The sequence below is a fragment of the Komagataeibacter ossonobensis genome, from assembly GCF_057359305.1.
The window spans coordinates 227,579-285,249 of record NZ_JBXAYQ010000001.1; the positions used below are offsets into that span (position 1 = coordinate 227,579).

Annotated in this window: 47 protein-coding genes and 1 tRNA gene (2 of these 48 running past the window's edge); 34 read left to right on the forward strand and 14 right to left on the reverse strand. The window is 62.7% G+C overall.

The genetic code is table 11. The annotated features are described in order from the left end of the window. On the forward strand, position 1 holds a 1-nt sliver of the coding sequence (locus tag AC1RQ9_RS01045; protein WP_485985247.1) for an ATP phosphoribosyltransferase regulatory subunit. It extends 1,151 nt beyond the left edge of the window; just 1 of its 1,152 coding nucleotides falls inside the window; its start codon lies beyond the left edge, outside the window; its stop codon straddles the left edge of the window (only 1 of its three bases is visible, at position 1). Between the two features lie 84 nt (positions 2 to 85). Then, positions 86 to 1,375 carry an adenylosuccinate synthase gene (locus AC1RQ9_RS01050; protein ID WP_485985248.1) on the forward strand — a complete coding sequence of 430 codons (1,290 nt, stop codon included), beginning with the start codon at positions 86 to 88 and terminating at the stop codon, positions 1,373 to 1,375. A 172-nt stretch (positions 1,376 to 1,547) separates the two neighbouring features. Here the strand turns inward: AC1RQ9_RS01050 and rpoH are convergent, their stop codons facing one another. Next, positions 1,548 to 2,450: an RNA polymerase sigma factor RpoH gene (gene rpoH, locus AC1RQ9_RS01055; protein WP_193733588.1), complete on the reverse strand. Its 903-nt coding sequence runs from the start codon at positions 2,448 to 2,450 to the stop codon at positions 1,548 to 1,550. A gap of 243 nt (positions 2,451 to 2,693) precedes the next feature. Further along, the gene (locus AC1RQ9_RS01060) at positions 2,694 to 3,665 is read right to left on the reverse strand and encodes an RluA family pseudouridine synthase (RefSeq protein ID WP_485985249.1); all 972 of its coding nucleotides are present in this window, start codon (positions 3,663 to 3,665) and stop codon (positions 2,694 to 2,696) included. A gap of 48 nt (positions 3,666 to 3,713) precedes the next feature. Here AC1RQ9_RS01060 and AC1RQ9_RS01065 point away from each other — a divergent pair, with 48 nt between their 5' ends. From AC1RQ9_RS01065 to AC1RQ9_RS01140, 16 genes are all read left to right on the forward strand, one after another. Then, on the forward strand, positions 3,714 to 4,067 hold the full coding sequence (locus tag AC1RQ9_RS01065) for a hypothetical protein (protein ID WP_485985250.1): 354 nt from the start codon (positions 3,714 to 3,716) through the stop codon (positions 4,065 to 4,067). 68 nt (positions 4,068 to 4,135) lie between these two features. Beyond that, a tRNA-Glu gene (locus AC1RQ9_RS01070) sits at positions 4,136 to 4,211 on the forward strand. 1,042 nt (positions 4,212 to 5,253) lie between these two features. Then, complete coding sequence (locus AC1RQ9_RS01075; RefSeq protein ID WP_193733591.1) at positions 5,254 to 6,333, forward strand: glycosyl hydrolase family 8; 1,080 nt, start codon at positions 5,254 to 5,256, stop codon at positions 6,331 to 6,333. After that, positions 6,330 to 7,367 (forward strand): endoglucanase, encoded by a 1,038-nt coding sequence (locus tag AC1RQ9_RS01080; protein ID WP_485985251.1) that lies wholly within the window; start codon positions 6,330 to 6,332, stop codon positions 7,365 to 7,367. Before AC1RQ9_RS01075 ends, AC1RQ9_RS01080 begins: the two co-directional genes overlap by 4 nt. Before the next feature lie 188 nt (positions 7,368 to 7,555). After that, on the forward strand, positions 7,556 to 9,793 hold the full coding sequence (gene bcsA, locus AC1RQ9_RS01085) for a UDP-forming cellulose synthase catalytic subunit (protein WP_485985252.1): 2,238 nt from the start codon (positions 7,556 to 7,558) through the stop codon (positions 9,791 to 9,793). After that, complete coding sequence (locus tag AC1RQ9_RS01090; RefSeq protein WP_485985253.1) at positions 9,780 to 12,212, forward strand: cellulose biosynthesis cyclic di-GMP-binding regulatory protein BcsB; 2,433 nt, start codon at positions 9,780 to 9,782, stop codon at positions 12,210 to 12,212. Before bcsA ends, AC1RQ9_RS01090 begins: the two co-directional genes overlap by 14 nt. A gap of 2 nt (positions 12,213 to 12,214) precedes the next feature. Continuing rightward, positions 12,215 to 16,204: a cellulose synthase subunit BcsC-related outer membrane protein gene (locus AC1RQ9_RS01095; RefSeq protein WP_485985254.1), complete on the forward strand. Its 3,990-nt coding sequence runs from the start codon at positions 12,215 to 12,217 to the stop codon at positions 16,202 to 16,204. Next, a complete protein-coding gene (gene bcsD / locus AC1RQ9_RS01100; RefSeq protein ID WP_485985255.1) occupies positions 16,204 to 16,674 on the forward strand; it encodes a cellulose biosynthesis protein BcsD in 471 nt (156 codons plus the stop codon). Before AC1RQ9_RS01095 ends, bcsD begins: the two co-directional genes overlap by 1 nt. A 222-nt stretch (positions 16,675 to 16,896) precedes the next feature. Further along, a complete protein-coding gene (locus AC1RQ9_RS01105) occupies positions 16,897 to 19,101 on the forward strand; it encodes a beta-glucosidase (protein WP_485985256.1) in 2,205 nt (734 codons plus the stop codon). Further along, positions 19,098 to 19,787, forward strand: coding sequence for a hypothetical protein (locus AC1RQ9_RS01110; RefSeq protein ID WP_485985257.1), 690 nt, complete (start codon positions 19,098 to 19,100; stop codon positions 19,785 to 19,787). Before AC1RQ9_RS01105 ends, AC1RQ9_RS01110 begins: the two co-directional genes overlap by 4 nt. 76 nt (positions 19,788 to 19,863) lie before the next feature. Beyond that, positions 19,864 to 20,322 (forward strand): cupin domain-containing protein, encoded by a 459-nt coding sequence (locus AC1RQ9_RS01115; RefSeq protein ID WP_485985258.1) that lies wholly within the window; start codon positions 19,864 to 19,866, stop codon positions 20,320 to 20,322. Next, a complete protein-coding gene (locus AC1RQ9_RS01120; protein ID WP_485985259.1) occupies positions 20,319 to 20,948 on the forward strand; it encodes an NUDIX hydrolase in 630 nt (209 codons plus the stop codon). The genes AC1RQ9_RS01115 and AC1RQ9_RS01120 overlap by 4 nt, the downstream gene beginning before the upstream one ends. Before the next feature lie 277 nt (positions 20,949 to 21,225). After that, positions 21,226 to 23,112, forward strand: coding sequence for a molecular chaperone HtpG (gene htpG / locus AC1RQ9_RS01125; RefSeq protein WP_193733598.1), 1,887 nt, complete (start codon positions 21,226 to 21,228; stop codon positions 23,110 to 23,112). A 528-nt stretch (positions 23,113 to 23,640) separates the two neighbouring features. After that, positions 23,641 to 24,732, forward strand: coding sequence for an S-methyl-5-thioribose-1-phosphate isomerase (gene mtnA / locus AC1RQ9_RS01130; RefSeq protein WP_193733599.1), 1,092 nt, complete (start codon positions 23,641 to 23,643; stop codon positions 24,730 to 24,732). Positions 24,733 to 24,867: 135 nt separating this feature from the next. Continuing rightward, positions 24,868 to 26,664 carry an aspartate--tRNA ligase gene (gene aspS, locus AC1RQ9_RS01135; protein ID WP_485985260.1) on the forward strand — a complete coding sequence of 599 codons (1,797 nt, stop codon included), beginning with the start codon at positions 24,868 to 24,870 and terminating at the stop codon, positions 26,662 to 26,664. Between the two features lie 5 nt (positions 26,665 to 26,669). Further along, on the forward strand, positions 26,670 to 27,578 hold the full coding sequence (locus tag AC1RQ9_RS01140) for an EipB family protein (RefSeq protein WP_227672754.1): 909 nt from the start codon (positions 26,670 to 26,672) through the stop codon (positions 27,576 to 27,578). On the opposite strand, the gene AC1RQ9_RS01145 is transcribed toward AC1RQ9_RS01140, so the two are convergent. Next, entirely contained in the window at positions 27,553 to 28,338 is a 786-nt protein-coding gene (locus AC1RQ9_RS01145; protein ID WP_485985261.1) for an exodeoxyribonuclease III, read from the reverse strand. The two genes, AC1RQ9_RS01140 and AC1RQ9_RS01145, sit on opposite strands and share 26 nt — an antisense overlap. Continuing rightward, complete coding sequence (locus AC1RQ9_RS01150; protein WP_485985262.1) at positions 28,335 to 28,700, reverse strand: HesB/IscA family protein; 366 nt, start codon at positions 28,698 to 28,700, stop codon at positions 28,335 to 28,337. Before AC1RQ9_RS01150 ends, AC1RQ9_RS01145 begins: the two co-directional genes overlap by 4 nt. A gap of 127 nt (positions 28,701 to 28,827) precedes the next feature. Between AC1RQ9_RS01150 and AC1RQ9_RS01155 the strand changes: the two genes are divergently transcribed. The 8 genes from AC1RQ9_RS01155 to serS all read left to right on the forward strand — a co-directional run bounded on the left by AC1RQ9_RS01155 (position 28,828) and on the right by serS (position 37,154). Then, positions 28,828 to 30,006, forward strand: coding sequence for a deoxyguanosinetriphosphate triphosphohydrolase (locus AC1RQ9_RS01155; RefSeq protein WP_485985263.1), 1,179 nt, complete (start codon positions 28,828 to 28,830; stop codon positions 30,004 to 30,006). Between the two features lie 108 nt (positions 30,007 to 30,114). Beyond that, positions 30,115 to 31,920, forward strand: a complete 1,806-nt coding sequence (argS, locus tag AC1RQ9_RS01160) for an arginine--tRNA ligase (protein ID WP_485985264.1) — start codon at positions 30,115 to 30,117, stop codon at positions 31,918 to 31,920. Next, positions 31,917 to 32,882, forward strand: coding sequence for an SPOR domain-containing protein (locus AC1RQ9_RS01165; RefSeq protein WP_485985265.1), 966 nt, complete (start codon positions 31,917 to 31,919; stop codon positions 32,880 to 32,882). The genes argS and AC1RQ9_RS01165 overlap by 4 nt, the downstream gene beginning before the upstream one ends. A 39-nt stretch (positions 32,883 to 32,921) precedes the next feature. Continuing rightward, positions 32,922 to 33,764 (forward strand): segregation/condensation protein A, encoded by an 843-nt coding sequence (locus AC1RQ9_RS01170; RefSeq protein WP_193733609.1) that lies wholly within the window; start codon positions 32,922 to 32,924, stop codon positions 33,762 to 33,764. Further along, positions 33,764 to 34,426, forward strand: a complete 663-nt coding sequence (gene scpB, locus AC1RQ9_RS01175; RefSeq protein ID WP_485985266.1) for an SMC-Scp complex subunit ScpB — start codon at positions 33,764 to 33,766, stop codon at positions 34,424 to 34,426. Before AC1RQ9_RS01170 ends, scpB begins: the two co-directional genes overlap by 1 nt. Positions 34,427 to 34,493: 67 nt before the next feature. Continuing rightward, a complete protein-coding gene (tatB, locus tag AC1RQ9_RS01180) occupies positions 34,494 to 35,066 on the forward strand; it encodes a Sec-independent protein translocase protein TatB (protein ID WP_193733611.1) in 573 nt (190 codons plus the stop codon). A 7-nt stretch (positions 35,067 to 35,073) separates the two neighbouring features. After that, a complete protein-coding gene (tatC, locus tag AC1RQ9_RS01185; protein WP_193733612.1) occupies positions 35,074 to 35,883 on the forward strand; it encodes a twin-arginine translocase subunit TatC in 810 nt (269 codons plus the stop codon). Continuing rightward, complete coding sequence (gene serS / locus AC1RQ9_RS01190) at positions 35,883 to 37,154, forward strand: serine--tRNA ligase (protein ID WP_485985267.1); 1,272 nt, start codon at positions 35,883 to 35,885, stop codon at positions 37,152 to 37,154. The genes tatC and serS overlap by 1 nt, the downstream gene beginning before the upstream one ends. Positions 37,155 to 37,267: 113 nt before the next feature. On the opposite strand, the gene AC1RQ9_RS01195 is transcribed toward serS, so the two are convergent. Then, positions 37,268 to 39,715: a helicase-related protein gene (locus AC1RQ9_RS01195; RefSeq protein WP_485985268.1), complete on the reverse strand. Its 2,448-nt coding sequence runs from the start codon at positions 39,713 to 39,715 to the stop codon at positions 37,268 to 37,270. A 298-nt stretch (positions 39,716 to 40,013) separates the two neighbouring features. Between AC1RQ9_RS01195 and AC1RQ9_RS01200 the strand changes: the two genes are divergently transcribed. Beyond that, on the forward strand, positions 40,014 to 40,892 hold the full coding sequence (locus AC1RQ9_RS01200) for a ferredoxin--NADP reductase (protein WP_193733615.1): 879 nt from the start codon (positions 40,014 to 40,016) through the stop codon (positions 40,890 to 40,892). Between the two features lie 138 nt (positions 40,893 to 41,030). Beyond that, positions 41,031 to 42,431 carry a glutathione-disulfide reductase gene (gene gorA / locus AC1RQ9_RS01205; RefSeq protein ID WP_485985269.1) on the forward strand — a complete coding sequence of 467 codons (1,401 nt, stop codon included), beginning with the start codon at positions 41,031 to 41,033 and terminating at the stop codon, positions 42,429 to 42,431. Between the two features lie 183 nt (positions 42,432 to 42,614). Here gorA and AC1RQ9_RS01210 read toward each other — a convergent pair whose 3' ends face one another. Next, the gene (locus AC1RQ9_RS01210; protein ID WP_010507003.1) at positions 42,615 to 42,959 is read right to left on the reverse strand and encodes a hypothetical protein; all 345 of its coding nucleotides are present in this window, start codon (positions 42,957 to 42,959) and stop codon (positions 42,615 to 42,617) included. Between the two features lie 307 nt (positions 42,960 to 43,266). Here AC1RQ9_RS01210 and AC1RQ9_RS01215 point away from each other — a divergent pair, with 307 nt between their 5' ends. From AC1RQ9_RS01215 to gltX, 4 genes are all read left to right on the forward strand, one after another. Next, the gene (locus tag AC1RQ9_RS01215) at positions 43,267 to 44,670 is read left to right on the forward strand and encodes a class II 3-deoxy-7-phosphoheptulonate synthase (protein WP_485985270.1); all 1,404 of its coding nucleotides are present in this window, start codon (positions 43,267 to 43,269) and stop codon (positions 44,668 to 44,670) included. A gap of 31 nt (positions 44,671 to 44,701) precedes the next feature. Then, positions 44,702 to 45,862, forward strand: a complete 1,161-nt coding sequence (locus AC1RQ9_RS01220; RefSeq protein WP_193733618.1) for a beta/alpha barrel domain-containing protein — start codon at positions 44,702 to 44,704, stop codon at positions 45,860 to 45,862. Between the two features lie 48 nt (positions 45,863 to 45,910). Further along, positions 45,911 to 46,279, forward strand: coding sequence for a hypothetical protein (locus AC1RQ9_RS01225; protein WP_010506998.1), 369 nt, complete (start codon positions 45,911 to 45,913; stop codon positions 46,277 to 46,279). A gap of 217 nt (positions 46,280 to 46,496) precedes the next feature. Beyond that, entirely contained in the window at positions 46,497 to 47,834 is a 1,338-nt protein-coding gene (gene gltX, locus AC1RQ9_RS01230) for a glutamate--tRNA ligase (RefSeq protein WP_485985271.1), read from the forward strand. A gap of 137 nt (positions 47,835 to 47,971) precedes the next feature. Here the strand turns inward: gltX and AC1RQ9_RS01235 are convergent, their stop codons facing one another. The 4 genes from AC1RQ9_RS01235 to rpsD all read right to left on the reverse strand — a co-directional run bounded on the left by AC1RQ9_RS01235 (position 47,972) and on the right by rpsD (position 52,494). Beyond that, a complete protein-coding gene (locus tag AC1RQ9_RS01235) occupies positions 47,972 to 48,748 on the reverse strand; it encodes an RNA methyltransferase (RefSeq protein ID WP_485985272.1) in 777 nt (258 codons plus the stop codon). Then, on the reverse strand, positions 48,745 to 50,109 hold the full coding sequence (gene cysS, locus AC1RQ9_RS01240) for a cysteine--tRNA ligase (protein WP_485985273.1): 1,365 nt from the start codon (positions 50,107 to 50,109) through the stop codon (positions 48,745 to 48,747). The genes AC1RQ9_RS01235 and cysS overlap by 4 nt, the downstream gene beginning before the upstream one ends. A gap of 86 nt (positions 50,110 to 50,195) precedes the next feature. Further along, on the reverse strand, positions 50,196 to 51,758 hold the full coding sequence (locus tag AC1RQ9_RS01245; protein ID WP_193733622.1) for a peptide chain release factor 3: 1,563 nt from the start codon (positions 51,756 to 51,758) through the stop codon (positions 50,196 to 50,198). A 118-nt stretch (positions 51,759 to 51,876) separates the two neighbouring features. Further along, positions 51,877 to 52,494, reverse strand: a complete 618-nt coding sequence (gene rpsD / locus AC1RQ9_RS01250) for a 30S ribosomal protein S4 (protein WP_010506989.1) — start codon at positions 52,492 to 52,494, stop codon at positions 51,877 to 51,879. A 315-nt stretch (positions 52,495 to 52,809) separates the two neighbouring features. Here rpsD and AC1RQ9_RS01255 point away from each other — a divergent pair, with 315 nt between their 5' ends. Then, positions 52,810 to 53,358 (forward strand): HdeD family acid-resistance protein, encoded by a 549-nt coding sequence (locus AC1RQ9_RS01255; RefSeq protein ID WP_485985274.1) that lies wholly within the window; start codon positions 52,810 to 52,812, stop codon positions 53,356 to 53,358. On the opposite strand, the gene AC1RQ9_RS01260 is transcribed toward AC1RQ9_RS01255, so the two are convergent. Continuing rightward, the gene (locus AC1RQ9_RS01260) at positions 53,337 to 54,110 is read right to left on the reverse strand and encodes an NADPH-dependent F420 reductase (RefSeq protein ID WP_485985275.1); all 774 of its coding nucleotides are present in this window, start codon (positions 54,108 to 54,110) and stop codon (positions 53,337 to 53,339) included. The two genes, AC1RQ9_RS01255 and AC1RQ9_RS01260, sit on opposite strands and share 22 nt — an antisense overlap. Before the next feature lie 123 nt (positions 54,111 to 54,233). Between AC1RQ9_RS01260 and AC1RQ9_RS01265 the strand changes: the two genes are divergently transcribed. Beyond that, positions 54,234 to 54,581 carry a hypothetical protein gene (locus tag AC1RQ9_RS01265; RefSeq protein WP_485985276.1) on the forward strand — a complete coding sequence of 116 codons (348 nt, stop codon included), beginning with the start codon at positions 54,234 to 54,236 and terminating at the stop codon, positions 54,579 to 54,581. Positions 54,582 to 54,594: 13 nt separating this feature from the next. Here AC1RQ9_RS01265 and AC1RQ9_RS01270 read toward each other — a convergent pair whose 3' ends face one another. The 3 genes from AC1RQ9_RS01270 to alaS all read right to left on the reverse strand — a co-directional run. After that, complete coding sequence (locus AC1RQ9_RS01270; protein WP_485985409.1) at positions 54,595 to 55,458, reverse strand: endonuclease/exonuclease/phosphatase family protein; 864 nt, start codon at positions 55,456 to 55,458, stop codon at positions 54,595 to 54,597. A 52-nt stretch (positions 55,459 to 55,510) separates the two neighbouring features. Further along, on the reverse strand, positions 55,511 to 56,203 hold the full coding sequence (locus AC1RQ9_RS01275) for a carbonic anhydrase (protein WP_193733626.1): 693 nt from the start codon (positions 56,201 to 56,203) through the stop codon (positions 55,511 to 55,513). Between the two features lie 295 nt (positions 56,204 to 56,498). Further along, positions 56,499 to 57,671: the 3' portion of an alanine--tRNA ligase gene (gene alaS / locus AC1RQ9_RS01280; RefSeq protein ID WP_485985277.1), read on the reverse strand. It continues 1,470 nt past the right edge of the window; 1,173 of the gene's 2,643 nt are visible here — the last part of the coding sequence; its start codon lies off the right edge, out of view; its stop codon occupies positions 56,499 to 56,501.

Genomic DNA, 57,671 nt, shown 5'->3' on the forward strand with positions numbered 1-57,671 from the left:
AATTTCTTTTATCTGTTTAATATAACAAGGTTTTTTCCGGCTGGTCGCCTTTGTCCCGGTCGGGCCGTATAGCAAGGAGCATGAAATGTCCAACGTCACCGTGATCGGCACCCAGTGGGGTGACGAGGGCAAGGGAAAGATCGTGGACTGGCTGGCCAGCCGGGCCGATGTGGTCGTGCGTTTCCAGGGTGGCCACAATGCGGGCCATACGCTGGTTGTAGGCGAGCAGACCTACAAGCTGTCCCTGCTGCCATCGGGGCTGGTGCGGGGCAAGATGGGCGTGATCGGCAATGGCGTGGTGGTTGACCCCGAAGCGCTGCTGAAGGAAATCGACCGTGTGACGGCGCAGGGCCTGAAGGTCACGCCCGAGACGCTGAAGATTGCTGAAAACGCGCCCCTGATCCTGCCCGTGCATGGCGCGCTGGACCGCGCGCGTGAAGCCGCGCGTGGTGAGCGCAAGATCGGCACCACGGGCCGTGGTATCGGCCCCGCCTATGAAGACAAGGTGGCCCGTCGCGCCATCCGTCTGTGCGATCTGGCCGAGCCGGAAACGCTGGACTGGAAGCTGGACGAACTGCTGCTGCACCACAATACCCTGCTCAAGGGCCTTGGGGCCGATACGTTTACCAAGCAGGAACTGCTGGACTTCCTGAACGGTGTTGCGCCCCGCGTTCTGCCGTTCATGGCCCCGGTGTGGGACCTGCTGGATGACAGTCGCCGCAGTGGTGCGCGCATCCTGTTTGAAGGCGCGCAGGCAGTCATGCTGGATGTGGACCACGGCACCTATCCGTTCGTGACCAGTTCCAACACCGTTGCCGCCAATGCGGGCACGGGCGCAGGTGTGGGGCCCACCAGCATCGGTTTCGTCCTGGGCATTGCCAAGGCCTACACCACGCGTGTGGGTGAGGGGCCGTTCCCCAGCGAACTGCATGACCAGATGGGTCGTACGCTGGGTGAACGCGGGCATGAATTCGGCACCGTGACCGGCCGCCCCCGCCGCTGTGGCTGGTTTGATGCCGTGCTGGTGCGTCGTGCGGTGCGTGTGGGTGGTGTGAACGGTCTGGCGCTGACCAAGCTGGATGTGCTGGATGGCCTGGACGAAATCAGCATCTGCGTTGGTTACGAACTGGATGGCAAGAAGATCACCAGCTTCCCCTCGGCCCCCGGTGCGCAGCAGCGTATCCGCCCGGTGTTCGAGACGATGGAAGGCTGGAAGGACAGCACCAAGGGCGCGCGGTCCTGGGCTGAACTGCCCGCGCAGGCCATCAAGTATGTCCGCCGGATCGAGGAACTGGTTGAAGCGCCGGTTACCCTGCTGTCTACCAGCCCTGAACGTGACGACACCATCCTGATGCGGGATCCGTTCGAGAACTGATTGTCAGTCATAAAAGTTTTTGGATGCCGCCTTTTTTCAAAAAGGCGGCGCTCTTTGAAGCTTTTTGAAAAAAGCTTCACCAAAAACTTCTTTAATTATGACGAGTACAGACAAAAAGCCCCGCAGCGCCAGAAGCATGCGGGGCTTTTTTTATCCAGAAAGCTGTCGGTGGTCAGGCCTCGGCCTGTGTCTCATGTTTTGCGCGACGGGATGCAACTTCCGCCTTCATCGCGGTCTGCACCTTTTCAAAGGCACGGACCTCGATCTGGCGCACGCGCTCGCGTGAGATGTTGTAGACATGGGACAGTTCTTCCAGTGTCGCCGGTTCGTCCTTGAGCCGCCGTTCGGTCAGGATATGACGTTCACGGTCGTTCAGTGACTTCATGGCGTTGGCCAGAAGCGCCTGCCTGCCGGAATATTCCTCGCTCTGGGCAAGGGTTTCTTCCTGGTTGTCGTTGTCATCAACCAGCCAGTCCTGCCATTCCCCTTCACCATCCATGCGCAGCGGCGCATTCAGGCTGTGGTCGGGGGCGGCAAGCCTGCGGTTCATGTTCACCACGTCCTGTTCGGGCACGCCGAGGGACTGGGCGATCTTGTTGACCTGTTCAGGCTGCAGGTCACCATCATCAATCGCCTGCATCTGCCCCTTGAGGCGACGCAGATTGAAGAAGAGTTTTTTCTGTGCGGCGGTTGTGCCGATCTTAACCAGTGACCAGCTATGCAGGATGTATTCCTGTATCGCAGCACGGATCCACCACATGGCGTATGTCGCCAGGCGGAAGCCACGGTCGGGGTCGAAGCGGCGGACCGCCTGCATCATCCCGATATTGCCTTCGCTGATCAGTTCGCCCACCGGCAGGCCATAGCCGCGATAGCCCATGGCGATCTTGGCGACGAGACGCAGGTGGGAGGTGACAAGCTTGTGCGCGGCTTCGGTGTCGCCCCTGTCTTTCCAGCGGCGCGACAGACGAAGCTCCTCCTCGGGGGAGAGCATGGGAAATTTACGGATGTCCCGAAGGTATTTGGACAGGTTGTTTTCGGGACCGGAAATAAGGGCAGAAGCAGAAGAGGCCATTGTAACGGACTCCTGTTCCAGAGGGACGGGACAGCTTTAATCCGGTCTAACGTAACCGTGACCGGAAGGGTTGCATTCGTCTCTCTGATAGACGCACGACTGGACATCTCACGTCCCTGTATATGACCCCCGTCATGGGCAGTTTTATACAGGACGTCCAGTTAGCCTGGGGGCGTCGGCCCCGGCGAACAATCACCGAACATAGGCATCTGGCCCTGCCATGTCAACGAATATGCCCGCAGATCAGGCAATACCGGACAGCAGGAGGCGGAAGTCTTCCGGTGGCGCGGTCTCGAACAGCATCTGCTCACCCGTGCGGGGATGGACGAATCCCAGCCTGCGGGCATGCAGTGCCTGACGGGAAAAATCCAGCGCCGCCTCCTTTGCCACGGGCGGCAGGCCACGGGCGGCAGCCGGGATCCGGCGCAGATAGACCGGGTCGCCCACCAGCGCGTGCCCGGCATGGGCGAAATGTACCCGGATCTGGTGGGTGCGCCCGGTCGCAAGCCTGCATTCCACATGGGCCAGGCCGCCATGGAACGTGTCCAGCACCCGGTAATGGGTCAGCGCCACCTTGCCGCCGCCGTTTGCAATGACCGCCATGCGCTTGCGATCACGCCGGTCGCGCCCGATCGCGCCGTCGAATGATCCGTTGGCGGGGGAGGGAATGCCCCAGCAGATGGCCTGGTACGCCCGGTCGATCCTGCGTTCGGCAAAGGCGAGGGAAAGCGCCTGGTGCGCCATTTCGGTCTTGGCCGCGACCATGATGCCCGATGTGTCCTTGTCCAGGCGGTGGACAATGCCCGGCCGCCTTTCGCCGCCGATTCCGGTCAGCCCTTCGCCGCAATGGGCCAGCAGGGCGTTGACCAGGGTGCCGTCCTCGTTGCCCGGTGCGGGGTGGACAACCATGCCCGCGGGCTTGTCCAGCACGATCAGGTCGCGGTCCTCGTATAATATGTCCAGCGCGATATCCTGCCCCTGTGGCGTGGTGGGGATTGCGGGGGGGATGTGAATTTCATAACACATGCCTGCCCGCACGGGTTCCGCCGGATCACGCAGCGGGGCGCCATTGCGCAACAGGTGTCCGCTTTCCATAAGCGACTTGACGCGTGAGCGCGAAAGGCTTTCGACCGCATTGGCCATGAAGCGGTCCGTGCGCTGGCCTGCGTCATCGGCGGTGGCGATGACAGGGGCAGGGGGGGCAGTGTCATTCATGGCATGTGTCTATCGGAAAAAACGGTATTCGGGAACGGAAAGCACATAATGGAAAAACAGGGATCGCGCGCGCTGCTTGCGGCGGTGATCGGCATGGGAATCCTTCTGTTCATCGGTTCGCTGGCGCTGGTTGGCGTGCTGGTGCACCGCATGATGCACCCGGTGGCTACTGCGGCGACCGCGGTGGCCGGGGCGGTGACAGCCCCGCCGGTTATCGCGGGCGCGGACGTGTCGGGGGATCTGGTGATGGATGAAGCGCCGGGCACGCATGTACAGGCTGTGACGGCCCGGCCGGATGGACTGCTGGCGGTGGTGCTGGCCGGTGGGGGGCCGGATCGTGTGGTGGTGTGGGATCCGTCCGGTCGGCGTATTGTGGCCCGGCTGGTCCTTGGGCGGCCCTGATGGGACGGGGCCGCAATTCTTTCCTTGCATCCCCACGGGTGATCGCATAGAACGCGGCACCGGCCTTTGTCCCGTTCGTCTAGAGGCCTAGGACACCGCCCTCTCACGGCGGCAACACGGGTTCGAATCCCGTACGGGACGCCAGATATCCTGCCACAGTTTCCTGTGGTTGCTGGCCAGATATCATCATTTCCCTGAATTACGGTCATGTCACGGGTCATCAGTGCTGTTGCGTGGGCTGCACGAATTCCGGGCCATGCCTGATATGATGACAATCATCAATTAATGACCGGCATGAAGTGTCCGATCCGTGGCTGGCGCAGCCTGCGCGTGATGACTCTTCATGCAATGACGACCGCTTGCATCAATGGCATTCGTCACTGATCCGGATATGTAGGCGCCTGTCATCCGACGGCACGCAACTGGACGGTCATCATGCACGGCGACCTGGATTTTCCGGTCGGGCGGATGCATCTGTCGATCATGAAATGATACTGGATCTGTACGTGTGTGCCGGGCATGAAGGGCGGTAATCCCGTGCCCGCCGGAACGGCTCGGGGGTTTCCTGCCGTTCGTGCATATACATAAAGACGATGGACTTTATCCATCCCCCATGGTCGCCGAAGAAAAAAACCGTCGCGAGGCGGCTTCTTCATATAGTGCGTAATATTTTTAAATAGTTATTTTCACTGAAGAGCGATCAATCTATGGCATGGCAATGTTTTTCATATTAATATATAATAAAGGCATCTTATATCGATTCCTATACGATTTGCATGAAAAGCATTGATTCAGGTCAAGTCGTCCTGAAATTTAAAAATATTTTCCATCTTTTAATTTCCGGAAGGATGGCAGCATATTGGCACTGGTCATTTTCCATATTTCTCTTTTGATTTTTGCAGGAATAATCAACGGGATTTTGGGGGTGCTTGCGGACCTGACGTGATAAAAATGCAACTTCCCCCCCCTTCCAGTCCGTAAGGACGCTGGTGGCTGTTTCGCCACCGGGAGGTAAGACGGTATGCTCCCTTTCCGTAACAAAGTCTGTCGCGTGATGGCGGTGTCCGGCTTGCAGGATGGGGGAGTTTGCGACTAAGGCGTCATTGGGTGTGGCCGGGTATGGGATTGAGTACCAGTTCCCGCCTGTGGCTGCATCGGTTCGGATTTCTGAAGTGTATGGTGATCAATGCTGTTGGATTTTATGAAGCTGCAGAAACATGTATCCGGGATGGGGCGTCGGTCCTTTCTGTCCGTCATGGCGGCAGCAGGCAGCATTCCGCTTGTTTCTACGGCTGAAGCGGGGGATGGCACGCAGGTGAGCCAGCAGTGGGCCATTTTCCGCAGCAAGTATTTCCACCCTGATGGCCGTATCATTGACACGGGCAACAGTGGCGAATCCCACAGTGAAGGGCAGGGCTACGGCATGCTTTTCGCCGCCACTGCCGGTGACCAGACGGCGTTCGAGGCGATGTGGGTATGGGCGCGCACCAATCTCCAGCACAAGACCGATGCCCTGTTTTCCTGGCGTTACCTGGAGGGACATAACCCTCCGGTCGCGGACAAGAACAACGCCACCGATGGCGATCTGCTGATCGCGCTTGGCCTGGCGCGGGCCGGCAAGCTTTGGAAACGGGCTGACTATATTCAGGATGCTATGGCCATCTATGCCGATGTGCTGAAGCTCATGACCATGAAGGTCGGTCCTTATGAGGTGCTGTTGCCCGGGGCGACCGGATTCGTCACCAAGGAAACGGTTACCCTCAACCTGTCCTATTACGTCATGCCTTCGCTCATGCAGGCGTTTGAGCTGTCGGCCGATGCCCGGTGGCAGACCGTAATGGAAAACGGGCTGCGCATTATTGCACAGGGCCGATTCGGTGAATGGAAGCTTCCGCCGGACTGGCTGTCGATCAATCGGCAGACCGGCGCTTTTTCAATTGCGAAGGGCTGGCCGCCACGTTTCTCCTATGATGCGATTCGTGTGCCGCTCTACCTGTACTGGGCGCATATGTTGTCGCCGGACCTGCTGGCGGATTTTACCCGTTTCTGGAACCATTTTGGCGCATCGGCGCTGCCGGGTTGGGTGGACCTGACAAATGGTTCACGATCGCCCTATAATGCGCCCCCTGGCTATCTGGCCGTTGCGTCGTGTTCGGGTCTGGCATCGGCAGGGGGGCTGCCCACGCTGGATCACGCGCCGGATTATTATTCCGCAGCACTTACATTGCTGGTTTATATCGCCCGTGCCGAGGGAGGTGGGATGTGAGTTCAGCCGATAATGAAGCAGCAGGAGCGCAGGCCCCTCGCCCGAATGTGGACATGGACAATCCACAGGATGTGGCCCGTATGCTTACGGCTGGCTACGGTCTGAGCGGGAAGGGGTTTCACTACCATTCCTTCCGCTCGGTCGTGCGGGATATGCCCGCCATGGAAGGCCCGGAAGAGCCTGTCCATGAAGATGCGCACGATACGCATGCCTACGCTGAAGATCATTATGCCGAACCGGAACAGTATGTCCCTGCCGCTGAGCCGGAACCTGTGGCGCCGCCAGTCGTAGCGTCTCCCCCGCCCGCGCCGCCTCCGCCGCCAGTGGCGCCGGAAGTCGTGCACGCACCCCAACCGCTCGTGGCCGAGACGGTTGCGCCATCACCCGCGCCCGCACCGCCCCCGCCGCCCGTCGTGCCGGAAGTCGTGCACACGCCTCAGCCTTCCGTGGCTGAAACTGTTGCACCTCCTCCATCGCCGGAAACCGTGGTGCGTCCCGCGCCGCAGCCGAAACCCGTTGCTCCGACAGCGGATGTGGTGCAGTCGGGTGGGCAGGAACGACGTGGCCTGCCGCCGTTTACCGAAGCGCCTGCCACCCCCGTGTCGCCACGTCCGGCAACGGCGCGGTCTGCGCCCTTCACGGTTGAAGCGCCTGAACCGGTGGTCGCCGCGACAGATGAGTGGGCCCCGGTACCCAAGGCGCAGCAGCGTCGTGGACAACGCCCGACAGGGCCTGGATTCTTCTTCGCCAAGGCAGGTGACCGGACCCAGATGGCCCGGTTGTTCCAATCCCCCCCGGTGCCGACATCACCGCCTGTTCCCAAACCTGTTTCCAAGGTGACCACGATGACCAAACTAGACAAGAATACATGGAGCAAGAGCGCGGGACGGCCGTCGGCCCCGACGGACAACTCCCCGACCCTGACGGAAGTTTTCATGACGCTTGGCGGCCGGGCCACGGATCGTCTGATCCCCAAGCCCAGTTTGCGTGAAGCCCTACTGCGTAAGCGCGAAGAAGAAAACGGGGAATCCTGAACCCGGTCTGGCGGGCTGGACATTGTGGCAGGCCAGCCCGCGACGGGTAAAAGGAAGGGAATGACCCCACGTATGACCCGCAGGCCACGCGGGCCGAAAGGCGACATGACGGACCAGATGCGTCTGACGGTTTTCTTTTGAACGTAACTATCTGTTTTATCAGTATTTATTAATCGGACGAGTTATTGATGTCAGAGGTTCAGTCGTCAGCGCCTGCGGAAAGTTGGTTCGGCCGATTTTCCAACAAGATACTGTCACTGCGCGGTGCCAGCTACATAGTTGGGGCTGTAGGGCTTTTTGCCCTGCTGGCCGCCACTATAGTCACGCTGTCGATATATGAACAGTTGATTGTGGCATTAATATGTGTCGCGGTATTTTTCATTGTCGGCCGGCGTAAAAGCCGTCGCACGCAGGTCTTTCTCGAAGTGCTTTCAGCACTGGTATCATTGCGATACCTGACATGGCGTCTGACTGAAACGCTGGACTTTGACACGTGGATCCAGGGCCTGCTGGGTGTCACGCTGCTGCTGGCGGAACTGTACGCGCTGTACATGCTGTTCCTCAGCTATTTCCAGACTATTTCCCCCCTGCATCGTGCGCCGCTTCCCCTTTCGCCCAATCCGGATGACTGGCCGACGGTCGATATCTTTGTCCCGACATATGACGAGAGCCTGAGCATCGTGCGCCTGACGGTGCTGGCAGCGCTTGGCATTGACTGGCCACCCGAGAAGGTGAACGTCTATATCCTGGATGATGGCAAACGTGAGGAATTCGGCCGTTTTGCCGAGGAATGTGGCGCCCGTTACATCACCCGTCCAGATAATACGCATTACAAGGCCGGTAACCTAAACCACGCTATTAAGCGTACGACAGGCGATTTCATCCTCATCCTTGACTGTGACCATATCCCGACGCGTGCATTCCTGCAGATCGCGATGGGCTGGATGGTTGAGGATCCGAAGATCGCCCTGATGCAGACCCCGCATCACTTCTATTCTCCTGATCCGTTCCAGCGTAACCTGGCCGTGGGGTATCGCACCCCGCCGGAAGGTAACCTGTTCTATGGTGTCATTCAGGACGGTAACGACTTCTGGGATGCGACCTTCTTCTGCGGTTCGTGCGCCATCCTGCGCCGCAAGGCGATTGAGGAAATTGGCGGCTTCGCAACGGAAACCGTGACGGAAGATGCCCATACCGCGCTGCGCATGCAGCGCAAGGGATGGTCAACCGCCTACCTGCGCATTCCCCTGGCCAGTGGCCTCGCGACTGAACGCCTTGTCACACATATCGGTCAGCGTATGCGCTGGGCCCGTGGCATGATCCAGATCTTCCGTGTTGATAACCCGATGCTGGGGCCGGGACTGAAGCTGGGGCAGCGGTTGTGCTACCTGTCGGCCATGACGTCGTTCTTCTTCGCCATTCCCCGCGTCATCTTCCTTGCGTCCCCACTGGCCTTCCTGTTCTTCAGCCAGAACATCATCGCCGCGTCGCCACTGGCGGTGCTGGCCTACGCCATTCCGCATATGTTCCATTCCATTGCGACGGCGGCGAAGGTCAACAAGGGCTGGCGTTATTCGTTCTGGAGTGAAGTGTACGAAACCGTCATGGCGCTGTTCCTGGTGCGTGTGACGATCGTGACGATGATATTCCCCTCCAAGGGCAAGTTCAACGTGACGGAAAAAGGCGGTGTTCTGGAAAACGAGACATTCGATCTTGACGCCACCTATCCGAACATCATCTTCGCCGTCATCATGGCCATTGGCCTGTTGCGCGGGATATATGCACTGATTTTCCAGCATCTGGACATCATTGCGGAACGTGCTTACGCGCTGAACTGCATCTGGTCGGTGATCAGCCTGATCATCCTGCTGGCTGCCATCGCCGTGGGGCGTGAAACCAAGCAGATCCGACACAGCCACCGTATCGAAGCCCATATTCCCGTTACGGTTTATGATTACGAAGGCAATTCAAGCCACGGCATTACCGAGGACGTGTCCATGGGTGGTGTGGCGATCCATATGCCCTGGCGCGATGTGACGCCGGATCAGCCCGTACAGGTTGTGGTGCATGCGATACTGGAGGGCGAGGAAGTCAATCTGCCGGCCACCATGATCCGCAGCACCAATGGCAAGGCCGTGTTTACATGGTCGATCAATAACATTCAGGTTGAGGCAGCTGTGGTCCGGTTCGTGTTCGGACGTGCTGATGCCTGGCTGCAGTGGAATAATTATGAGGATGACCGGCCGTTACGAAGCCTGTGGAGTCTGATCCTCAGCATCAAGGCACTGTTCCGCAAGAAGGGTCAGATGATTACCCATAGTCGTCCCAAGAAAAAACCAATTGCACTGCCGGTTGAGCGTCGGGAGCCAACAACCAGTCAGGGTGGTCAGAAACAGGAAGGAAAGATCAGTCGTGCGGCCTCGTGATATGAAAATGGTGTCCCTGATCGCGCTGCTGGTCTTTGCAACGGGAGCACAGGCTGCCCCGATTGCATCCAAAGCGCCAGCCCCCCAGCCGGCGGGCAATGATCTGCCTCCGTTGCCTGCCGCCGCGCCTGCAGCGCAGCCCCAGACGCAGGCGGGAAATAATGCCGCCCCTGGCGCTGCTGCTGCCACCGCTCCGGCAGCGGACGCGGCCAGCAACGCGGATGCGATACTGGACAACGCCGAAAATGCGGCCGGTGCCGGTTCCGATGTCGCGACCGTTCACACCTATTCCCTGAAGGAACTGGGTGCGGCAAGTGCATTGACCATGCGGGGTGCGGCACCGCTGCAGGGCCTGCAGTTCGGTATCCCGGCGGACCAGTTGGTCACGTCGGCCCGTCTGGTGGTGTCGGGTGCGATGTCGCCCAACCTGCAGCCTGACAATAGTGCAGTCACGATCACACTGAATGAACAGTATATCGGTACGCTGCGTCCCGATCCGTCGCACCCCGCGTTTGGTCCGCTGTCATTTGACGTCAATCCCATCTTTTTTGTTAGCGGCAACCGCCTGAATTTCAGCTTTGCCTCTGGATCGAAGGGATGCGCGGACCCGGCCAACGGGCTGCAGTGGGCCAGCGTGTCCGAACATTCGCAACTGCAGATCACAACCATTCCGCTTCCCCCCCGGCGCCAGTTGGCCCGACTGCCCCAGCCTTTCTTTGACAAGACTGTAAGGCAGAAAGTGGTCATTCCGTTCGTTCTTGCACAGACATTTGATCCCGAGGTGCTCAAGGCCTCCGGCATCATTGCGTCATGGTTCGGGCAGCAGACCGACTATCGCGGGGTCAATTTCCCCGTCTTCTCCACCATTCCCCAGACAGGCAACGCCATCGTGGTCGGTGTGGCGGATGAACTGCCTTCCGCACTGGGGCGGCCTGCGGTCAGCGGGCCGACCCTGATGGAAGTCGCCAATCCGTCCGATCCAAATGGCACGCTGCTGCTGGTGACGGGGCGTGACCGCGATGAAGTCATTACGGCCAGCAAGGGGATCGGTTTCGGTTCCAGCGCCCTGCCGGTCGCCAGCCGCATGGACGTGGCGCCGATCGATGTGGCGCCCCGTGTCGCGAATGATGCGCCATCCTTCATTCCCACCACCCGTCCGGTCAGGCTGGGTGAACTGGTGCCTGTCAGCGCATTGCAGGGGGAGGGCTATACGCCAGGCGTCCTGTCGGTTCCCTTCCGCGTGTCTCCCGATCTGTATACGTGGCGTGACCGGCCGTACAAGCTGAATGTGCGTTTCCGTGCGCCGGATGGCCCGATCCTCGATGTCGCACGTTCCCATCTGGATGTCGGTATCAACAACACCTACCTGCAGTCCTATTCACTGCGGGAGCAGAGTTCCGCTGTCGATCAGCTTCTGCGCCGTGTTGGTGTTGGCACCCAGAACGCGGGCGTGGAACAGCATACGCTGACCATTCCGCCGTGGATGGTGTTTGGTCAGGATCAGCTTCAGTTCTACTTTGACGCAGCGCCGCTGACGCAACCTGGCTGTCGCCCCGGGCCAAGCTTGATCCACATGTCGGTTGACCCGGATTCAACCATCGACCTGTCCAACGCCTACCATATCACGCGCATGCCCAACCTGGCCTACATGGCCAGCGCGGGGTATCCGTTCACCACCTATGCCGATCTGTCGCGTTCGGCCGTGGTGCTGCCGGATCATCCCAATGGCACGGTGGTCAGCGCCTATCTCGACCTTATGGGTTTCATGGGGGCGACGACCTGGTATCCCGTATCGGGTGTCGATATCGTTTCGGCCGATCATGTAAGCGACGTGGCGGACCGGAACCTGATCGTCCTGTCCACCCTGTCGAACAGTGGGGAAGTCTCCTCGCTGCTGTCCAACTCAGCTTACCAGATTTCGGACGGGCGACTGCACATGGGGCTGCGTTCCACCCTCAGCGGGGTGTGGAACATCTTCCAGGATCCGATGTCGGTCATCAGCAGCACGCATCCGACCGAGGTCGAAACGGCCCTGACCGGTGGCGTCGGCGCAATGGTGGAAGCGGAATCCCCGCTGGCGTCCGGACGCACGGTGCTGGCCCTGCTGTCGGGTGACGGGCAGGGGCTGGATAACCTGGTCCAGATCCTGGGTCAGCGTAAGAATCAGGCAAAAGTGCAAGGTGACCTTGTGCTGGCGCATGGCGACGAACTGACATCCTACCGCAGTTCACCGCTTTATACGGTTGGCACGTTGCCGATGTGGCTCATGCCTGACTGGTATATGCACAATCATCCGATCCGCGTGGTTGTGGTCGGCCTGTTCGGCTGTCTGCTGGTGGTTGCTGTCCTGGTGCGTGCACTGTTCCGCCACGCGATGTACCGTCGCCGGCAGCTGCAGGAAGAAAGGCAGAAATCGTGATCATGAGTAGACGATACGTCTTTTCACTTTCTGCCGGCCTGCTTGCCAGCAGTTGCATGGGGGTGATGGTGGCTGTGCCGGTAGCCCGTGCACAGCAGGCATCAACGGCCATGACGGGGGCGCAGGCCTCTGGCGGGACGGCCGCGCCGCGGCAGATCCTGCTGCAGCAGGCACGCTTCTGGTTGCAGCAGCAGCAGTATGACAATGCCCGGCAGGCATTGCAGAACGCGCAGCGGATCGCCCCCGACTCGCCCGATGTGCTGGAGGTTCAGGGTGAATACCAGACGGCCATTGGTAACCGTGAAGCCGCAGCCGATACCCTGCGTCACCTGCAGCAGGTCGCGCCAAACAGCGCGGCGTCGAACAGCCTGACTGATCTGCTGCATGAGCGGTCAATCTCGACGTCTGACCTGTCGCAGGTACGTTCCCTTGCCGCTTCAGGCCATAACGCGCAGGCCGTGGCCGGGTACCAGAAGCTGTTCAATGGTGGAAAGCCACCCCATTCGCTGGCGGTGGAATATTACCAGACAATGGCTGGCGTGCCCGCTGACTGGGATCAGGCACGGGCGGGACTGGCCAGCGTTGTGGCGGCCAACCCGCAGGATTATCGCGCCCAGCTCGCCTTCGCGCAGGCACTGACCTATAATACCCCGACCCGTATGGAAGGTCTGGCGCGACTGAAGGACCTGCAGGGTTTCCGGTCCCAGGCCCCGGTTGAAGCCGCGGCGGCAACCCAGTCCTATCGACAGACACTGAGCTGGCTGCCGGTCACGGCTGAGACGCAACCGCTCATGCAGCAGTGGCTGGCGGCGCATCCCGATGACACGGCGCTGAAAGAACACATGCTTCACCCCCCTGGTGGTCCGCCGGACAAGGCGGGCCTTGCACGCCAGGCAGGTTACCAGCAGCTGAATGCCGGTCGTCTTTCCGCAGCCGAGCAGTCTTTCCAGTCCGCACTGCAGATCAATTCGCATGATGCGGATTCGCTGGGCGGCATGGGCCTGGTCAGCATGCGTCAGGGCGATGCGGCCGAAGCGCGTCGCTATTTCCAGGAAGCGATGGCCGCCGATCCCAAGACGGCTGACCGCTGGCGTCCCGCGCTGGCCGGTATGGAAGTCAGCGGCGACTATGCCGCCGTGCGCCAGATGATTGCGGCGCATCAGTATACCGAAGCCAAGCAGCGCCTGACGTCACTGGCACGTCAGCCGGGGCAGTTTACTGGCGCTACGCTGATGCTGGCGGACCTGCAGCGCACGACCGGGCAGATCGATGCGTCCGAACAGTCATATCGTTCCGTTCTGGCCCGTGACCCCAACAGCCAGCTGGCCCTGATGGGGCTGGCGCGCGTGGACATGGCGCAGGGCAATACGGCGGAAGCCCGCCAGCTGCTGTCACGCGTCGGACCGCAATATGCCGAGCAGGTGGGTGAGATCGAGGTGACGGGCCTGATGGCCGCCGCCTCACACACATCGGACTCGGCACGCAAGGTGTCTATCCTGCGTGAAGCCATGACGCAGGCGCCACGCGATCCGTGGGTGCGCATCAACCTTGCCAATGCCCTGCAGCAGCAGGGTGACGTGGCGGAAGCCGGCCGTGTCATGCAGCCGATCCTGGCCAATCCGGTTACGGCGCAGGATCGTCAGGCAGGCATCCTGTATACTTATGGTGCCGGCAACGATGCGGCGACCCGTCGCCTGCTGTCCGGCCTGTCGCCAGAGGACTATTCCCCGGCCATCCGTTCCATCGCCACTGAAATGGAGATCAAGGAAGACCTGGCCAGCCGCCTGTCGATGGTGGCCAACCCGGTGCCCCTGATCCGCGAAGCCCTGTCCCCGCCTGACCCGACGGGTGCGCGAGGCGTGGCCGTGGCCGACCTGTTCCGTCAGCGTGGTGACATGCTCCATGCCCGCATGGCGCTGCGTATCGCCTCGACACGCACGATCGACCTGTCGCCGGACCAGCGTCTGGCCTATGCCACCGAATATATGAAGATCAGCAACCCGGTTGCCGCCGCCCGCCTGCTTGCGCCCCTGGGCGATGGCAGCGGGAGCGGCACGGGCAATGCCCTGCCGCCAGAACAGCAGCAGACCCTGCAGCAGTTGCGCATGGGTATTTCCGTGGCCCAGTCCGACCTGCTGAACCAGCGTGGCGATCAGGCACAGGCATATGATCAGCTGGCCCCCGCGCTGCGGGCGGATCCGGAGGCGACTTCGCCCAAACTGGCGCTGGCGCGTCTGTATAATGGTGAAGGCAAGGCAGGCAAGGCGCTGGAAATCGACCTTGCGGTGCTGCGCCACAATCCACAGGATCTTGATGCCCGGCAGGCTGCGGTGCAGGCTGCGGTCAATAGCGGCCGCAAGAGCCTGGCGACCCGCCTGGCGATGGATGGCGTGCAGGAAAGCCCGATGGATGCCCGTGCGTGGCTGAGCATGGCCGTGGCCGATCAGGCGGACGGGCATGGCCATAGGACCATTGCGGACCTGCGCCGGGCCTACGACCTGCGCCTGCAGCAGGTTGAAGGGTCCCGCATGGCGGCGGGTACCGGTGCTGCTGGTGCCGAACAGGATGCGCTTGCGCCGCCTTCCAGCAATCCCTTCCGCCACCATGGCTATGGTCGGCAGACGGAACTGGGCGCGCCGGTCACCGGTGGGTCCTACAGCATGGAAGCGACCTCGCCCGAGGCATCGGACCAGATGCTGTCCTCCATTTCCGGGCAGATCAACACGCTGCGTGAAAACCTTGCCCCGTCCATTGACGGTGGCCTCGGGTTCCGGTCGCGTTCGGGCGAACATGGTCTGGGCCGCCTGACGGAAGCCAATATCCCCATCGTCGGTCGTCTGCCGCTGCAGGCGGGTGAGTCCAGCCTGACCTTCTCGATCACGCCAACCATGATCTGGTCGGGTGATCTTGATAGTGGTTCGGTCTATGACGTGCCCCGGTTTGGCACCGACATGGCGACACAGGGGTGGAACCAGTACGTCAATTACATGAACCGCAACAATCAGGGTTCCACCAGCCGTTACAAGTCCCAGCTTGTGAAGGGTGGAGAAGGCGAAGCCGGTTTCGCGCCTGATGTCCAGTTCGGCAACAGCTGGGTGCGGGCCGACGTTGGTGCGTCACCGATCGGCTTCCCCATCACCAATGTGCTGGGCGGGGTCGAGTTCTCGCCACGTGTCGGGCCGGTGACATTCCGCGTCAGCGCCGAACGCCGTTCGATCACCAACAGCGTCCTGTCCTATGGCGGCATGCGTGATCCGAACTACTATTCCGCCATCGGGCGCTATGCCCGCAGCCTGTACGGCAAGGAACTGGCCTCGCAGTGGAGCCAGGAATGGGGTGGCGTCGTTACCAACCATTTCCATGGTCAGGTCGAGGCAACGCTGGGCAATACCATCGTGTATGGTGGCGGTGGCTATGCGATCCAGACCGGCAAGAACGTACGGCGCAACAGCGAGCGTGAAGCCGGCATCGGCGTCAATACGCTGGTGTGGCATAACGCCAACATGCTGGTGCGGATCGGTGTCAGCCTGACCTACTTCGGTTATGGGAACAACCAGGATTTCTATACCTACGGGCAGGGCGGCTACTTCTCGCCACAGTCCTATTACGCGGCCACCGTTCCGATCCGTTATGCCGGTCAGCACAAGCGGCTTGACTGGGACGTGAATGCCTCCGTGGGCTATCAGGTCTTCCACGAACATTCGTCGCCGTTCTTCCCCACATCTCCGCTGCTTCAGTCGGGTGCGCAGTATGTGGCTAATAATTACGTGACGAATGCGACAAGCTCTGATTATCTCTCACAGGAAACGGTAAATAGCGCCTATTATCCCGGGGACAGTGTTGCTAGTCTCACGGGTGGCTTTAATGCTAGGGTAGGGTATCGATTTACCCACAATCTTCGTCTTGATCTGTCGGGGCGCTGGCAGAAGGCCGGTAACTGGACTGAAAGCGGCGCCATGATTTCCGCACACTATCTTATTATGGACCAGTAATGACAACTTTCAACGCAAAACCGGACTTCTCGCTTTTTCTGCAGGCCCTGTCATGGGAAATTGACGATCAGGCCGGGATCGAGGTCAGGAATGACCTGTTGCGGGAGGTCGGCCGCGGAATGGCTGGTCGCCTGCAGCCGCCCCTGTGCAACACCATCCACCAGTTGCAGATTGAACTGAATGCCCTGCTGGGCATGATCAACTGGGGCTATGTGAAGCTGGAACTGCTGGCGGAAGAGCAGGCCATGCGCATCGTGCATGAAGACCTGCCGCAGGTCGGCAGCGCGGGTGAGCCGTCGGGCACATGGCTGGCCCCGGTGCTGGAAGGTCTGTATGGCCGCTGGATTACGTCGCAGCCCGGTGCGTTCGGTGATTATGTTGTCAGCCGTGACATTGATGCGGAAGACCTGAACTCCGTCCCGACCCAGACCGTCATCCTGTATATGCGCACCCGCAGCAACAGCAACTGACCTGAACTGCCCGGCCGTTTTTGCCGATAACCCCGCCCGCAGGCATGTACATGACCTGCTGGTGGGGTTTTTTTACACCTGTTGCCCTGATTTCCAGCCCCACATTGCGCCAGATCATGCGGATTGGGGATAGAGTGTTTCAGTAATATTGTCGTAGCAGGCAGATGGGACCATCTGGCCCGCGTCTCTGCTACCCCGAATTATCAAGGAGGAGCCTGCCGCATGAAACTGTCCCGCAAGATATTCCTGCTGTCTGCCGTGGCGTGTGGCATGATGGTGGCGCATGGTGCCGCGCATGCCCACGCCGCGAAGGGTCCGACCGATCCGGCGGATGAAAGGGCGCGGCAGGTGCTCGCGCATATGAGCGTGCAAGACAAGATGTCCCTGCTGTTCAGTGTGGATGGTGGCGGGTTCAATGGCAGTGTTGCCCCTCCGGGTGGGCTTGGCTCGGCGGCCTATCTGCGCGCGCCCGCGGGGTCGGGCCTGCCTGACCTGCAGATTTCCGATGCGGGGCTTGGTATCCGTAACCCCGCGCATATCCGTAAGGATGGTGTGGCGGTTTCCCTGCCATCGGGCCTGTCCACCGCCAGTTCGTGGGATATGGGCATGGCGCGCGAAGCCGGGGCGATGATTGGTCGCGAAGCATGGCAAAGTGGCTTCAACGTCCTGCTGGGCGGTGGGGCAGACCTGACCCGTGATCCGCGCGGTGGCCGCAATTTCGAATATGCGGGCGAGGATCCGCTACAGACCGGTCTCATGGTCGGCAGCACCATTGCGGGCGTGCAGTCACAGCATGTGATCTCCACCCTCAAGCATTACGCGATGAATGACCTTGAGACATCGCGCATGACCATGAGTGCCGATATCGACCCCGTTGCCATGCGCGAAAGCGACCTGCTGGGGTTCGAGATCGCGATGGAAACCGGCCATCCCGGTTCTGTCATGTGTTCGTATAACCGCGTCAATGACCTGTATGCGTGCGAAAACCCGTACCTGTTGACCAAGACGCTGAAGCAGGACTGGCATTATCCCGGCTTCGTCATGTCCGACTGGGGTGCGACCCATTCTTCGGCCCGTTCGGCGCTGGCGGGACTGGATCAGGAATCCGCTGGTGATCATACGGATGCACGTCCCTATTTCCAGACGCTGCTGGCGGCGGATGTGAAAGCGGGCCGGGTGCCGCAGTCCCGTATTGACGACATGGCGCAGCGTATTGTCCGCTCCCTGTTCGCACAGGGGCTGGTTGATCATCCGCCCGTGCGTGCGCCGCTGGATGTGGTGACCGATACCCTTGTCGCCCAGCGTGACGAGGAAGAAGGCGCGGTCCTGCTGCGTAACGAGGGCAATGTCCTGCCGCTTGCCCCCACGGCCCGCATTGCGGTCATTGGTGGCCATGCGGATGTGGGTGTGATTTCGGGTGGTGGTTCCAGCCAGGTCGATCCCATCGGGGGCGAGGTGGTCAAGGGACCGGGCAAGAAGGACTGGCCGGGTGATCCGGTGTATTTCCCGTCTTCCCCGCTCAGGGCCATGCGGGCCGAGGCCCCGGCCGCCCATATCACCTATGATCCGGGCACGAATATCGCGGCTGCCGTCCGTGCCGCCCGCGCGGCCGACGTGGCCGTCGTGTATGCAACGCAGTTCACCTTTGAGGGGATGGACGCGCCGAACATGCACCTTGACGCCAATGCGGATGCCCTGATCGCTGCCGTCGCCGCCGCCAACCCGCGCACTGTCGTGGTCATGGAAACCGGCGACCCGGTGCTGATGCCATGGAACAGCAGTGTTGCGGGCGTGCTGGAGGCATGGTTCCCCGGTTCCGCCGGTGGCACCGCCATCGCCCGGCTGCTGTTTGGCAAGGTCGCGCCATCCGGCCATCTGACCATGACCTTCCCGCAGGCTGAATCCCAGCTGGCCCATCCCGACATTGCGGGGGTGAACGCAAACAATGTGTTTGAGATGCAGTTCCATACCGATCAGGAACTGGTTTACGACGAAGGCAGCGATGTCGGTTACCGCTGGTTCGACCGCAATCACCTCAAGCCGCTCTATCCGTTCGGCCATGGCCTGACCTACACCACCTTCGCGACTGATGGGCTGGCAGCAGGCTATCACCACAAGCAGCTGATGGTGACGTTCAACGTGCGCAATACCGGCACGCGTCCCGGCGTGGACGTGCCGCAGGTCTATGTCGGCCTGCCCGACGGGGGCGCGCGCAGGCTGGCGGGCTGGCAGCGCGTGAAGCTGGCGCCGGGCGAAAGCCGCCAGGTCTCGGTGCAGGTCGATCCGCGCCTGCTTGCCCATTTTGATGGCAAGCATGACCGGTGGGACATACCTTCGGGCCGGTTCCGGGTCTGGCTGGGTCATTCGGCCGTGGATGACAGCCAGCAGGTGAGCGTGCATCTGTCTGGCCGCACGCTGGCGCCGTGAGGCGACGCACCATTGGCAGGGGCCGGTTTCTGGCGGCGGTAATCGTGGGGGCAGGCCTGTTCAATGCCAGTTCCGCCCGGGCGGATGGCCTGTCCTGGCCCGATACTCCGTCCGGGCGCGCGCATCTGCTGACAGTCGTGCAGGCACTGGAAAAGATGCTGCGGACCCATGCCAGCGCCACGGTGGCGCTGGAGGGCTGGTGCGCCAGCCACCATATGGCCGACCGGCCCGTGGTGGTGGCGCAGAAGGCGGCCCTGCCGCAGCCTGACCCGGTGCCCGCGCAGGTGCGGGCCGATCTGGGCATAAATGCCACGCAAACCGTGCGGCACCGGCGCGTCCGGCTGACCTGTGGCACGCATGTGCTTTCGGTTGCGGATAACTGGTATGTGCCTGATCTGCTGACGCCGGAAATGAACGCCACGCTGGAGCATACGGACACAGCCTTTGGCCATGTCGTGGCGCCGCTGCATTTCACCCGTGAGCGGCTGCAGCTTGCCCCGTTATGGACGCCGTGGCCCGGCCCATTGTCCGGAACGGCCAGCGGGCGGGTCGTGGCGCCGTCCAGCATCATGCAACAGCGCGCGGTGCTGCGCGACGGGCAGGGGCGCCCCTTCAGCGAGGTGATGGAAACCTACACGGACCAGACCCTCGATTTCACGCCGTCACCGGATAGCGGGCAGCGGTAGGGCATTCTGTCATTTGCGGTCTGGTGGCAGGGGCGCTACGCCGGGGCATGAAATCATGACCGGAGCCAGAACCACCATGACAGATCTGCGTAACCCCGGCACGCCTGCCGCAACCGTGCGGCAACTGCTGGGCCTGCAACCCCACCCCGAAGGCGGCAGCTACCGCGAAATCTGGCGTGACATGCCCGCTGATGGTCCGCGTGGCGCGGTCTCGACCATCACGTTTCTGCTGGCGGCAGGGGAACGTTCGCACTGGCACCGGGTTGATGCAGCGGAAATCTGGTGCTGGCAGGGCGGTAGTCCGCTGCTGCTTGAAATCGCGGCGGGGCAGGGCGCGCCTGTCGAGCGGATCGTGCTGGGGCCGCTGCCCACGCAGGGGCAGGTGCTGCAGGCGGTGGTGCCACCAGGCGCATGGCAGGCGGCGGTCAGTCAGGGGGCGTGGAGCCTCATGGGCTGTCAGGTCGCGCCCGCTTTTGTCTTCAGCCAGTTTGAACTGGCGCCGCCCGGCTGGTCACCTGAAGGAGAAAATGCATGACAACCCCGCAATGGCTGGTCTGGGCCCGTGACCTGCAGGCGCTGGCGCAAAGTGGCCTGACCTATGCCGAAAGCCCGTTCGATCGTGAACGTTATGAAAGCATACGGCAGATCGCGGCCGACATGATGGCGGCAGGCAGCAACGCCGACATGGAACGCGTGCTGGACCTGTTCAGCCAGCAGGACGGTTATGCCACGCCAAAAATCGTGGTGCGGGCCGCCGTGTTTGATGATCGCCAGCGTATCCTGCTGGTGCGCGAGGTGCTGGACCATGACCGCTGGACCCTGCCTGGCGGCTGGGCGGATGTGAACCTCAGCCCGGTGGAAAACACGGTCAAGGAAGTGCGCGAGGAAAGCGGATATGATGTCCGTGTGACCAGGCTTGCCGCCGTATGGGATCGTGACCGGCAGGGCCATCCGGCTGCACCGTTTTCATGCCACACGCTGTATTTCATATGCGCACTGACTGGCGGACAGGCGCAGACCAGTGTCGAAACATCTGAAATCGGCTGGTTCGGCCCCGATGAAATCCCCACGGACCTGTCCATGGGCCGGGTTCTGCCCCATCAGATCGCGCGCATGTTCGATCATGTCCGCGATCCGTCCCTGCCGACGGATTTTGATTGAAAGAATGACCCGGAGCTAAGCAATGAGAAAAGTTTTCGGGTGCCGCCTTTTTTCAAAATGGCGGCGTGCCCTGAAGCTTTTCGGGAAAAGCTTCACCAAAAACTTTCTCTGATTGCCCGATGTTTCCCGGGCCGGTTTTCCAGATGGCCTTTTACAGGCGGGATGCCGGAACGGTCTCGAAGTACTCCTGCATGCAGGCCATTGAAAACGCCACGAAGATTTCCATATTCATTACAAATTGAAACCTGACCATATTTTCATGAACAAAGGACCGGCAATGACGGAAAACACAACGACAACCCCGCCCGAAGCCACGGGCGAACAGCATGAATTCAGCGCCGAGGTCGGCCGCCTGCTCGACCTTGTGGTGCATGCGCTTTATTCCGAACGCGAGATTTTCCTGCGTGAACTGGTGGCCAACGCGGCGGACGCGACCGACAAGCGCCGTTTCGAGGCGCTGACCGATGGTGCGCGCGCCCTGCCTGATGATGCAAAGATCCGCATCAATCCTGACAAGGACGCCCGCCTGCTGACCATAAGCGATGATGGCGCGGGCATGAGCAAGGAAGATCTTGCCCGCAACCTTGGCACCATCGCGCGTTCGGGCACCCGTGCCTTTGGCGAGGAACTGGCCAACGCCAAACCCGAGGACAAGCCGAGCCTGATCGGGCAGTTCGGCGTGGGCTTCTACGCCGCTTTCATGGTGGCGGACCGGGTGGATGTGATCTCGCGCCGCGCGGGCAGTGACGAGGCCTGGTGCTGGTCCTCCACTGGCAAGGGCAATTACACGATCAGCCCGGCGACCCGTGACAGGGCGGGCACCGACATCATCATGCATATCAAGGAAGATGCGAACGACTTCCTTGATTCGTGGCAGCTTGAAACCATCGTGCGCAAATGGGCCGACCATATTTCGTGGCCCATCACCATCGTCAAGGATGATGGCGAGGAAACGTCGGCCAACAAGGGCACGGCGCTGTGGCGCAAGCCACGTGGCGAGATTGATGAAGAACAGCTGAACGAATTCTATCGCCACGTCAGCCACAACTTCGACACCCCATGGGCCACGCTGCACTGGCATGCCGAAGGGATGCTGGAATTCTCGGCGCTGCTGTTCATTCCCGGCAGCAAGCCGTTCGAATTCGCCGAACCGGTGCGTGAAAGCCAGATCCGCCTGCATGTCCGCCGCATGTTCATTACCGATGATGCAGGGCTGCTGCCGCCGTGGCTGCGCTTTGTCACCGGCGTGGTGGATACCGAGGACCTGCCGCTGAACGTATCGCGTGAAATGCTGCAGGCGACCCCGGTGCTGGCGCGCATCCGCAAGGCCGTGACCAATCGCGTGATCTCCGAACTCAAGACCCGCAGCAAGGACGAGGCGGATTTCGAGAAGTTCTGGGACAATTTCGGCCCGACCTTCAAGGAAGGGATCTGGGACGATGCCGAACACCGCACGGAACTGGCCACCATCGCGCGCTTCCGTTCCAGCACGCAGGACGGCTGGACCACGCTGGACGCCTACCTTGAGCGCAAGAAGCCCGAGCAGGAAGCCATCTACTACCTGACCGGCGACCGCACGGAAATGCTGCCGTCCTCGCCACAGCTTGAAGGCTTCCGCGCCCGTGGCATCGAGGTGCTGCTGCTGTCGGACCCGGTGGACTCCTTCTGGCCCGAACGTCTGGGGGTGTATAAAGACACGCCGCTGCGTAATATCAGCCAGTTCCACACCGATCTGGAAAAGTTTGGCGCGCCGGAGGAAACGCAGGCTGAAAAGGACGCGCTGGAAGTCGTCATCCCCGCGCTGAAGGAAGCCCTGGGTGATGCGGTATCGGATGTGAAGGGCACCAATCGTCTGGTCAACAGCGCCGTGGTGCTGGCGGCCCCCGAGTCCGGCCCGGACCTGCAGATGATCCGGCTGATGAAGCGTAGCGGCCAGCAGGTGCCCGACACCGCGCCCGTGCTGCAGGTCAATCCGGCGCATCCGCTGATTGCGGACCTTGCGACCCGGGTGAAGAACGGTGATCCGGTGCAGGACATTGCCCTGACGCTTATGGACATGGCCCGTATCCAGGATGGCGAAAGCCCGAAGGACCCGACCGGCTTTGCCCAGCGCCTGACCACGATCCTGACCCGCCTGCCGCTGTCGGACGGACCGCAGGGCTGAATATTCCAGCTTTAACGATCTGATCGGCACGATCCCGCCATGCATCGCGCATGGCGGGATTTTTTGTTCTTGCAGGCCGTCAGCCATAAGGAAGCTTCTGGTGAAGCATTTTTCAAAAAGTTTCGAAAAACGCTGTCTTTGTGAAAAAAGGGGGCATCCGGAAATTTTTATGGTTTTTCATCAATAATCTGTTTTCAGACAGCTTTTTATGGCGCTTGGCCTGCCAGCCGCGTCCGGGGTCATTCTTTCGTGCATTCCCATGGCGTGATGATCCCTGTCCCCCTTTCCTTTGCGGGGCATCAGGGCCACATGCACGATCGGACATGCGTTGCGGTGTGGAATACCATGCGGACTGCCTGTATGATGGTTGCCATGCGGGGACAGGGCCATGTTGCCACGTGGTACAAAAGGCCCATATTGCCGGTTCATGAAGTATTCGGGGCCGAAGGGGCTTGAATGCCGGTGGGCCGGATGCTTCCCTACGCGCCCTTTTGTGTGTTCTGGTTTTTGGATGGCGGCACGTATTATATGAAGATTGATAACGTCTCTTATCGCAGCGTATGGGTGGACACGGATGATGGCTGGTCGGTCCATATCTTTGACCAGACCCGCCTGCCGTGGTCGCTTGATATCCTGCGCCTGACCGAACGTGATCAGGTGGCGCATGCCATCCGCACCATGCAGGTGCGTGGCGCGCCGCTGATCGGGGCTGTCGCGGCTTACGGACTGGCCCTGGCCCTGCGCCGTGACAGCAGCGATGAAGCCATGGAACGTGACGCGGCATTGCTTGCGGCCACGCGGCCTACGGCGGTCAATCTTGGCTGGGCGATCCGGCGCATGCTGACCCGACTGCGCACCACGGCCGTCGCGGACCGTGTGGCGGCGGCGTATGACGAAGCCGGGCGCATCTGTGATGAAGACGTGATCCAGAACGAGGCCATCGGCCGACAGGGCCTTGAACTGATCGAGGACATTGCCGCCCGTCGCCCCGGCCCCGTCAACATCATGACCCACTGCAACGCGGGCTGGATCGCGACAGTGGACTGGGGCACCGCACTTGCCCCGATCTACATGGCGCATGACCGGGGCATTGACGTGCATGTTTGGGTGGATGAAACCCGCCCGCGCAACCAGGGCGCATCGCTGACCGCATGGGAACTGGGCCGCCACGGGGTGAAGCATACGGTCATTGCCGATAATGCCGGGGGGCACCTGATGCAGCATGGGCAGGTGGACATGGTGATCGTGGGTACCGACCGCGTAACCCGCACGGGGGATGTAGCCAACAAGATCGGCACCTACCTCAAGGCGCTGGCGGCGCATGACAATGGCGTGCCCTTCTGGGTGGCGCTGCCGTCCACAACCATCGACTGGACCATCAACGATGGCGTGAAGGAAATCCCCATCGAGGAACGTGACGGGCGCGAAGTCACCCATATACAGGGCCGCGATGCCACCGGCCACGTGACCAGCGTGCAGCTGGTGCCCGATGGTAGTGCTGCCGCCAATCCGGCGTTTGACGTGACACCCGCGCGCCTTGTGACCGGGCTGATTACCGAACGCGGCCGCTGCCCCGCCACGGCGGACGGGCTGTGCGACCTGTTCCCCGAATACGTGTAAGGTGCGGCCCCGCAGGCCGGGGCTGCCACCTATAACCTTGACAGGCGTGGGCGGGATTGGCTTTGTCGCGCCTGCAACCGGGTGTGGCCCCTTCGGGGCGCATCCCCCAAAATCTGGTAGAATCAGGACAAGATCATGCATCCCTATCGTACCCATAGCTGTGCAGCCCTGCGGGCTGCAGACGCCGGGCAGACGGCCCGCCTTTCCGGATGGGTACACTCCAAGCGCGATCATGGCGGCCTGCTGTTCATTGACCTGCGCGACCATTTCGGCATGACGCAGATCGTGATCCCCGCGGGTTCCCCCGTTCTGGAAACGGCGGAACGCGTGCGCGTGGAAAGCGTGCTGACGGTCACGGGCGAAGTCGTGCTGCGTGATGGCGCGACCAAGAACCCGAACCTGCCGACCGGTGAAATCGAACTGCGCGCGCGTGAGATCGATGTCCAGTCCAGCGCCGACGTGCTGCCGCTGCAGGTGGCGGGCAGTGAGCATTACCCCGAGGACCTGCGCCTGACCTACCGCTACATCGACCTGCGGCGTGAGAAGGTGCATCGCAACATCATGCTGCGCGCGCAGGTGATCGTCAGCCTGCGCAGGCGGATGACGGACCTCGGCTTCGTGGAATTCCAGACCCCGATCCTGACCGCGTCCTCGCCCGAAGGGGCGCGCGACTTCCTGGTGCCCGCGCGCATGCATCCGGGCAAGTTCTATGCCCTGCCGCAGGCCCCGCAGCAGTTCAAGCAGCTTGCCATGGTGGCGGGCTTCGACCGCTATTTCCAGATCGCACCATGCTTCCGTGACGAAGCCGCCCGTGCCGACCGTTCGCCGGGTGAGTTCTACCAGCTTGATTTCGAAATGGCGTTCGCGACACAGGAAGACGTGTTCGCAACCCTTGAGCCGGTGATGGAAGGCGTGTTCCGCGAATTCGGCGGTGGCCGGATTGTCAGCGAAGGCCCGTTCGAGCGCATTCCCTACGCCACGGCCATGGAAGTCTATGGCAGTGACAAGCCCGACCTGCGTAACCCGCTGAAGCTGTCGGATGTGACCGAAGCCTTCGCCGGTTCCGGCTTCGGCCTGTTTGCGCGTATTGCCGCTGACGGTGGCCAGATCCGCGCCATTCCCGCCCCCGGTGCGGGTGACCGTCCGCGCGCGTTTTTTGACAAGCTGAACAACTGGGCACGCGAATCCGGCGCAGGCGGCCTTGGCTACATCATCTTCGCCGAAGAAGGTGGCAAGGGCCCGATCGCCAAGAACCTTGAGGCCGACCGCATCGAGGCCATCCGCGCCAGGACCGGCCTGAAGGCAGGGGATGCCGTGTTCTTCGTCGCGGGCAAGGGCGATGAGATGGTCAAGTTCTCCGGTGCCGTGCGCACGCGGGTTGCGACCGAACTGGACCTGATCGAACAGAACGCCTTCCGTTTCTGCTGGATCACGGATTTCCCGATGTACGAGCGTAATGAGGAAACGGGTGAGATTGATTTCTCCCACAACCCGTTCTCCATGCCGCAGGGTGGCATGGACGCGCTGCAGAATCAGGACCCGCTGACCATCAAGGCGTTCCAGTACGATATCGTGTGCAACGGCATTGAACTGTCCTCGGGCGCGATCCGTAACCACCAGCCCGACGTGATGATCCGTGCGTTCGAGATCGCGGGTTATCCCGCCACCGAGGTCGAGGCCCGCTTTGGCGGCATGCTCAACGCCTTCCGTTATGGCGCGCCGCCACATGGCGGTTCAGCCCCCGGTGTGGACCGTATCGTGATGCTGCTGGCTGACGAGCCGAACATCCGTGAAGTCATCCTGTTCCCGCTGAACCAGCAGGGTGAGGACCTGATGATGGGCGCCCCCGCCCCGGTCGAGCCGCAGCGGCTGAAGGAACTGTCCCTTGCCCTTGACCTGCCGAAGCCCAAACCCGGTCAGGGCAAGAACTGAGTGGCATGATGCCGGCCGATGCACTTGCCTTCCTGATGCCCCGTGCCGTGCAGTACGGGGTGCCGGTGGGGCGGTGCGTGATGGTGGGCATGACGCTGGCGGCCCTGTGGCGCGCCACGCCGGTGCAGGCGGCGCCGGTCATGGCCGCCCACCGCGCGGTCTATGACCTGACGCTGGTGGCGGTCAGTGGTGGTGATGTCGTCACGGCGGAGGGCAGGCTGACCTTCGTCCTGTCCGATATGTGTTCGGCATGGTCCACGCAGCAGCAGTTGCACCTGCGTACCGTGGACCGTGACGGGGCGGAAACGCTCAGCGATTCAGATTATGCCGTGCTGGAGGAAAAGGACGGATCATCCCTCGTATTCCGTGCCGACCAGACGGAAAATGGCCATCCCGCCCCCCGTATCGCGGGGGAAGCGCATATGCGCCCCACCGGGGGGCTGGTTCATTACACCGCCCCCGCTGCGCATGACGTGACGCTGCCCGCAGGCACGCTGTTTCCCGTGGCCCACACGGCAGCCGTTATTCAGGCGGGGCAGGATGGACAGGGGCCGATTGCCCCCTTCCTGTTCGATGGCACGGTGGATACCGGGGCGCTGGGCACATACGTGCTGTTTCTGGGGCATGATGCGCCGCCGGTCGCGACCGCGTTCCCCGTCCTTGCCCCGCTTGCGGCGCAGCGGGTGCATGTCGCCTATTACAATACCACCACGCGCGACATGACCCCGGTGTTCGAGACGGGCATGCGCTATTTCAGCAATGGCGTGGCCGACCGGGTGGATATGGATTTCGGGCAGTTCCGCATGTCGGGCACATTGCGTGAATTCCGGCTGCTGCCCGTGCCCGACCATTGCCCGCTGCCCGGCGGGGCACGCGGGCATGATGGCGTCAGCCCGGCGCATCCGCCAGCGTAACCGCCAGCGGCACATGGTCGGATGGCTGTGGCCTGCCGCGTTCGTCACGGGCGGGAAGTGCTGTCAGCAGCCGTTCGGCAACACGGGGGGACAGCAGGGCATGGTCAATGCGCAGCCCGCTGTCGCGCTGCCATGCCGCCGCCTGATAATCCCAGAATGTATAGAACCGTCCCACCGGGTGCAGTGCACGCAGCGCATCGGTCAGCCCCAGCCACAGCAGACGGCGGAAGGCAGCACGGCTTTGCGGGCGGACCAGGGCGTCATCGGGGGACAGCGCGCCGGGCGCACAGTCCTCGTCGGTGGGGCAGACATTGTAATCACCCAGCAGGACGAAATCCTGACCGACCTGCATCAGGCCGCGCGCGTGCAGCGCCAGTGCCTCCATGAACGCCAGTTTGGAGTCGTAGCCGGCAGAGCCACCGGAATTGCCGTTGGGCAGGTACAGATTGCCAAACACCAGCCCGCAACTGCGGATTTCGACATAGCGTGCCTGTACGGGGTCGGTTTCCCAGCCGGGCAGGGCAGTGTGCGTGACGTCGTGCGGGTGGCGGGTCAGGATGGCGACGCCGTTATAGCTTTTCTGTCCCACGACAACGCTGTCATAGCCCGCTGCCTTGAACACATCGACGGGAAAGACCTCGGTCTGGCACTTGATTTCCTGCAATGCCAGTACGTCGGGCTGTTCGCGGGCCAGATAGTCCAGCACATGGTCCTGACGCTGGCGGATGGAATTGACGTTCCAGGTGGCGAATTTCATCATTCGACCGAAAAGCTCGTGCCACACCCGCATGATGACGCGGCATGGGGATTGCGCACGGTAAAATGCGCGCCCATCAGGCTGTCATCAAAATGCAGTTCCGCCCCGGTCAGCAGGTCCATGCTGGCCGGATCGACCACGACACGGACCGTGCCCGCCGGGATTACGATATCATCGGGCTGGCTTTCGCCATCCAGTGCGAATTTGTACTGGAAGCCGTTACACCCACCGGCCTCGACCGATACCCGTAATGCAGGCTCGCCCCCGGGGCTTGCGGGCTGTTCATCCAGTATTTCACGCAGGCGGCGGGCGGCGGCGTCCGATACGCGGAAGCGTTCAGTGGCGGGGGCAGGGGGCATGGACATCGGGTTTCACCATGATCAATGGCGCGCAGGCTTATGGGATCATGTTGGCCACGGGCTGCGCGCGGGTTATGGATGGGCGGCGGCATCATCATGTGCCGTTCCATCCATGGCTGGATCCTGATCATATATGAGCACTGCACCCTATGCTGTCCAGACCGCCACGGCCCGTGGCAGGCTCTATCCCGAAGCCGAGGCCCCGACCCGCAGCCCATGGCAGCGTGACCGGGACCGGGTGCTGCATTCGGCGGGGTTTCGCACTCTGCAGTACAAGACGCAGGTGTTCCTCAATCACGAAGGTGATTTTTTCCGCACCCGCCTGACCCATTCGCTGGAAGTAGCCCAGGTCGCCCGCTCCATCGCGCGCAGGCTGGGGCTGGAGGAAGACCTGACCGAAGGTCTCGCCCTGGCGCATGACCTTGGCCATACCCCTTTTGGCCATGCGGGGGAGGAAGCGCTGTCGGCCGCCATGAAGCCGTGGGGCGGTTTTGATCACAATACGCAGTCCCTGCGGCTGGTGACGCTGTTGGAACGGCGGTATTTCGCCTTTGATGGCCTGAACCTGACATGGGAAATGCTCGAAGGGCTGGCCAAGCATAATGGTCCGGTGGACCATCCCACGCCCTATGTGGCCGATTACGCGGCCCGGCACGGGCTGGAACTGGGCAGCTATGCCGCGGCTGAAGCGCAGGTCGCGGCCCTGTCGGATGATATCGCCTATCACGCCCACGACCTTGATGACGGCCTGCGCGCGGGCCTGCTGCATATCGAGGACCTGGAAACCCTGCCCGTGGTGCGGGAAGCACTGGCCGATGCGCGTACGGCCCAGCGGCTCAGCGGATGTCAGGCCAGCAATAACGATCCCCGCCTGCGCCATGAAACCATCCGGCGCGTCATCAACACGCTGGCCATGGACCTGATCGGGCAGACCCAGCGCAATCTTGAACGCCTTGCCCCGACCTGTTCCGATGATATCCGCCATGCCGCCCGACCCGTGGTGGCGTACAGCCCGGATATTGCTGCCGCCAATCTGGAAATCCGCAAATTCCTGTATGCGCGGCTGTACCGGCACTGGCGCGTCAATCGCATGACGCGCAAGGCGCGGCTGACGGTCGAATCGATCTTCACCATCCTGTCGGAAAACCTCACACTGCTGCCCGATGGCACGCGGGAGCCAGCACTTGCCTCCCGTGATGCGGGCGACAGGGCGGGTGCATGCCGCGTGGTGGCGGATTATATTGCCGGGATGACCGATCGCTGCGCGATGGAGGAATATCGACGGTTGACGGACCTGTCCTCGCCGGGGTGAAACACGCCCATCGCATTTATCCGATTGCCTGCCGTGCCGGTATCACGGCAGGCCCTTCCTGCCGGGCCTGAAGGTCCATTTACCGTTTTTGTTGGGAAACCGTGCCGCATGTCAGACAGTCTGTTCGTCCGTTACCTTACGCATGTGCGTGCAGCACTGGGCCGGATCGTGCCCGACCTGCCGCCTGCGCTGCTGGACCGGGTGGAGGTCACCCCCACGCGTGACCCGGCCCATGGCGATCTTGCGACCAACGCGGCACTGGTCGTGTCCAAGGTGGCACGCCGTCGCCCGGCTGAAATCGCGGCCGAACTGGTGACGGCGCTGGCGGATGTGCCGGGCATTGCCCATGCGGAAGTGGCAGGCCCCGGTTTCGTCAACATGCGTCTGGCGCCTGCCGTGTGGCAGGGTATTGCGCACAGCGTGCTGGCATCCGGTGAGGATTACGGCACCAGCACCGCGGGCAACGGGGTGAAGGTGAATGTGGAATACGTGTCCGCCAACCCTACCGGCCCGATGCATGTCGGCCATTGCCGTGGGGCCGTTGTGGGTGACGTGCTGGCCAACCTGCTGATCAAGGCGGGCTACGAGGTCACGAAGGAATATTATATCAACGACGCCGGCGCGCAGGTCATCGCCCTGGCATGGGCGACCTACTGGCGGTACCTGCAGGCGCTGGGCACCACCGTGACCGAGGCGGAATTCGCCGCTATCGTGCCCGGCGGCGCGATCCAGTACGGCGGCGACTATCTGGTGCCCGTGGGCGAGGCGCTGGCCCGCGAACATGGCGATAAACTGGCTGCCCCCGGCCTTAAGCCCGCCGATCCCGCCCTGTGGCTGGATACGGTAAAGCGGGAGGCGGTCGATACCATGATGGCCATGATCCGCGAGGACCTCGCGGCCCTGGGCGTGCATCATGATGTCTTTACCAGCGAGGCGAAGATCCTGGCCGACGGCGAAACCGATCGCGCCATCGCACAGCTGGAAAAGAAGGGCCTGATCTACGAAGGCGTGCTGGAACCGCCCAAGGGCAAGCTGCCCGATGACTGGGAAGCGCGGCCGCAGACGCTGTTCCGCTCCACCGAATTCGGTGATGACGTGGATCGCCCGCTGCGCAAGTCCGACGGGTCGAACACCTATTTCGCCAACGACATCGGCTACCATGCCGACAAGATCCGCCGCGGTGCGGATGTGCTGGTGGATGTATGGGGTGCCGACCACGGCGGCTATGTCACCCGCATGAAGGCGGCGGTCGCGGCACTGGCTGTGGACGGGCGGCCGGTGCTGGACGTGCTGCTGTGCCAGATCGTGCGGATCGTGCGCGATGGGCAGCCGGTGCGCATGTCCAAGCGCGCGGGAACCTTCGTCACCCTGCGCGACCTGATTGACGAGGTCGGGCGCGATGCCGTGCGTTTCACCATGCTGACCCGCAAGGCTGATGCGCAGATGGAATTCGATCTGGACCAGGTCGTGGCGCAGAGCCGTGACAACCCCGTCTTCTATGTGCAGTACGCCCATGCGCGCTGCTGTTCCGTCCTGCGTTCGGCGGCGGAGATGGTCAATGATGGCAAGATCCCGGGTGGCATCACGCCGGCGGAACTGGCGGGCGCGGACCTGTCGGGCCTGACGGCGGATGCGGAACTGGCGCTGCTGCAGCGCATGGCGCAGTGGCCACGCATGGTCGAATCGGCAGCCAGCGCGCATGAACCGCACCGCATTGCCTTTTACCTGAATGAACTGGCATCGGATTTCCATGCATTGTGGAATCGGGGACGCGACGATGCGACCCTGCGCTTCCTGCAGGAAGATGATATTGCCGCCACCCGCATGAAGCTTGCCCTTGTCGAGGCAACGGCAACCGTGCTGCGATCGGGGATGAAAGTGCTCGGCGTACAGCCGGTCGAGGAGATGCGATGAGCCCTGACAACACGTCCCCCCCCAATGTTCCCCCTGACAGCAGGGGCGACAACCCGCCCGCGCCCGATCCCTATTCCGCGCCCGCCGGCCCGGGACGGGAGCGCATGGGGGCCGATTCCAATCCCGATCTGGATTCCCGCAAACCCATGGAACCGGCGGATGACATCGGACTGGCTGCCGCCCGACGGGGCCGCCGTGGTGGTTTTGACTTCAGGGCCTTGATGGCGCGCGTGGCGGGCAGCAACCTGCTGGGTGATGATCCGCTTACGCGCAAACTGGTCTATGGCGCGGCGGGTCTTGGTGGCGTGCTGGTGGTGGCCATTGGGGGATGGTCACTGTTCGGGCACCATCAGGGCGGGATTCCCGTTCTGGGGCCGCCCCCCGGGCCGGTGCGCGTCAAGCCCGCCGATCCGGGCGGGATGCAGATCCTTGGCGCAGGTGATGGCATGCCCGCCGATGGCGGCGTGATGCGCCTGTCCCCGCCGCCCGAACAGCCACAGCCCGACGCCATGGCCCGCCAGTACGGACAGGTGGCCGGTGAAGGCGAACCCGCACCGGCTCCGACATCGCCAGCTGCGGTCCCCGCCACGCCCCCAGCGGCGGATGCGCCGGCCAGCGCGCCTGCGTCCCCGCCCGCCGCCCCGCCGCGCGCGGCAGCGCCCGAACCGCAGGCCGCCCCGCTGCCGCCACCCGTGCCGCGTGCGCCCAACACCGGAACGGGCGCATACGGCGTGCAGCTTGCCGCCCTTGATTCGCAGGAGGCGGCGCTGAAAAGCTGGACCCGCCTCAGCGCGCGTTATCCCGATATCTTCGGGCCATACCAGCCCACCGTGGTGAAGGCGGAACGGGGCGGCAAGACCTTCTATCGCCTGCGTGTCAAGGGACTGGCGAAGGCACAGGCGGTCAGCCTGTGTGAAAAGGCCAAGGCGAAAAGCCAGGCGTGCGAGTTGGTCCATTCCTGATCCCGCCATGGCCCGCGACCCTGTGCTGCGGAGGGAACGATGAGCGGGGATAACCCCCCACCCGTTCCCGCCGCGTCCACCAGCGCCCCGATCGTGCATCTGGACGGGTTTGACGGGCCGATGGACCTGCTGCTGGAACTGGCGCGGGCGCAGAAGGTGGATCTGTGGCGCATTTCCATCCTGCAGCTGGTGGACCAGTACCTGGCCGTGGTGCGCGCGGCGCGCGACGTGCGGCTGGAACAGGCTGCGGACTGGCTGGTGATGGCGGCGTGGCTGGCGTGGCTCAAATCCCGCCTGCTGCTGCCCGAGGATGACGACGAAGCTACCGATGCGGAGGAAGCGGCCAGCCTGCTGCATGAACGGCTGCTGGAACTGGAACGGATGGTCCAGCTTGGCCGCTGGCTGGCCGCGCGCCCGCAACTGGGTCTGGAAGTGTTCGAGCGCGGGCAGGCGGAAAGCCTTGTGGAAATTGACCGCTCGGGCCTTGCGGTCGATGTGCCACAGCTTATGCGTGGGTATATGGCGGCCATGCGCCGGCGCGCGCGCAAATCCGTCTACCAGCCACGCGCGCTGCGGTTCTGGACGGTGCAGGACGCGCTGGCGCGGCTGCGGCGCATGCTGGGTACGCATGACATGAAGACGGACTGGTGCGGGCTGGAGGGATTCGTGCCCGACCTGCCGCTACAGGCCGACATGACGGAAACAATGATGCGGACCGGTCGCCGCGCCGCCGTGGCGGGGACGCTGCTGGCCAGTCTGGAGATGGCGCGCAGCGGGATGATCGAACTCCAGCAGGCGCAGCAGTTTGGCCGTATCTGGCTGCGCGAACGCACAGTGCAGCCAGATGCTGCCGGGACAGAACCGGAAGGGGACATGGCCTGATGAATGACACACGACACCCGGGGCTGCTTCCTGAAGATGGGGCCGCCATTGCCATGATCGAAGTGCGGGAATTCTCGCTACGTCTGGTCGAAGCCCTGATCTTTGCCCGCGCCGACCCGCTCAGCACCCGCGCCATTGCCGAAATACTGGGCGCGCAGGGGGGCATACCGCATGATACCGGCGACCGGGACGCCTATGTCGCCGCCACCCTGTCCACGCTGGCGGCACAGTACGCGGGGCGCGGGGTCGTACTGGTGGAGGTGGCCGGGGGCTGGCAGTTCCGCACCGCACCCGATCTGGCCCCGCGCCTGACCCGCGTCATGCCGCGCCCGCGCAGGCTTGCGCGTTCAACCATGGAAACGCTGGCGATCATTGCCTATCACCAGCCCTGCACCCGCGCCGAGATCGAGGAAATCCGTGGCGTCAGCCTGAGCCAGCAGGTGCTGGACACCCTTTTGGAGGCGGAACTGATCATGCCGCTGGGCCGTAAGGAAGTCCCGGGGCGGCCCATCCTGTGGGGCACGTCATCGGGGTTCCTGCGGCATTTCGGGCTGAAGGATCTTGGCGATCTGCCCCGGCGGGAGGAACTGCTGGTGGATGTGCCCGATACCGCCGTGCCGCCCGATGCGCCGGATGAGGTTCCTGACCCGCCCGCGTCGTGATAGGTGTGCAGGGCGTGCACGGACGAAATGTAATGCCGCGCATGCGTGGTGGGGAAGGAAAGTGGTCATGTTCGATTTCGCGTGGTCTGAATTTGCCCTGATCGGGGTGGTGGGCCTGCTGCTGATCGGGCCAAAGGACATGCCCATTGCCATCCGTACTGTGACCGGCCTGATCAAGAAGGCGCGCGGCCTTGCCACCGAATTCCAGTCCCATGTGGACGAAATGGTGCGTGAGGCAGACCTGACGGAGGCGCGTGACCAGCTTGGCCAGCTCAAGCGGCTGAACGTGCGCGACAAGCTGATGAAGGCGATTGACGGGGATGGCACGCTGCGCCGCTCGCTCGATCCCGCCACGCTGACGGGGGAAGCCCCTGCCGCCCGCCCGGCCATACCCGTTGCCAATGACGCGCTGCCGGAACACCAGGTTCCGTCGCGCCATTATATCCCGCCGCTGTCCACCACCGCCCCGAAAGAGGCGGATGAGGCGGTGCTGGCCAGCGCGCCTGATTTCCTTCCGCCGCGTATCGCGCGGCGTATCGCGGCGGAACTGCCAAACCTGACGCCCCCGGCCTTCCTGCCGCCGGTCAGGGTCATTCACCGGGGGCAGCGTGTCTCCGTTACAGCCGATGGGCGGGAATAAGAACGCGATGGATGCAGGAGACGAAACCCTGAATCAGGATTCGATCAACGACCAGCCCATGCCGCTGCTGGAACATCTGGTGGAACTGCGGCGCAGGCTGCTGTGGTCCATCGTGACGTTCATGGTGTGCTTTGCCGTCTGTTACTATTATTCGGAACAGATCTATTTCTTCCTGGCCAAACCGTTGGGCGACATCATGCGCCAGAAGGGGGAACAGCCGCACCTGATCTATACCGCGCTGTATGAAGCCTTCTTCACCTACATGAAGGTTGCCTTTTTCGGCGCGGCCTGCCTGTCGTTTCCCATGATGGCGGTGCAGGCGTGGATATTCATAGCACCGGGGCTGTACCGTAGCGAAAAACGGGCCTTTGCGCCGTTTCTGGTCGCGACGCCCATCATGTTCGCCATAGGGGCGGCGCTGGCGTACTATTTCATCTTCCCCGCCGCGTGGAAGTTTTTCCTGTCGTTCCAGACGGCTGACGGGCAGGACGGGCTGCAGATCGAACTGCAGGCCAAGGTATCGGAATACCTGACACTGGTCATGAAGCTGATCCTGGCGTTCGGCATGGCGTTTGAACTGCCCGTGGTGCTCACGCTCATGGCGCGGGTGGGGCTGGTCACGTCAAAGGGGCTGGCGAAGGTGCGGCGCTATGCCTATGTCGGCGCGTTCGTGGCCGCCGCCATCCTGACGCCGCCTGACGTGATTACCCAGACCGGTCTGGCCGTGCCGCTGATCGGGCTGTACGAGATTTCCATTGTCTGCGCCCGCCTTGTCGAGCCGCGCACCCCGCCTGAAGACACCGAGGAGACCCCCTGATGCACGACCTGCGCGCCCTTCGCGCCGATCCCGACGGTTTTGACGCTGACCTGAAGCGGCGGGGCGAGCCTGCCGTGGCGCAGGCGCTGCTGCTGCTGGACCATGACCGCCGCGCCGCTGAAACCGCATTGCAGGAACTGCAGGCGCGCCGGAAGCAGATTTCCAGGGAAATCGGGGCCATGCGCAAATCCGGCGCGGACAGTTCGGCACTGGAAGCGGAAGTGGCCAACGCCAAGGGCCGGATGGAGGAACTGCAGACCCGCGCCGATGATCTGGACGCCCAGATCCGTGGCACGCTGGAACGCTTGCCCAACCGCCTGGACGAAAGCGTGCCCCCGGGAAAAGATGAAAATGCGAATGTGGAGGTGCACCAGAGCGGCACGCCGCGCGAATTCCCCTTTGCCCCGCGTGAACATTTCGAGCTGGGCGAAGCGCTGGGCATGATGGATTTCGAGACCGCATCCCGCCTGTCGGGTGCGCGTTTCGTGGTGCTGCGTGGCCAGCTTGCGCGGCTGGAACGCGCGCTGGGCCAGTTCATGCTGGACCTGCACACCGGCGAAAACGGGTATGAGGAAACCGCCGTGCCCGTGCTGGTCAATAACGAGGCAATGTACGGCACCGACAAGCTGCCCAAGTTTGCCGACCAGTCCTTCCGCACCGAAGATGGCCGCTGGCTGATACCCACGGCGGAAGTGCCGCTGACCGCCAGCGTCGCGGGCCAGATCCTGTCGGGTAATACGCTGCCGCGCCGCCTTGTCGCGCTGTCATCGTGTTTCCGCAGCGAAGCCGGGGCCGCGGGACGCGACACGCGCGGCATGCTGCGCCAGCACCAGTTCCAGAAGGTGGAGATGGTGTCCATCACCACGCCGGAGGAAAGTGACGCCGAGCACGAACGCATGACCCGCTGCGCGGAAATGGTGCTGGAAAAGCTGGGCATTCCCTATCGCCGCATGCTGCTCTGCGCGGGGGATACCGGCTTTGGTGCGGCGAAGACCTTTGACCTGGAGGCGTGGCTGCCGGGGCAGAAGGCATGGCGTGAAATCTCGTCATGCTCCACCACGCGCGACTTTCAGGCCCGCCGCATGAATGCCCGCTATCGCATGGCGGAGGGCAAGCCCGCCTTTGTCCATACCCTGAACGGGTCCGGCCTGGCCGTGGGGCGCACGCTGATCGCGGTCATGGAAAACTACCAGAACGCGGATGGCAGCATTACCATCCCCGATGTGCTGCGTCCCTATATGGGCGGCGTCGAGGTCATTCGCGCCGCGTGAAAGCCTGAAACCAGTAAAGAAGTTTCTGGTGAAGCTTTTTCCATAAAGCTTCAGGGAACGCCGCCTTTTTGAAAAAGGCGGCGCCCGGAAACCTTTATCTTTCTGTCTTTCCCTTAACGCCGCTTGCGGTGCGGGCGCTTGTCTTTTGACGGGGCGCCCCGTTTGCCCTGTCCCGGCGGACTGGCGCGGTTAGCAGGGCTGAAGGGGGATATGCGCGGCGTGCGGGCGCGGATGCTCTGCTGACGCAGCACGTCCTCGATCCAGTCATTCAGGCGCGCGGTCGTGGCCTCGGCTTCCTCGCGGTTGACGTAGGCTTCGGGGAAGCGCAGCGCCAGCCATCGCCAGGCCACCAGCCGCTTGTGCCGCTTTTCCGCGCGTTCCAGTTCCGTGCGCTCGGCCCGTTCGGGTGGTGGCAGGCGGCCGGTGCCCGGTGGCGGCACGGTATTGCCCGCCGCATGGTCCGCCGCCCAGTGAACAAGGCGCTGGATGCCGTTGTCACGGTCATCCACCGGACACATGGCGTAAACCCAGCGCTGCGCCAGCGTCAGGTCCGCAACCCCTTCCAGCGCGGTTGCAATGGCGAAGGCCTGTTCCATGTTGGCCAGCCGGTAATTCGGGTCATCACGCCGCAGCACCGCGCGGCGGATGCGCACCAGCACGCCAAACAGGCTGTCCGACCCGATCTCGGCCGCGACGGCCTGAACAATGTCGGCATCGGGCTGTACCTGCGGGCGCATGTCCTCGATCGGCTGTGGGGGGGCGGCCAGCATGGCATGGATGAAGGACGGGCTGCCGACCCCTTCCAGAACGGCCACAACGCCCTGTTCATGCTTGCCGTAGCGTCCGGCGCGGCCACCGATCTGCTTGACTTCCTGCGGGTTGAGGTCGCGCGTCTGGTTGCCGTCATATTTACGCAGGGCTGCGAAGACGACGCGGCGGATGGTCAGGTTCAGCCCCATGCCGATGGCGTCGGTCGCGATCAGGATATCGGCATCGCCATCATTGAAACGCTGGGCCTCTGCCCGGCGGACTTCGGGGCTGAGCGCGCCGTACACCACCGCAACCCGCTTGCCCTGCGCCAGCAGCAGCGCGCGCAGGTCCAGCACCTCGCGCCGGGAGAAAGCGATCAGCGCATCATGCTTCTGCAGTTCATGCAGGCTGACCGAGCGTTCGGCGGCGACCAGCGGGCTTTTGCGCTCCAGCCGGATTTCATCCACCGGGTCACCGCACAGTTCGGCAATGCGCTTCACCATGGGGATACAGTCGGGCGCCCCCAGAATGAACAGGTGCCGCGCCGGCGCGCCCATGATGGCCGCCGTCCACGCAGCCCCCCGGTCGGGGTCGGTCAGCATCTGGGCTTCGTCAATGATCGCGACATCGACCGGATTGTTCAGCGGGCACATTTCCACGGTCGCGGCCAGATGCCGGCTGCCGGGCACGTCGATGCGTTCCTCGCCCGTGGCCAGTGATGTCGGCACGCCGCGTGCGGTCAGCGACTCGCGGAATTCATGCGCCAGCAGCCGCAGGGGCGCCAGCGCCAGACCGCTTTCGGCCTGCGCCAGTGCATCAAGCGCGGTATGGGACTTGCCGCTGTTGGTCGGTCCCGTCACCAGCGTGATACGGCGGTTGAGCGCACGCGCGGTGCGGAAATGCGCGGCATAGCGGTCAAGGGCCGCGACCTGTGCAATGACGGCGTTGCCCACGCGGCGGTTGCCAAGGTCGGGGGCCAGCGGCGTGCGGGACGGGGTTTCCTGTCCCTCCCTGCGCCACTGGGGCAACTGCTGGCGCAGGGCCATGAGTTCGGTCGGGTCGAATTCCCACCGTTCCTGCCCATCTGCCTGCGGCACGCGGCGGGCGACCGGCAGGCGGTTTTCCGCGATCCAGCGCAGGGCCTCGCGGTGCGAACAGCGCAGCAGCCCGGGCACGTCGCTGAACGGGACAAGACTTTTTTCCCATTCGCGCAGGCGCAGCACCTCCTCCCGCCTGCGCGCGCGTGCCGTATCCTCGATCCGGGTGTCGCGGTCCTTGCGGCTTGCATCCTCGCGTTCCAGTTCGGCGGCGAAGGCGTCCGCATCGGGCAGGGCGAAGGCATTGGCCACCGCCACGGCAAGGGTGCGCAGTTCCGCAGGGGCCAGCGTGCGGCCGGTGCCGTCAAACAGGTCCGCGCGGATGTTTTCCACCGCTACGCGCGGCGTATCGCCCTGCGCGCGCAGCTTTTCACGCAGCACGGGGGCCAGGGCCGACAGCAGGCTGGTGTCATCAGGCTCGGGGTCGTCCACGCTTGTAGCGGCGGCTTCCGTATCCGCGCGCGTGACCCAGACCTGTCCCGCGCGGCGGGTCAGGTCCATAAGCCGCGATCCCCACGGCTTGCGCCGCACGGTGCATAATGCGCTGCGGAACGCGGCATCATCTATCCGCGTTGCACCGGGTGGCAGCATGCGGGCGATCACGCGTTCCAGCTTCGGGCGTTCACGGGTTTCAACATGCAGCCCGGTGGCGGCGATCGCCGCATCCAGCGCCAGCAGGGCAGGGGCGGCCCGGTCGGGGAATTCAGAAGTCATACCTGACTATGTGCGTCATCCACGCGCTGACGACAATGGACTCAGTACTTGCATCCCGGCCCGAAATCATTGAATAGAACCCCGCATCGTACGCGTGTGACGTGACATGCGCGCCCCGGAATGGGCATTATGTGGTGAATCTGCTTCCCGTGGCGCGTGATATGTTAGTTTTGTGCTGGAATTCCACGCTGTGGATGGCCTAAACATGCCCGCCTTAGTACTTATGTAGCTGTGGCCGGGCGCATGTTTCAGGGAATCCTGTGTCTGCGTCATATCCAGCCAGGAGAATGATAACCAGATGTCAGATACATTGATTGTGCCAACCGCCGAGACCATGCTCACTGGTCTTGCCCCGGTCGCGGGGCAGGAAGGCGTGTTCCACCTGGCTGAACCGACCAAGGAATACAGCCACCTGAATGCGGAAACCGTCCTGTCGGTCCATCACTGGACCGACCGGCTGTTCAGCTTCACCACCACGCGCGACCCCGCGCTGCGCTTCGAGAACGGCCAGTTCACGATGATCGGCATCGAGGTCGAGGGCAAGCCCCTGCTGCGCGCCTACAGCATTGCCAGCGCGAATTACGAGGACCACCTTGAATTCCTGTCGATCGCGGTGCCCGATGGCCCGCTGACCTCGCGCCTGCGCCATGTGAAGGTGGGCGACAAGGTGCTGATCGGCCGCAAGCCCGTCGGCACCCTGCTGCTGGACAACCTGCGTCCGGGCCGCAACCTGTATTTCCTGTCCACGGGCACGGGGCTTGCGCCCTTCATGAGCCTGATCAAGGACCCGGAATGCTACGAACGCTATGACCACGTGATCCTGAGCCACACGGTGCGGATCTCGGGTGAACTGGCCTATTCCAACCATATCCGCCACGAACTGCCCGAACATGAGTTCCTCGGTGAGGACGTGAAGGGCAAGCTGCTGTACTACCCGGCCGTGACGCGTGAGGAATTTGCCGTCACCGACCGCATCACCAAGCTGATCGAGACAGGCAAGATCTTCAGGGATCTCAATATCCCCGAACTGGACCCCGAACATGACCGCGTCATGATCTGCGGTTCGCCGGAAATGCTGGCCGATACGGAAAAGCTGCTGCAGGACCGTGGCTTTGACGAGGGGAACAATTCCAACCCCGGCGCCTATGTGGTGGAAAAGGCGTTCGCTGAACGCTGATCCCGTCCCAGCCCCGGCCAGTGGAAACATGGCCGGGGCTTTTTTTTATTGGTCCCGCCCCGCGTCCGGGCGGGATATTGCCGGAATGACGCATGCTGCACGCCGTCCTTCCGGCCGGAAGCAGGATGCACAACCGGCATGAGTTATGACTTTGATCTGTTTGTAATCGGCGCGGGTTCGGGTGGCGTGCGGTGCGCGCGCGTGGCCTCCAGCCATGGGGCGCGCGTGGCCGTGGCCGAAAGCCGCCACTGGGGCGGGACCTGCGTCAACCTTGGCTGCGTGCCCAAGAAACTGATGGTCCAGGCCAGTGAATATGGCGACTGGGTGGATGACAGCCACGGTTTTGGCTGGAACACGAAACGCGGGCAGCATGACTGGGCCGCGCTGATTGAAGCCAAGGACCGTGAGATCACGCGCCTGAACGGCCTGTATGTCTCGATGCTGGAAAAGGCGGGGGTAGCGCTGTTCACCGGCCATGCCTCCATCGAGGACGCGCATACCCTGCGCATCGACCCATCCCCGCTGGCGCCCCATGAAGCGCCCCGCCGGGTCACCGCAGCCCGGATCGTCATTGCCGTGGGGTCCACGCCGACGGCCCCGAAAATTCCTGGCGCGGAATACGCGATATCATCCGATCAGGCCTTTTACCTCAAACAGCGCCCGCAGCGGGTGTGCATGGTAGGCGGCGGGTATATCGGCGTGGAGTTCGCGGGGATATTCCGTGGATTCGGCTCGGAAGTCGATCTGGTCTACCGCCAGCAGCAGCCGCTGCGTGGCTTTGATGGCGACCTGCGCCATGCCCTGCATGACGCCATCGACCTGCGCGGTATCCGCCAGCATGTCAGCGCATCGCCCACCGAAATTGAAAAGAACGGAGATGGCAGCCTTGCCGTCACCCTTGATAACGGCACCCGGATCGAAACCGACTGCGTTTTCTTCGCTACGGGCCGTCACCCCAAGGTCACGGGTCTTGGCCTGACGCAGCTTGGTGTCGCGATGGAGGAAAACGGGCGCATCATTGTCGATGAAGGCAGCCAGACAACTGTGCCCGGCATCTATGCCATAGGCGACGTGACCAACCGGCTGAACCTGACCCCCGTGGCCATTGCGGAGGGGCATAACCTGGCCGACCGCCTGTTTGGCAGCGCACCCGCGCGTCAGTGGTCCTACGGCACGACGCCCAAGGCGGTGTTCTTCACCCCCGCCCTGGCCAGTGTCGGCCTGACGGAAGCCGAGGCCGCGCACAAGGGCGATGTGGATGTGTATGTCAGCCGCTTCCGACCCATGCGCAACACGCTCAGCGGTCGCCAGCAGCGTACATTCATGAAACTGGTGGTGGATCAGGCCAGTCAGGTCGTGGTGGGCGCGCATATGCTGGGCGATGACGCGCCGGAAATCATGCAGGGGCTGGCCATTGCCGTGACGGCAGGCCTGAAGAAGGGGGACTGGGACCGGACCATCGGCATCCATCCGTCCTCGGCGGAGGAATTCGTGACCATGCGCACCCGCACGCGGGTCACGCCGCATCACGTGGTCTGATACGGCCCATATAAAAAACCGTTGCCGGAACACTGACTGGCAACGGTTTTTTATGGTGTAACAGGGGGTAATCCCGGAAACCGGAGAAGTTTCTGGTGAAGCTTTTTTCAAAAAGCTTTCAGAGAACGCCGCCTTTTTAAAACAGGCGGCACCCCAGAACGTTTATTATTTCTGTAGCAGTTTTTAGCGGGGCGCGACCCAGCCATTGCCGGTCGAATCGCCCAGCTGGCCATCGCCATTGATCCCGCTGCTCTGGTACGCGCTGCCGAAGCGTGACAGGTCCGTGCCGGTCACCGAATCACGATGCACGTGTTCCAGATGGTCCGGGTCGGGACCATGGTTCAGTTCCATGGACGGCGCTTCCTCATAACCGGGCGGCAGGTGGTTGCGCTGGCCATGAACGGTCATCTTGTCTTCGCTCTGGCTGTTGCTGTCGTCACTGTTGTCGGGTGCGGCCATGGCCGTCACACTGAACAGGCACAACCCGGCTGCCAGGGCGGTTATGAATTTCCCACGTGTGGTGGCCATGATCCGTAATCCTTTTACCTGAGAGGGCACCATGCCAACCATGCCCCGTCAGGAGAAGCCGTGGTCTGGCAGGCCAACCATGTCACTTTTACATATGGGTGAAGCATGACTGTAATACGACCTGCATCTGTATGGATCGGGTCGGTTTGTGGCGTCAATGCAACATTGATTGCCCGCTGGCAGCATGGACGGAGGGACCGGGGCCAGAACAGGCTTTGCCATGCCGGGCTTTTTTCGACATAAAGGCTGCCCTTCCGCCGCTGGCGGTGGGGACTGTCTTGTATCAAGAGGAATTAGGATCCGACCCATGAGTGCGACGCACAGCCACAACAGTTCTTCCCGGCAGGCCTGGACGCCGGAGAGCTGGCGGTCGTTTCCCGCTCGGCAGATGCCGCGATATCCCGACGAAACCGCCCTGGAGGGCGTGGAGGCGCGCCTGCGCCGCTACCCCCCGCTGGTTTTCGCGGGTGAAGCCCGACGCCTGCGCGCCCATCTGGCCAAGGCCGCCACGGGACAGGCCTTCGTGCTGCAGGGCGGCGCGTGCGCCGAAAGCTTCAGCGAATTCACCGCCGATATCGTGCGTGACACCTTCCGCGTACTGCTGCAGATGGCCGTGGTGCTGACCTTTGGTGCAAAGGTACCCGTCATCAAGATCGGGCGTATGGCCGGCCAGTACGCCAAGCCGCGTTCGTCCGATAACGAGACGAAGGATGGCGTGACACTGCCGTCGTATCGCGGTGACATCATCAATGGTTCGGACTTTACGGAATCCGCGCGCATTCCCGACCCGAAGCGCATGGAAACCGGATATTTCCAGTCCGTTGGCACCATGAACCTGCTGCGCGCCTTCGCCAGCGGGGGGTATGCCAACCTGCATGAGGTCCATCGCTGGAACCTTGGCTTCGTCGAACGCTCGCCGCTGGCGCAGCGTTACGGGCTGCTGGCTGAACGTATTGGCGAAACGCTGGATTTCATGGCCGCATGCGGCCTGACGGCGGCCACCACGCCCCAGATTGACGAGACCGAGTTCTACACCTCGCACGAAGCCCTGCTGCTGCCATATGAGCAGGCGCTGACCCGCATCGATTCGACATCGGGCGAATGGTATGACTGCTCGGCCCATTTCGTGTGGATCGGGGACCGTACCCGCCAGCCCGATGGCGCGCATGTCGAATTCCTGCGTGGTGTGCGCAACCCCATCGGGATCAAGGTCGGTCCCACCACGACCATCGAAGACCTGGAACAGCTGCTCGACATCCTCAACCCCGGTGATGAAGCCGGGCGCATTTCGCTCATCTCGCGCATGGGGGCGGGCAAGGTGCGTGATCACCTGCCGCCGCTGCTCGAGAAAGTGATGGCCACGGGGCGGACGGTCACATGGTTGTGCGATCCCATGCATGGCAACACCAGTTCGACCTCGACGGGCGTCAAGACGCGGTCGTTTGATGCCATCCTGTCGGAGATTCACGGCTTTTTTGACGTGTTCGAGGCGGCCGGGGCCCACCCCGGCGGCGTGCATTTCGAGATGACCGGCCAGAACGTGACCGAATGCATTGGCGGTGCCCACCGCTTGACGGAAGCCGACCTTGGTGAGCGCTATGAAACCTTCTGCGATCCGCGCCTGAACGCGGAACAGTCGCTGGAGATGGCGTTCCGTCTGTCTGAAGAACTGAAGACGCGGACGCATCGCACGCAGGGCGGGGCACGCTAGTTCCGCCCGTATCGGGGGGATTGGAGGGGCTATGACCCATGGTGAGAAGGCAGGCCGGGGTGCGGGCGCGGTGGAACCGGATGTGATCGCCGCCCGCACGGATGCGTATTTCAACCGCACACGTGCCATTGTCGAACACTTTGGGGACAGGAAGGTGACCTATGCCGTCTTCCTGCGCCGCCCCGTCGTGTCCGCGCCACGGCTTATGGTGGACTGGCTGCATGCTGTCGCGGCCGAACGCGGGATCGATATCGAATGTGACCTCATGTTTCCCGAAGGAACATGGGTGGGCGCGGGCGAGCCCCTGGCCTATGTGACCGGATCGTTCGCGCAGCTTGCGGTGCTGGAGACGCTGGTGCTCCAGCGTCTTGGCCCGGCCTGTGTCGCCGCCCACAATGCCTACCAGATGTCCATGGCGCTGCCGCATGTGCGCTTCATGGCGATGGAGGCACGGCACTGCGCGGGTTTTGGCATGCAGGAACAGATGGCCTATGCCGCCTCTGTCGGCAGTCATGCCGCCCAGAAGGAAGGCGCGCTGGGCTTTGTCGGCAGCGCCAATGATGCAACGGCGCATTATTTCGGCACCACAAAGGGTCTGGGCACGATGCCGCATGCGCTGGTGGGCTATGCCGGGTCCACCCTGCGGGCGGCCGAGATGTTCCATGAGGTCTATCCCGAAATGGACCTTGTGGTGCTGGTGGATTATTTCGGGCGGGAGGTGACGGACGCGCTGGAAGTCTGTCGCCATTTTCCCGACCTGGCGGCAACCGGGCGACTGGCCGTGCGTCTGGATACGCATGGCGGCCGCTTTCTGGAGGGGCTGGACCCACAGTCGTCCTATGACGTGCTGGAACGCCACACGCCGGGCAGCATACGGCGATACCGGTCGGACAAGGAACTGCGCTACCTTGTGGGCACGGGGGTTTCGGCCGCCGCCATCTGGCGCATGCGTGAAGCACTGGATGAGGCCGGGTTCGCGCATGTGCGCATCATCGCGTCATCGGGGTTCAGCGTGGAAAAGTGCCTCAGCATGGCTGACGCCCATGCCCCGGTCGATGTGATCGGTACCGGTTCCTTCATTCCCGACCACTGGTCGGAAACCTATGCCACGGCCGATATCGTGGCCTATGACGATGTGCCACGGGTCAAGGCAGGGCGTGAGTTCCTGCTACGCCATATGCGCAACCGCTAGGCCGCAGGCCCGCGTCGCGCGCACGAACGCATAACGAAAGGCTTCATCTTGTCAGAAACCATTTTTGCCCCCGAAGGGGGATGGCGCGTGCGGATTCTGGATCTGTCAGGCGGTGCCGAGGACAATATTGTTGAGGAAGTTGGTGGTTTTCCCGATCTGATCCAGGCCAATGCCTTTGCGCGCGCCTATGTGCGCGACAGCATCGAACGCTGCCGCATGCCCGGCCTGTCGGCGGCCGACATCCTCAAGGCATGGTTTTCCTTTGGTGAGGACGCGGAAGTGCTGGAAGCGGGCGATCAGGGCTGGCGTTCAGCCAATGAACTGGATGATTTCGCAGCCCATGCTGCAAGTCCGATGGAGCGCGACTGGCGTGCATTTGACCCCCGCCGTGGCGGTGACGAGGATGACGAGGCGTAAGAACATCCGTAAATCCGTAAAAGTATAAAAGTTTTTGGGTGCCGCCTTTTTCCAGAAAGGCGGCCTCTTTTGCAGCCCGCCTGAAAACACTTTCCCAACGCGCATCCGGCATCCATACCGGCGTGTATCGGACCGTCCCGGAAGGGGTGGTGCATTCCGCACCGGATTGCGCATGTGTTCTCTGGCATTCAGAGCATAATCGCCGCATATAGGGGACATGAAACTCCGTTTTGCGCCCAGCCCGACCGGGCTGATCCATGTCGGCAATGCGCGTCAGGCCATTGCCAATGCCCTGTTCGCCCGCCGTCACAATGCACAATTCCTGCTGCGCATTGACGATACCGATCGCGGTCGCTCGAAAGAGGAATACGTGCAGGCCTTGCAGGACGACCTGCGCTGGCTTGGCATTGGCTGGGATGAATTCGTGCGCCAGTCGGACCGGCTGGACCGTTACGCGCTGGCCATTGAACAGCTGAAGGCCAGCGGGCGGCTTTATCCGTGTTTTGAAAGTGAACAGGAACTGGCGTCCAAGCGCGAGGCCCGTATCCGCATGCGCAAGCCGCCGGTCTATGACCGCGCCATGCTGCGCATGACGCCCCAGCAGCGCGCGCAGGCCGAAGCCAATGGCAAGGTGCCATACTGGCGTTTCAAGCTGTCCGATCACCGCACGGTGGAATGGAATGATCTGGTCATGGGGCCGTCGCGCGTCAAGCTGCCTGCCATTTCCGACCCCGTTCTGGTGCGCGCGGACGGAACGGTGCTGTACACGCTGGCATCCGTCGTGGATGACATGGAACTGGGCATCACCCACATCATCCGCGGTGAGGACCATGTGACCAATACCGGCGTGCAGATCGACATTGCCGAGGCGCTGGGGGCAAAGCGCAACCAGTTTACCTTCGCACACCTGCCGCTGCTGCTGGACGAGGGCGGTGGCAAGCTGTCCAAGCGTTTTGACGGGCTGTCGATTCGCGCGTTGCGGCAGGACGGAGTCGAGCCTTCGGCCATCGTGTCCTATCTCGCACGGCTGGGCAGTGCGGATGACCCGGCGCCGCTGTCGTTTGGTGAACTGGCCAAAAGCTATGACCTTGGCCGGATCTCACGTTCTGCCGCGCGCTTTGACATGCGGCAGTTGCTGGGCCTGAACCGCCGCATCATGCATGCCATGCCGTTTGAGGAAATCCGTGCCCGCCTGCCTGAAGGTGCTACGGAAGCCTTCTGGCTGGCGGTGCGGGGCAATGTGGATATGGCGGGGGAACTGCGCCACTGGTGGGACGTCGTGGCCGGTGAGATCATCCCGCCGGTGATCGAGGAGGAGGACCGTCCCTTCCTGCTCCAGGCCCTCGAGTCGCTGCCTGCGGAACCGTGGGATGAAACCACGTGGAAGACATGGACCACGGCCGTGAAGGACGTCACGGGTCGCACTGGCCGCGCCCTGTTCCACCCGCTGCGCCTTGCGTTGACGGGCGAAGACAGTGGGCCGGAAATGCGTGACCTGCTACCGCTTATGGGTCGGGCGCGCGTGGTCGACCGGCTGCAGATCGCGGCACGCTGATATGAAAAAAGCCCGGTTTTGCACCGGGCTTTTTTTAATGGAGAAGGATTGGAAATAATAAAAGTTTTTGGGTGCCGCCTTTTTTCAAAAAGGCGGCGTTCCTTGAAGCTTTTTGAAAAAAGCTTCACCAAAAACCTTTATTCCTTTCGCGCCTTGCGCCCACGGGACAGTTCCGTCACCACGCCATGCAGCGTGCGCAGTTCCTGTTCCGTTACCTCGCCGCGCAGGAAAAAGTGGCGTAGGTTGCGCACCATGCCCGGCCGCTTCTGTTCATTGCGCAGGAAGCCGCATTCATCCAGATCAGCGATCAGGTGGCGCATGAAGTTGTCCAGTTCGCCACGGGTCGCCACATGCGTCTCGTTGGTCATGAGCGTGCGCGGTGGCGTATCGTCTGCCGCCATCCACCACTCATACGCCATGATCATCACCGCCTGCGCCAGGTTGAGCGACATGAAGGCGGGGTTGAGCGGATAGCGGATCAGCGCATCGGCGCGGGCCATGTCCTCATTATCCAGCCCGGCGCGTTCGGGGCCGAACATCAACCCGACCTTCAACCCGCGATCCGTCATTTCACGCAGTTCGGCAGCGCCGCCGCGCGCGGTCAGCACCGGTTTTACGATATGGCGTGGGCGGGGGCAGGTGGCAAAGACGTGGTGCAGGTCGGCCACCGCGTCATCCACCGTGTCAAACACCTGCGCGGATTCAAGGATACGATCGGCACCCGAGGCACTGCGCCATGCGCGTTCCTGCGGCCAGCCGTCACGCGGGGCGACAATGCGCATGTGGAACAGCCCGCCATTGGCCATGGCGCGCGCCGTGGTGCCGATGTTTTCGGCCATCTGGGGCCTGACAAGGATCACGACCGGGCTGTTGCCGATGGGGCCGATATTCGCCCCGCCATCGCGGCCGGTCATGCCTGCCTCCATGTCGTGCCCTGCGGCCCGTCTTCGAGCACGATGCCCTGTGCCGCGAGGTCGTTGCGGATTTCATCCGCGCGGGCAAAATCACGGGCCTTGCGGGCTGCCAGACGTTCCGCGATCAGGCGTTCGATATGCGCCGGGTCAACCTTCGCATCACCACGGAACCATGCCTCCGGCGTGCCCTGCAGCAGACCCAGTAGGTTACCTGCCGCCTTTAGCTGTGCCGCAGCCCCGCTGTCGCCAGCCATGGCGGTATCGGCCAGTGCATGCATTTCTGCCAGCGCGCGTGGCGTGTTCAGGTCATCACACAGCACCTGCACCACGCTATCGGGCGCGGGTACGGGGGCCTGCATGGGGTCAAGGTTTTCCAGCGCACGGTAGAAGCGGTCGAGCATCTGGCGGGCTTCATTCAGCCCTTCGCGGGTAAAGTTCAGCACCGAACGGTACTGCGCGCGCAGCAGCAGTAGGCGCAGGGCTTCGGCGGGCGTGTCACGCAGCACGTCGCGCACGGTCAGGAAGTTGCCGAGGGATTTCGACATCTTCTCCCCGTTCACCAGCAGCATGGCGTTATGCACCCAGTGATTGGCAAAATGGCCATGCGGATGGCAGCACATGCTCTGCGCGCGTTCGTTTTCATGGTGGGGGAACAGAAGATCCGATCCGCCACCATGGATATCGAAGCTTTCGCCCAGGTAACGCTGCGACATGGCCGAACATTCGATATGCCAGCCCGGACGGCCCCGGCCCCATGGGCTGTCCCAGCCCGGTGTCTGGTCATCGGACGGCTTCCACAGCACGAAATCACCCGGATCACGCTTGTAGGGGGCCACTTCCACCCGCGCGCCCGCAATCAGGTCATCGGGCGTGCGGCCCGACAGCGCACCATAGGATGGGTAGGTGTTCACCGCGAACAGGACGTGCCCCTCGGCCTCATAGGCATGGCCGGTTTCGATCAGGCGGGCGATCATGTCCTGCATCTCGCCAATATGGTGGGTCGCGCGCGGCTCCACATCCGGTGGCAGGATGGAAACGGCGGCCAGGTCTTCATGGAAATCTCGGATGGTGCGCGCGGTCAGGTCGGCAATGGATTCGCCATTGGCGTGGGCGCGGGCATTGATCTTGTCATCCACGTCCGTGATGTTGCGCACGTAGGTCACGTGCGGATACAGGTGGCGCAGCAGGCGTACCAGCACATCCGCCGTCAGCATGGCGCGCAGGTTGCCGATATGCGCCAGATCATAGACCGTGGGGCCGCAGTAATAGACCCGCACGTTGTCGGGTGCCAGCGGGACGAAGGGAACGGTGCTGCGCGTCCTGCTGTCGTGCAGGTGCAGGCGTGGCTGTATGTCGGACATGATGCGCCTAGATGCGACAGACAGGCGGGATTACGCAAGACCTCATCTGTGCCTGTAATGCGGGCCAGTCACGCTGGCCCGCCCGGTCAGGCGATTTCCTGCCCGATCTGCTTGATGTCATGGAATGTAAGGTCCGGGTTGCCTTCCGCCGTGCGCTTCATCATGAACGCCGATGACGCAAGGAAGACCGGATCCCCATCAATATCATCCGCCATGGCCGTGCGGTTGGCCATGCAGAAGGTCTCCAGTTTCTCACGCGGGCCGGTCACCCAGCGGGCAAGGTTGTAAGGTGTCGATTCGAAGCCGATCGCAACCCCGTATTCCCCCTTCAATCGCGACTGAAGCACGTCAAGCTGCAGCGTGCCGACCACGCCCACGATGGGTGGCGCGCCATCTTGCGGGCGGAACAGCTGGACCACGCCTTCTTCCGCCAGTTCGGTCAGGGCCTGCCGCAGCTTCTTGGCCTTCATCGCATCATCCAGCCGCACCCGGCGCAGGATTTCAGGCGCGAAATAGGGCACGCCGGTAAAGCGCAGGTCCTCGCCTTCCGTCAGCGTGTCACCAATACGCAGCGTGCCGTGGTTGGGTATGCCCACCACGTCGCCCGCGAACGCTTCCTCGGCCAGTTGCCGGTCACGCGCGAAGAAGAACTGTGGGGTGTGCAGCGCGAACTGCTTGCCGATGCGCACATGCTTGAGCCGCATGCCGCGCTGCAGCTTGCCCGAACAGATGCGGGCAAAGGCCATGCGGTCGCGGTGGTTGGGGTCCATGTTGGCCTGGATCTTGAACACCAGCGCGGTCAGGGCCGGTTCATCGGCGCGCACGTTGCGGGTCTCGGTTGCCTGGTCACGCGGCGGCGGGCCGAAGGCGGCCAGCGCATCGAGCAGGTCGGTCACCCCGATTTCCTTCATCGCACTACCGAAGAACACCGGCGTCAGGTGTCCGGCATTGAAGCTTTCCAGATCGAATTCCGGCAGGGCCGCCTCAACCAGTTCCAGTTCCTCGCCCAGCTGCACCATGCGCGGGTCGGTCTGGTCCAGCGGCTCGGTCACATGCAGTTCGCGGTGGCGGATATCGTAGGTGCCAACAAACTTGGCGGCACGCCCCACCGGCCATGTGGCGGGCGAGGTATCGAGTGCCAGCGAGGACGAGATTTCATCCAGCAGGGCAAACGGATCCTGCGATTCGCGGTCCATTTTGTTGATGAAGGTGACGATGGGAATATCGCGCAGGCGGCAGATTTCGAACAGCTTGCGTGTCCGGGCCTCGATCCCCTTGGCGGCGTCGATCACCATCACGGCGGCATCCACTGCCGTCAGCGTGCGGTAGGTATCTTCCGAGAAGTCTTCATGACCCGGCGTGTCGAGCAGGTTGAAGATGCAGCCGCCATATTCGAACGTCATGACTGATGTCACGACGGAAATGCCACGGTCGCGCTCGATCCCCATCCAGTCCGAACGCGTGCGCCGCCGCTCGCCCTTGGCCCGCACGTTTCCCGCCATCTGGATCGCGCCACCGGCGCGCAGGATGCGTTCGGTCAGCGTGGTCTTGCCCGCATCAGGGTGCGAGATGATGGCGAAGGTGCGCCGCCGGGTAATTTCGGCGGCAAGCGGGTTATCGGCGGCGGTGGCGGTCACGGTCTTGTCCATTCCTGCGGCTGGCCCGATGGACGGAAGGCGGAAGCGGGCAGGGGCCAGAAACGCGGACGCCGGACGCGGGGACAAAACCCCACGTCCGGCGTCACGCCTGCCCGGTTCCGGGACTTGATCAGCGAGAGTAGAATTCGATGACCAGGTTCGGTTCCATCTGGACCGGATACGGAACGTCCGACAGCTTGGGGCTGCGCAGGAAGGAGCCCTTCATCTGGCGGTGGTCCACTTCCATGTATTCCGGCACGTCGCGTTCGCCGCTCTGTGCCGCATCCAGCACGATGGCCAGCTGCTTGGACTTTTCACGCACTTCGATCACGTCGCCATCACGAACCAGGTAGGACGGGATGTTGACCTTGCGGCCGTTGACCGTGATGTGGCCGTGGCTGATGAACTGACGCGCCGCGAACGGGGTGATCGCGAACTTCAGGCGGTACACGACCGCGTCCAGCCGGCGTTCCAGCAGGTCGATCAGGTTTTCGGAGGTATCGCCCTTGCGGCGGACGGCCTCGTCATAATACTTGCGGAACTGCTTTTCGCCGATGTTGCCGTAATAGCCCTTCAGCTTCTGCTTGGCCATCAGCTGCACGGAGAAGTCGGAAGGCTTCTGCTTGCGGCGCTGACCATGCTGGCCGGGGCCATATTCGCGCTTGTTGACCGGGGACTTTGCACGGCCCCACAGGTTCACGCCAAGGCGACGGTTGATTTTGTACTTGCTCTCAAGGCGCTTGCTCATCTGCGCGCTCTCTCTTCATTCATCTGCATGGCATGCGGTCTGACCGCCTGTCATGTCGTTGCACCGGTAGGTCCTGTTCCGCATGAACAGGACGGGCGCGATCCGTATTACCGGCACCGGGGAGCAATCACCCATGGGCACCAGCCGTATCGTCCACGTTCCCGGCAGTCGGGCGCGTATAGAAGTACTGTGCCCGTCCTGTCAATCACCGTGCATCATGGCGCCGTATCCAAAAGCCTGTATCGCACAGTGCTGCTGGCCTGTTATTAAACGGCAACCGGAAAAATATATTACAGGAATAAGGGGTTTTTGTGCATGGAAACGCCATTTACGCAGCGCTGGGGGCTGTTTGTCGGCCTTGGCGCCATATCGTTCGGTCTGGGCATCATGGCGTGGGTGGATGCGCTGGCGGTATCGCTGGCCAGTACCATCCTGCTTGGGGTGCTGCTGTTTGTCGCCGGCACGGTGCAGCTTGTGCATGCCTTTGTCGTGCGTGACTGGAGCGGGCGGTTCATGTCCATCCTGGGCGGCGCGCTGTATATCCTTGCGGGCACGATGATGATGGAAGAACCGACCACCGGTTCCATGGTCATCACCCTGTTCATTTCCGCCTGCCTGGTTGTGTCGGGCATCGCGCGTATCGTCATGGCGTTCCAGCAGCGCGGCCTGCAGGGATGGTGGCTGATCCTGCTTGGTGGACTGATCAGCCTGCTGGTGGGTGTATGCCTGTATGCGACGCTGCCGTGGTCGGGGCTGTGGCTGATCGGCACGTTTGTCGCGGTTGAACTGATTGCCGCGGGCATTGGCTGGATCCAGTTCGGCCTTGCCCTGCGGCAGGCCGCCTACATCCCGCCCGAGAACTGAGTGGCAAGGTTTCGGTCAATGGGATTGTTGGCCGAAACCCCCAGCAGGTTGCGCAGGTCGGTGGCGTTCATCCGGGCCTCGAAACCGGGATTGCCGGGCTGGAACAGCATGGCTGTCGAAAGGGGACCGACCATGACGGGATCAAACCCTGCGTCATGGATCAGCCAGCCCGCCACATACAGTGCCTGCACCACATCGCCCGCCATGGGCAGGGCCAGTCGCGGGGGCGTGCGGAATGTATCGGCTTCCAGCGTGGTCATGTCCTCGGAATTGAAGGCCCGCACGATCGACGCCTGCGGGAACAGCGCCTGCGTGGTCAGACCCGCCCCCTTGCGCAGCGCCAGCCGCCCGATCTTCCCATCCCGCCAGCCATAGGGATTGGTCGGGTCGATAAGCGGTTTCGTCCCCACGATCGACCCGATGGTGTGCCGCAGCTGGGGCAGCGCGCCATAGGGGACCGCCAGCACCACGGCGTCACCAAACTTGGCCGCTTCCTGCGGCGTGCCATCACGGGCGAGGGGGTAGAGTTCCGACGCCAGCTTTTTCGCTGGCCCTTTGTGGATGTCGGAAAACATGACCTGGTGTCCCGCCCGGGTCCACAGATGTCCCAGCGTGCTGCCGACATGGCCCGACCCGATCATGCCGATACGCAGCGGCCGGCGTGCATGGGCCACCCCCGGCAGGCTGGCAGGCAGCAATGCGCCTAGTGCGGCAAGCAGGCCGTGTCGGCGGGTCAGTTTCGGGGCTGGCATGCATCTCTCCTGTTCTGGCGGTATGTGGTAGTATGGCACGGGATGGCTTAATCCAATGGTTGGTTCTTTGCCGACCTGTCGGATATATGGCACAGACTTGGCTGAAGCAGGAGTACAGCGTCAATGACCGATACCCCCGATCAGGACCGGACCGTGGTCGCGCAGTCCGCTGTTCCCGCAGGCGTGGAGCACCCGGTCGAAGCGCTGCATGAAGCCGTGCAGGAAGACGAGGCGGCACTGGCCGCCACCACCGTCCCCGATCCCGGCCCGGTGCCGGAAGCCCAGACACAGGTCGTGCCAACGGACAGTGACGCCGTGGCGACCAGTCAGGCCGCCGCCACGGCGGCCATGGCCCCTGAATTCATGCCATACAGGGAACTGTTCCAGCTTATGGGTGCGATTGTGTTCGTTCTGATCGTGCTGGCGGTGGGGTGGAACGCCATGCACGCGTCCGGTATCTGGCCGGAATGAAGCCCTGATCCGGTCAGGGCGTGCCATGTGCGTCAGGTAGTGACAGCCAGACCGATACGGGACAGTGATCGGACAGGCGCGTGGTGTCGTCGTGCCCGTTTTCACGGTACAGCATGACGCGCAGGCTGTCTGGCCGCAGCCATTCACGCGCGGGGCCACCGGCGATGATATGGTCGATGAAATAATTTCCCTGCGCGCAGGGACTGGCGCGACCGGCCGTGGCCAGTGCCAGCGGGCCGTTTTCGGACAGTGCGCGCCATGCGGGATCGTCGGGCGCCAGCAGGCGGTTGAAATCGCCCATTACGACAAAGGCCTCCCCTTCGTCCTGCCGTTCCATGATCCAGTCCTGAACGATGGCGATCTGGCGCATCAGCGTCTGGCAGGCCGGTTTGCGGGCTGCTGGCTGTGAATCGCGGCATCCGGCCTTCAGGTGGACCACCAGCACGCGCAGGCTGTCGGCGCCCTGACCTATCGTCAGGTCAAGCCCGGCGCGCAGGTGATGGGGGGCAGTGGAGGGATAGACATCCAGCGCCGTGACATCCGCATGTCGCATGACCACAAGGTCCGCGCGCACCGCCACGGCGACTTTCTGCACGACGGGGGCATCTGAAATGATGATGCGGTAGCGTGGGGCGGGAAACAGCTGGGCGGCAAGCTGCGGGCTGTCGATTTCCTCCAGCGCCGCGATATCGGGGGCCAGGCGGCTGGCATAATGCGCCAGCCGATCCATCTCCGCCGGGGTGCGTGGCGTGACATCGGGGGGCAGGGCAGGGTCGCCCTGCGGGCGCATGGTCAGCCATTCAAGGTTCCATGTGGAAAGCTTGAGGTCGCCCGCAGCCTGCGCCCCGGTGGGCAGGACAAGCAGCGCAAGGGCCACGGTCAGGCGGGACCATGCCTGCCGCAGCCCCGGTCCCGGCAGTGGGCCAGGATTATGGCGTGGTGGTATCAGCCGCCCGCTGCGCCTGCAGCTTGGCGATGGCTTCGTCCACATGGATGAACGTGCGTGACGTTTCATCCAGTACGACAACTTCCCCGCTGGCGATGTCATAGAACCATCCCTGCAACGTCAGGGTGCCGCGGGCAAGCCCCGCCGCGACGGCGGGATGGGTACGCAGGTGCGCGATCTGCAACTGCACGTTCTGTTCCGACAGGCTGCGCACGCTGGCGGGACCTGCGTCCGATGCCTCCAGCACGGCGCGCGCGGCTTCGGCATTGCGCAGCCAGCTTGCCACCGTGGGCATCCTGTTCAGGTTGCTGGCTTCGGGATCGAGCAGGGCCTTCATCGCGCCACAGTTGGAATGGCCGCATACGATGATATGCGAAACCTTCAGCGCGCTTACGGCATATTCGATGGCGGATGACACACCGCCCAGCATTTCCCCATAGGCGGGTACGATATTGCCGATATTGCGTAGCACGAACAGGTCGCCCGGCTGGGTCTGCGTGATCATGCTGGGGTTTACCCGGCTATCGGCGCAGGCAATGAACAGCGTGTCGGGGGACTGGCTTTCCGCCAGGCTTGCGAACAGTTCACGGTTTTGCGGAAAGACTTCGGTATTGAACCGCTCCACGCCATGCAGCAGGTCAATAAGGGTATCACGGGCGGTATGGGTCGCGGGCATTGTAAAATCCTGTCACCTGAATGTCCGGATAAAGACAGATCCGCCCACCGCAATGATGTCGCGGCGCGATCCGGCGGCTGGGGTGGTATCCCATGATATCTGTATCATGGGAACACCTGCGGGGCACAATTGTTTCTTCTGTGCGGGTTGCGGGAAATACTATGTAACCACAATATAATTAATAAACATTCACTTTCTGTATTGCAGTATTCATGCATCGCAGATGGGGGCGTACAGCACAACGGCGCACCAGGTGCGCCGTTGCATGTCCGTTATGTCTGGACGCGGCCGGGGATCAGCCCGGCTGCATGGCGGTGCGCACGGCGTCGAGTGCAGCCTCCACCTTGCTGGTGTCCGGGCCACCGGCCTGCGCCATGTCGCGACGGCCACCGCCGCCCTTGCCGCCCATGGCGGCACTCGCGGCGCGGACCAGCGTTACGGCGTCAACCTTTTCCGCCAGGTCAGGTGTTGTGGCGACCACGATGCTGCCCTTGCCATCCGCGGTGGAAATCAGGGCGATCACGCCCGACCCGATTTCCTTGCGCAGGGAATCGGCCAGCGGCTTGAGTTCCTTGGGCGGCAGTTCGCCCACGTTGCGGGCATCGAGTTTGATGCCATTGATTTCCACGATCGATGCCGCCGACTGGTTGCCCGATGCCAGTTTGCGCTGCAGGTCGGAAATCTGGCGTTCCATCACCTTGCGTTCTTCCAGCAGCACCGAAAGGCGCTCGGGCGCTTCCGCAGGCGGCACGCGCAGCATGGCGGCCATCTGGTTCAGGCGTTCTTCGGTGGCGACGGTGGCATTCTGCGCGGACAGGCCGGTCACGGCCTCGATCCGCCGCACGCCCGATGATACGCCACTTTCGGACGTGATGCGGAACAGGCCGATATCGCCGGTGCGGCGTACATGGGTGCCGCCGCACAGTTCGATCGACCAGCCCGCGCGCCCGTCCTCGGGGCCGCCCATGGAGACCACGCGGACCTCATCGCCATATTTTTCGCCGAACAGGGCCATAGCTCCCTGTTCAATGGCTTCTTCCGGCGTCATGTGGCGGGTGGCGACTTCCGTGTTTTCACGGATGCGGGCGTTCACCTCCGCCTCGATATCGGCCAGTTCTTCCGGCGTGATCGGGCGTGGCTGGCTGACGTCAAAGCGCAGGCGGTCGGGCGCGTTCAGGCTGCCTTTCTGCGTGACATGATCGCCCAGCCGGCGGCGCAGGGCTTCATGCAGCAGGTGGGTTGCGGAATGGTGCGCGCGGATGGCGCTGCGGCGGTCGTGATCGACCTGCGCGGTGACCGCCATGCCGGGCTTGACCGTGCCTTCGATGACCGTGCCGTAATGCACCAGCAGGTCGCCCAGCTTCTTCTGTGTATCGGTAATGGCGATGTGCAGGCCGGGGGCCGTGATGGTGCCGGTATCGCCCACCTGGCCACCGCTTTCGCCATAGAACGGGGTCTGGTTCAGCAG

What these genes read in the sequence shown, in the direction of transcription:
- AC1RQ9_RS01050 (WP_485985248.1), top strand. Translation starts at nt 86, where the DNA reads ATGTCCAACGTCACCGTGATCGGCACCCAGTGGGGTGACGAGGGCAAG.
- rpoH (WP_193733588.1), bottom strand. Translation starts at nt 2,450, where the DNA reads ATGGCCTCTTCTGCTTCTGCCCTTATTTCCGGTCCCGAAAACAACCTG.
- AC1RQ9_RS01060 (WP_485985249.1), bottom strand. Translation starts at nt 3,665, where the DNA reads ATGAATGACACTGCCCCCCCTGCCCCTGTCATCGCCACCGCCGATGAC.
- AC1RQ9_RS01065 (WP_485985250.1), top strand. Translation starts at nt 3,714, where the DNA reads ATGGAAAAACAGGGATCGCGCGCGCTGCTTGCGGCGGTGATCGGCATG.
- AC1RQ9_RS01075 (WP_193733591.1), top strand. Translation starts at nt 5,254, where the DNA reads ATGCTGTTGGATTTTATGAAGCTGCAGAAACATGTATCCGGGATGGGG.
- bcsA (WP_485985252.1), top strand. Translation starts at nt 7,556, where the DNA reads ATGTCAGAGGTTCAGTCGTCAGCGCCTGCGGAAAGTTGGTTCGGCCGA.
- AC1RQ9_RS01095 (WP_485985254.1), top strand. Translation starts at nt 12,215, where the DNA reads ATGAGTAGACGATACGTCTTTTCACTTTCTGCCGGCCTGCTTGCCAGC.
- bcsD (WP_485985255.1), top strand. Translation starts at nt 16,204, where the DNA reads ATGACAACTTTCAACGCAAAACCGGACTTCTCGCTTTTTCTGCAGGCC.
- AC1RQ9_RS01105 (WP_485985256.1), top strand. Translation starts at nt 16,897, where the DNA reads ATGAAACTGTCCCGCAAGATATTCCTGCTGTCTGCCGTGGCGTGTGGC.
- AC1RQ9_RS01115 (WP_485985258.1), top strand. Translation starts at nt 19,864, where the DNA reads ATGACAGATCTGCGTAACCCCGGCACGCCTGCCGCAACCGTGCGGCAA.
- AC1RQ9_RS01120 (WP_485985259.1), top strand. Translation starts at nt 20,319, where the DNA reads ATGACAACCCCGCAATGGCTGGTCTGGGCCCGTGACCTGCAGGCGCTG.
- htpG (WP_193733598.1), top strand. Translation starts at nt 21,226, where the DNA reads ATGACGGAAAACACAACGACAACCCCGCCCGAAGCCACGGGCGAACAG.
- mtnA (WP_193733599.1), top strand. Translation starts at nt 23,641, where the DNA reads ATGAAGATTGATAACGTCTCTTATCGCAGCGTATGGGTGGACACGGAT.
- aspS (WP_485985260.1), top strand. Translation starts at nt 24,868, where the DNA reads ATGCATCCCTATCGTACCCATAGCTGTGCAGCCCTGCGGGCTGCAGAC.
- AC1RQ9_RS01140 (WP_227672754.1), top strand. Translation starts at nt 26,670, where the DNA reads ATGATGCCGGCCGATGCACTTGCCTTCCTGATGCCCCGTGCCGTGCAG.
- AC1RQ9_RS01145 (WP_485985261.1), bottom strand. Translation starts at nt 28,338, where the DNA reads ATGATGAAATTCGCCACCTGGAACGTCAATTCCATCCGCCAGCGTCAG.
- AC1RQ9_RS01150 (WP_485985262.1), bottom strand. Translation starts at nt 28,700, where the DNA reads ATGTCCATGCCCCCTGCCCCCGCCACTGAACGCTTCCGCGTATCGGAC.
- AC1RQ9_RS01155 (WP_485985263.1), top strand. Translation starts at nt 28,828, where the DNA reads ATGAGCACTGCACCCTATGCTGTCCAGACCGCCACGGCCCGTGGCAGG.
- argS (WP_485985264.1), top strand. Translation starts at nt 30,115, where the DNA reads ATGTCAGACAGTCTGTTCGTCCGTTACCTTACGCATGTGCGTGCAGCA.
- AC1RQ9_RS01165 (WP_485985265.1), top strand. Translation starts at nt 31,917, where the DNA reads ATGAGCCCTGACAACACGTCCCCCCCCAATGTTCCCCCTGACAGCAGG.
- AC1RQ9_RS01170 (WP_193733609.1), top strand. Translation starts at nt 32,922, where the DNA reads ATGAGCGGGGATAACCCCCCACCCGTTCCCGCCGCGTCCACCAGCGCC.
- scpB (WP_485985266.1), top strand. Translation starts at nt 33,764, where the DNA reads ATGAATGACACACGACACCCGGGGCTGCTTCCTGAAGATGGGGCCGCC.
- tatB (WP_193733611.1), top strand. Translation starts at nt 34,494, where the DNA reads ATGTTCGATTTCGCGTGGTCTGAATTTGCCCTGATCGGGGTGGTGGGC.
- tatC (WP_193733612.1), top strand. Translation starts at nt 35,074, where the DNA reads ATGGATGCAGGAGACGAAACCCTGAATCAGGATTCGATCAACGACCAG.
- serS (WP_485985267.1), top strand. Translation starts at nt 35,883, where the DNA reads ATGCACGACCTGCGCGCCCTTCGCGCCGATCCCGACGGTTTTGACGCT.
- AC1RQ9_RS01195 (WP_485985268.1), bottom strand. Translation starts at nt 39,715, where the DNA reads ATGACTTCTGAATTCCCCGACCGGGCCGCCCCTGCCCTGCTGGCGCTG.
- AC1RQ9_RS01200 (WP_193733615.1), top strand. Translation starts at nt 40,014, where the DNA reads ATGTCAGATACATTGATTGTGCCAACCGCCGAGACCATGCTCACTGGT.
- gorA (WP_485985269.1), top strand. Translation starts at nt 41,031, where the DNA reads ATGAGTTATGACTTTGATCTGTTTGTAATCGGCGCGGGTTCGGGTGGC.
- AC1RQ9_RS01210 (WP_010507003.1), bottom strand. Translation starts at nt 42,959, where the DNA reads ATGGCCACCACACGTGGGAAATTCATAACCGCCCTGGCAGCCGGGTTG.
- AC1RQ9_RS01215 (WP_485985270.1), top strand. Translation starts at nt 43,267, where the DNA reads ATGAGTGCGACGCACAGCCACAACAGTTCTTCCCGGCAGGCCTGGACG.
- AC1RQ9_RS01220 (WP_193733618.1), top strand. Translation starts at nt 44,702, where the DNA reads ATGACCCATGGTGAGAAGGCAGGCCGGGGTGCGGGCGCGGTGGAACCG.
- gltX (WP_485985271.1), top strand. Translation starts at nt 46,497, where the DNA reads ATGAAACTCCGTTTTGCGCCCAGCCCGACCGGGCTGATCCATGTCGGC.
- AC1RQ9_RS01235 (WP_485985272.1), bottom strand. Translation starts at nt 48,748, where the DNA reads ATGACCGGCCGCGATGGCGGGGCGAATATCGGCCCCATCGGCAACAGC.
- cysS (WP_485985273.1), bottom strand. Translation starts at nt 50,109, where the DNA reads ATGTCCGACATACAGCCACGCCTGCACCTGCACGACAGCAGGACGCGC.
- AC1RQ9_RS01245 (WP_193733622.1), bottom strand. Translation starts at nt 51,758, where the DNA reads ATGGACAAGACCGTGACCGCCACCGCCGCCGATAACCCGCTTGCCGCC.
- rpsD (WP_010506989.1), bottom strand. Translation starts at nt 52,494, where the DNA reads ATGAGCAAGCGCCTTGAGAGCAAGTACAAAATCAACCGTCGCCTTGGC.
- AC1RQ9_RS01255 (WP_485985274.1), top strand. Translation starts at nt 52,810, where the DNA reads ATGGAAACGCCATTTACGCAGCGCTGGGGGCTGTTTGTCGGCCTTGGC.
- AC1RQ9_RS01260 (WP_485985275.1), bottom strand. Translation starts at nt 54,110, where the DNA reads ATGCCAGCCCCGAAACTGACCCGCCGACACGGCCTGCTTGCCGCACTA.
- AC1RQ9_RS01265 (WP_485985276.1), top strand. Translation starts at nt 54,234, where the DNA reads ATGACCGATACCCCCGATCAGGACCGGACCGTGGTCGCGCAGTCCGCT.
- AC1RQ9_RS01275 (WP_193733626.1), bottom strand. Translation starts at nt 56,203, where the DNA reads ATGCCCGCGACCCATACCGCCCGTGATACCCTTATTGACCTGCTGCAT.